51 protein-coding genes, 2 tRNA genes, 1 pseudogene and 1 riboswitch are annotated in these 55,356 nt (G+C 71.2%); of the genes and pseudogenes, 29 read left to right on the top strand and 25 right to left on the bottom strand.

Annotated features, from left to right (window positions below; all coding sequences use genetic code 11):
- Positions 1-71: 71 nt before the first annotated feature.
- The gene (locus tag KBY19_RS21070; protein ID WP_210966399.1) at positions 72-1,439 is read left to right on the top strand and encodes an FAD-binding oxidoreductase; all 1,368 of its coding nucleotides are present in this window, start codon (positions 72-74) and stop codon (positions 1,437-1,439) included.
- Positions 1,440-1,496: 57 nt separating this feature from the next.
- Here the strand turns inward: KBY19_RS21070 and KBY19_RS21065 are convergent, their stop codons facing one another.
- A complete protein-coding gene (locus KBY19_RS21065) occupies positions 1,497-1,907 on the bottom strand; it encodes an SsgA family sporulation/cell division regulator (RefSeq protein WP_099881321.1) in 411 nt (136 codons plus the stop codon).
- 451 nt (positions 1,908-2,358) lie between these two features.
- On the opposite strand from KBY19_RS21065, the gene KBY19_RS21060 reads away from it, so the two are divergent.
- On the top strand, positions 2,359-4,179 hold the full coding sequence (locus KBY19_RS21060; protein ID WP_210966398.1) for an RDD family protein: 1,821 nt from the start codon (positions 2,359-2,361) through the stop codon (positions 4,177-4,179).
- Positions 4,180-4,342: 163 nt separating this feature from the next.
- Positions 4,343-5,098: an RDD family protein gene (locus tag KBY19_RS21055; protein ID WP_099881317.1), complete on the top strand. Its 756-nt coding sequence runs from the start codon at positions 4,343-4,345 to the stop codon at positions 5,096-5,098.
- 121 nt (positions 5,099-5,219) lie between these two features.
- Here KBY19_RS21055 and KBY19_RS21050 read toward each other — a convergent pair whose 3' ends face one another.
- Positions 5,220-5,534 carry a hypothetical protein gene (locus KBY19_RS21050; protein WP_099881315.1) on the bottom strand — a complete coding sequence of 105 codons (315 nt, stop codon included), beginning with the start codon at positions 5,532-5,534 and terminating at the stop codon, positions 5,220-5,222.
- A gap of 944 nt (positions 5,535-6,478) precedes the next feature.
- On the opposite strand from KBY19_RS21050, the gene KBY19_RS36705 reads away from it, so the two are divergent.
- Positions 6,479-6,745 carry a hypothetical protein gene (locus KBY19_RS36705; RefSeq protein ID WP_307843573.1) on the top strand — a complete coding sequence of 89 codons (267 nt, stop codon included), beginning with the start codon at positions 6,479-6,481 and terminating at the stop codon, positions 6,743-6,745.
- 66 nt (positions 6,746-6,811) lie between these two features.
- On the opposite strand, the gene KBY19_RS21040 is transcribed toward KBY19_RS36705, so the two are convergent.
- The gene (locus KBY19_RS21040) at positions 6,812-7,405 is read right to left on the bottom strand and encodes an isochorismatase family protein (RefSeq protein WP_099881313.1); all 594 of its coding nucleotides are present in this window, start codon (positions 7,403-7,405) and stop codon (positions 6,812-6,814) included.
- Between the two features lie 195 nt (positions 7,406-7,600).
- Positions 7,601-8,920, bottom strand: a complete 1,320-nt coding sequence (locus KBY19_RS21035) for a nicotinate phosphoribosyltransferase (RefSeq protein ID WP_099881311.1) — start codon at positions 8,918-8,920, stop codon at positions 7,601-7,603.
- A 180-nt stretch (positions 8,921-9,100) separates the two neighbouring features.
- Here KBY19_RS21035 and clpS point away from each other — a divergent pair, with 180 nt between their 5' ends.
- The 7 genes and pseudogenes from clpS (at position 9,101) to KBY19_RS21005 (ending at position 14,181) form a co-directional block, all read left to right on the top strand.
- Positions 9,101-9,415 (top strand): ATP-dependent Clp protease adapter ClpS, encoded by a 315-nt coding sequence (clpS, locus tag KBY19_RS21030; RefSeq protein WP_099881308.1) that lies wholly within the window; start codon positions 9,101-9,103, stop codon positions 9,413-9,415.
- Positions 9,415-10,116 carry a DUF2017 domain-containing protein gene (locus KBY19_RS21025; protein ID WP_210966396.1) on the top strand — a complete coding sequence of 234 codons (702 nt, stop codon included), beginning with the start codon at positions 9,415-9,417 and terminating at the stop codon, positions 10,114-10,116. Before clpS ends, KBY19_RS21025 begins: the two co-directional genes overlap by 1 nt.
- A gap of 358 nt (positions 10,117-10,474) precedes the next feature.
- Positions 10,475-11,905: an amino acid permease gene (locus tag KBY19_RS21020; protein WP_185019405.1), complete on the top strand. Its 1,431-nt coding sequence runs from the start codon at positions 10,475-10,477 to the stop codon at positions 11,903-11,905.
- Between the two features lie 89 nt (positions 11,906-11,994).
- Complete coding sequence (locus KBY19_RS21015) at positions 11,995-12,420, top strand: Mov34/MPN/PAD-1 family protein (protein WP_099881302.1); 426 nt, start codon at positions 11,995-11,997, stop codon at positions 12,418-12,420.
- 117 nt (positions 12,421-12,537) lie between these two features.
- Positions 12,538-12,648: a putative leader peptide gene (locus KBY19_RS37805; protein WP_355448502.1), complete on the top strand. Its 111-nt coding sequence runs from the start codon at positions 12,538-12,540 to the stop codon at positions 12,646-12,648.
- 142 nt (positions 12,649-12,790) lie between these two features.
- Positions 12,791-13,063, top strand: a pseudogene (locus tag KBY19_RS36700) (MoaD/ThiS family protein); the annotation flags it as partial.
- A 167-nt stretch (positions 13,064-13,230) separates the two neighbouring features.
- Complete coding sequence (locus KBY19_RS21005; RefSeq protein ID WP_099881296.1) at positions 13,231-14,181, top strand: PLP-dependent cysteine synthase family protein; 951 nt, start codon at positions 13,231-13,233, stop codon at positions 14,179-14,181.
- Positions 14,182-14,194: 13 nt separating this feature from the next.
- Here KBY19_RS21005 and KBY19_RS21000 read toward each other — a convergent pair whose 3' ends face one another.
- Positions 14,195-14,611, bottom strand: coding sequence for a hypothetical protein (locus tag KBY19_RS21000; protein WP_099881294.1), 417 nt, complete (start codon positions 14,609-14,611; stop codon positions 14,195-14,197).
- A gap of 233 nt (positions 14,612-14,844) precedes the next feature.
- Here KBY19_RS21000 and KBY19_RS20995 point away from each other — a divergent pair, with 233 nt between their 5' ends.
- Positions 14,845-15,606, top strand: coding sequence for an MBL fold metallo-hydrolase (locus KBY19_RS20995; RefSeq protein WP_210966394.1), 762 nt, complete (start codon positions 14,845-14,847; stop codon positions 15,604-15,606).
- Positions 15,607-15,639: 33 nt separating this feature from the next.
- On the opposite strand, the gene KBY19_RS20990 is transcribed toward KBY19_RS20995, so the two are convergent.
- A complete protein-coding gene (locus tag KBY19_RS20990) occupies positions 15,640-16,881 on the bottom strand; it encodes a PTS transporter subunit EIIC (RefSeq protein WP_099881290.1) in 1,242 nt (413 codons plus the stop codon).
- A gap of 259 nt (positions 16,882-17,140) precedes the next feature.
- Positions 17,141-18,442 (bottom strand): PTS transporter subunit EIIC, encoded by a 1,302-nt coding sequence (locus KBY19_RS20985; protein ID WP_099881288.1) that lies wholly within the window; start codon positions 18,440-18,442, stop codon positions 17,141-17,143.
- A 183-nt stretch (positions 18,443-18,625) separates the two neighbouring features.
- Between KBY19_RS20985 and KBY19_RS20980 the strand changes: the two genes are divergently transcribed.
- The 4 genes from KBY19_RS20980 to rdgB all read left to right on the top strand — a co-directional run bounded on the left by KBY19_RS20980 (position 18,626) and on the right by rdgB (position 20,950).
- Positions 18,626-18,859 carry a glucose PTS transporter subunit EIIB gene (locus KBY19_RS20980; protein ID WP_099881286.1) on the top strand — a complete coding sequence of 78 codons (234 nt, stop codon included), beginning with the start codon at positions 18,626-18,628 and terminating at the stop codon, positions 18,857-18,859.
- Positions 18,860-19,024: 165 nt separating this feature from the next.
- On the top strand, positions 19,025-19,750 hold the full coding sequence (gene rph, locus KBY19_RS20975) for a ribonuclease PH (RefSeq protein ID WP_099881284.1): 726 nt from the start codon (positions 19,025-19,027) through the stop codon (positions 19,748-19,750).
- Positions 19,751-19,888: 138 nt separating this feature from the next.
- On the top strand, positions 19,889-20,272 hold the full coding sequence (locus tag KBY19_RS20970) for a hypothetical protein (protein ID WP_099881282.1): 384 nt from the start codon (positions 19,889-19,891) through the stop codon (positions 20,270-20,272).
- A 69-nt stretch (positions 20,273-20,341) separates the two neighbouring features.
- Positions 20,342-20,950 carry an RdgB/HAM1 family non-canonical purine NTP pyrophosphatase gene (gene rdgB / locus KBY19_RS20965; RefSeq protein ID WP_099881280.1) on the top strand — a complete coding sequence of 203 codons (609 nt, stop codon included), beginning with the start codon at positions 20,342-20,344 and terminating at the stop codon, positions 20,948-20,950.
- 160 nt (positions 20,951-21,110) lie between these two features.
- Here rdgB and KBY19_RS20960 read toward each other — a convergent pair.
- From KBY19_RS20960 to bcp, 3 genes are all read right to left on the bottom strand, one after another.
- Positions 21,111-21,192, bottom strand: a tRNA-Leu gene (locus KBY19_RS20960).
- A 64-nt stretch (positions 21,193-21,256) separates the two neighbouring features.
- Positions 21,257-22,762, bottom strand: coding sequence for an MFS transporter (locus KBY19_RS20955; protein ID WP_210966393.1), 1,506 nt, complete (start codon positions 22,760-22,762; stop codon positions 21,257-21,259).
- 61 nt (positions 22,763-22,823) lie between these two features.
- Complete coding sequence (gene bcp, locus KBY19_RS20950; protein WP_210955249.1) at positions 22,824-23,300, bottom strand: thioredoxin-dependent thiol peroxidase; 477 nt, start codon at positions 23,298-23,300, stop codon at positions 22,824-22,826.
- Positions 23,301-23,541: 241 nt separating this feature from the next.
- On the opposite strand from bcp, the gene KBY19_RS20945 reads away from it, so the two are divergent.
- Positions 23,542-23,895 carry a DUF3618 domain-containing protein gene (locus tag KBY19_RS20945; RefSeq protein WP_099881274.1) on the top strand — a complete coding sequence of 118 codons (354 nt, stop codon included), beginning with the start codon at positions 23,542-23,544 and terminating at the stop codon, positions 23,893-23,895.
- Between the two features lie 73 nt (positions 23,896-23,968).
- On the top strand, positions 23,969-24,271 hold the full coding sequence (locus KBY19_RS20940; protein ID WP_099881272.1) for a co-chaperone GroES: 303 nt from the start codon (positions 23,969-23,971) through the stop codon (positions 24,269-24,271).
- A gap of 126 nt (positions 24,272-24,397) precedes the next feature.
- Here the strand turns inward: KBY19_RS20940 and KBY19_RS20935 are convergent, their stop codons facing one another.
- Positions 24,398-27,253 carry a transglycosylase domain-containing protein gene (locus tag KBY19_RS20935; protein WP_099881270.1) on the bottom strand — a complete coding sequence of 952 codons (2,856 nt, stop codon included), beginning with the start codon at positions 27,251-27,253 and terminating at the stop codon, positions 24,398-24,400.
- A 218-nt stretch (positions 27,254-27,471) separates the two neighbouring features.
- Here KBY19_RS20935 and KBY19_RS20930 point away from each other — a divergent pair, with 218 nt between their 5' ends.
- The 3 genes from KBY19_RS20930 (at position 27,472) to KBY19_RS20920 (ending at position 30,139) form a co-directional block, all read left to right on the top strand.
- Positions 27,472-28,278, top strand: coding sequence for an ABC-2 family transporter protein (locus KBY19_RS20930; protein ID WP_099886533.1), 807 nt, complete (start codon positions 27,472-27,474; stop codon positions 28,276-28,278).
- A gap of 73 nt (positions 28,279-28,351) precedes the next feature.
- A complete protein-coding gene (locus KBY19_RS20925; protein WP_099881268.1) occupies positions 28,352-29,116 on the top strand; it encodes an ABC transporter permease in 765 nt (254 codons plus the stop codon).
- 9 nt (positions 29,117-29,125) lie between these two features.
- On the top strand, positions 29,126-30,139 hold the full coding sequence (locus KBY19_RS20920; RefSeq protein ID WP_210966392.1) for an ATP-binding cassette domain-containing protein: 1,014 nt from the start codon (positions 29,126-29,128) through the stop codon (positions 30,137-30,139).
- A gap of 33 nt (positions 30,140-30,172) precedes the next feature.
- Here KBY19_RS20920 and KBY19_RS20915 read toward each other — a convergent pair whose 3' ends face one another.
- Positions 30,173-31,471: an SGNH/GDSL hydrolase family protein gene (locus KBY19_RS20915; RefSeq protein WP_210966400.1), complete on the bottom strand. Its 1,299-nt coding sequence runs from the start codon at positions 31,469-31,471 to the stop codon at positions 30,173-30,175.
- 353 nt (positions 31,472-31,824) lie between these two features.
- On the opposite strand from KBY19_RS20915, the gene KBY19_RS20910 reads away from it, so the two are divergent.
- Together KBY19_RS20910 and KBY19_RS20905 are read left to right on the top strand one after the other, a co-directional pair.
- Complete coding sequence (locus KBY19_RS20910; protein ID WP_210966391.1) at positions 31,825-33,369, top strand: DUF445 domain-containing protein; 1,545 nt, start codon at positions 31,825-31,827, stop codon at positions 33,367-33,369.
- Between the two features lie 118 nt (positions 33,370-33,487).
- The gene (locus tag KBY19_RS20905; RefSeq protein WP_099881262.1) at positions 33,488-34,357 is read left to right on the top strand and encodes a fumarylacetoacetate hydrolase family protein; all 870 of its coding nucleotides are present in this window, start codon (positions 33,488-33,490) and stop codon (positions 34,355-34,357) included.
- A gap of 13 nt (positions 34,358-34,370) precedes the next feature.
- Here the strand turns inward: KBY19_RS20905 and KBY19_RS20900 are convergent, their stop codons facing one another.
- A complete protein-coding gene (locus tag KBY19_RS20900) occupies positions 34,371-35,447 on the bottom strand; it encodes a Gfo/Idh/MocA family oxidoreductase (RefSeq protein WP_210966390.1) in 1,077 nt (358 codons plus the stop codon).
- 225 nt (positions 35,448-35,672) lie between these two features.
- On the opposite strand from KBY19_RS20900, the gene KBY19_RS20895 reads away from it, so the two are divergent.
- Positions 35,673-36,452, top strand: coding sequence for an HAD-IIA family hydrolase (locus KBY19_RS20895; protein ID WP_185016940.1), 780 nt, complete (start codon positions 35,673-35,675; stop codon positions 36,450-36,452).
- Positions 36,453-36,829: 377 nt separating this feature from the next.
- Here KBY19_RS20895 and KBY19_RS20890 read toward each other — a convergent pair whose 3' ends face one another.
- Together KBY19_RS20890 and KBY19_RS20885 are read right to left on the bottom strand one after the other, a co-directional pair.
- Entirely contained in the window at positions 36,830-37,669 is an 840-nt protein-coding gene (locus KBY19_RS20890; protein WP_210955253.1) for a CbtA family protein, read from the bottom strand.
- A gap of 20 nt (positions 37,670-37,689) precedes the next feature.
- Entirely contained in the window at positions 37,690-37,917 is a 228-nt protein-coding gene (locus KBY19_RS20885; protein WP_185016939.1) for a CbtB-domain containing protein, read from the bottom strand.
- 32 nt (positions 37,918-37,949) lie between these two features.
- A riboswitch (cobalamin riboswitch) is annotated at positions 37,950-38,090 on the bottom strand.
- A gap of 184 nt (positions 38,091-38,274) precedes the next feature.
- Between KBY19_RS20885 and KBY19_RS20880 the strand changes: the two genes are divergently transcribed.
- Entirely contained in the window at positions 38,275-39,342 is a 1,068-nt protein-coding gene (locus tag KBY19_RS20880) for a glycoside hydrolase family 6 protein (protein WP_099881252.1), read from the top strand.
- A gap of 133 nt (positions 39,343-39,475) precedes the next feature.
- On the opposite strand, the gene KBY19_RS20875 is transcribed toward KBY19_RS20880, so the two are convergent.
- From KBY19_RS20875 to KBY19_RS20860, 4 genes are all read right to left on the bottom strand, one after another.
- Entirely contained in the window at positions 39,476-41,497 is a 2,022-nt protein-coding gene (locus KBY19_RS20875; RefSeq protein ID WP_210966389.1) for a kelch motif-containing protein, read from the bottom strand.
- Complete coding sequence (locus KBY19_RS20870) at positions 41,494-43,500, bottom strand: glycosyltransferase family 2 protein (RefSeq protein WP_185016936.1); 2,007 nt, start codon at positions 43,498-43,500, stop codon at positions 41,494-41,496. The genes KBY19_RS20875 and KBY19_RS20870 overlap by 4 nt, the downstream gene beginning before the upstream one ends.
- 198 nt (positions 43,501-43,698) lie before the next feature.
- On the bottom strand, positions 43,699-44,451 hold the full coding sequence (locus KBY19_RS20865) for a FadR/GntR family transcriptional regulator (RefSeq protein WP_307843572.1): 753 nt from the start codon (positions 44,449-44,451) through the stop codon (positions 43,699-43,701).
- A 61-nt stretch (positions 44,452-44,512) separates the two neighbouring features.
- The gene (locus KBY19_RS20860; RefSeq protein ID WP_210966388.1) at positions 44,513-45,634 is read right to left on the bottom strand and encodes a winged helix DNA-binding domain-containing protein; all 1,122 of its coding nucleotides are present in this window, start codon (positions 45,632-45,634) and stop codon (positions 44,513-44,515) included.
- Between the two features lie 148 nt (positions 45,635-45,782).
- Here KBY19_RS20860 and KBY19_RS20855 point away from each other — a divergent pair, with 148 nt between their 5' ends.
- The 3 genes from KBY19_RS20855 (at position 45,783) to KBY19_RS20845 (ending at position 48,771) form a co-directional block, all read left to right on the top strand.
- Positions 45,783-46,793, top strand: a complete 1,011-nt coding sequence (locus KBY19_RS20855; protein ID WP_099881246.1) for a DUF3533 domain-containing protein — start codon at positions 45,783-45,785, stop codon at positions 46,791-46,793.
- Positions 46,794-46,851: 58 nt separating this feature from the next.
- Complete coding sequence (locus KBY19_RS20850) at positions 46,852-48,666, top strand: AMP-binding protein (protein WP_210966387.1); 1,815 nt, start codon at positions 46,852-46,854, stop codon at positions 48,664-48,666.
- Positions 48,667-48,697: 31 nt separating this feature from the next.
- Positions 48,698-48,771: transfer RNA gene (locus KBY19_RS20845), tRNA-Lys, on the top strand.
- 61 nt (positions 48,772-48,832) lie between these two features.
- Here the strand turns inward: KBY19_RS20845 and KBY19_RS20840 are convergent.
- The 5 genes from KBY19_RS20840 to ehuB form a co-directional block, all read right to left on the bottom strand.
- Entirely contained in the window at positions 48,833-49,624 is a 792-nt protein-coding gene (locus KBY19_RS20840; protein WP_099881242.1) for an IclR family transcriptional regulator, read from the bottom strand.
- A gap of 280 nt (positions 49,625-49,904) precedes the next feature.
- Complete coding sequence (ehuA, locus tag KBY19_RS20835; RefSeq protein WP_307842281.1) at positions 49,905-50,699, bottom strand: ectoine/hydroxyectoine ABC transporter ATP-binding protein EhuA; 795 nt, start codon at positions 50,697-50,699, stop codon at positions 49,905-49,907.
- A 19-nt stretch (positions 50,700-50,718) separates the two neighbouring features.
- Positions 50,719-51,369, bottom strand: coding sequence for an ectoine/hydroxyectoine ABC transporter permease subunit EhuD (gene ehuD / locus KBY19_RS20830; RefSeq protein WP_099881238.1), 651 nt, complete (start codon positions 51,367-51,369; stop codon positions 50,719-50,721).
- Positions 51,369-52,106: an ectoine/hydroxyectoine ABC transporter permease subunit EhuC gene (ehuC, locus tag KBY19_RS20825; RefSeq protein ID WP_099881237.1), complete on the bottom strand. Its 738-nt coding sequence runs from the start codon at positions 52,104-52,106 to the stop codon at positions 51,369-51,371. The genes ehuD and ehuC overlap by 1 nt, the downstream gene beginning before the upstream one ends.
- Positions 52,103-53,029, bottom strand: coding sequence for an ectoine/hydroxyectoine ABC transporter substrate-binding protein EhuB (gene ehuB / locus KBY19_RS20820; protein WP_180289651.1), 927 nt, complete (start codon positions 53,027-53,029; stop codon positions 52,103-52,105). Before ehuB ends, ehuC begins: the two co-directional genes overlap by 4 nt.
- A gap of 124 nt (positions 53,030-53,153) precedes the next feature.
- Here ehuB and KBY19_RS20815 point away from each other — a divergent pair, with 124 nt between their 5' ends.
- A complete protein-coding gene (locus KBY19_RS20815; protein ID WP_099881235.1) occupies positions 53,154-53,675 on the top strand; it encodes a DUF3830 family protein in 522 nt (173 codons plus the stop codon).
- A 61-nt stretch (positions 53,676-53,736) separates the two neighbouring features.
- On the opposite strand, the gene KBY19_RS20810 is transcribed toward KBY19_RS20815, so the two are convergent.
- Positions 53,737-55,149 (bottom strand): amidase, encoded by a 1,413-nt coding sequence (locus KBY19_RS20810; protein ID WP_210966386.1) that lies wholly within the window; start codon positions 55,147-55,149, stop codon positions 53,737-53,739.
- Positions 55,150-55,356: the final 207 nt, after the last annotated feature.

Raw genomic sequence — 55,356 nt, 5'->3', positions numbered from 1 at the left:
GCTGGGCCCCCACCCACCCGTGGTGGTTCCCTCTCTTCCCCGGAGGGGAAGGGGGGTGCCAGGCTGAGGGGATGAGCGAGCTCATCAGGCGGCTCCGCGAGGGCCTGCCCTCGAACACGGTCCTGACCGACCCCGACGTACTCCGCTCGTACGCCACCGACATGGCCAGCTTCTGCCCCGCAGGGACCCCCCAGGCAGTAGTCCTCCCCCGCACCGCCCAGCAGGTGCAGCACACCATGCGCACGGCGCACGCCCTGCGGGTCCCCGTCGTCCCGCAGGGCGCCCGCACGGGCCTGTCCGGCGCGGCCAACGCGACGGACGGCTGTCTCCTGCTCTCCCTCACCCGTATGGACCGCATCCTGGAGATCAACCCGGTCGACCGGATCGCGGTGGTGGAGCCGGGCGTGGTCAACGCCCGGCTCTCCCGCGCGGTGGCCGAGTACGGCCTGAGTTATCCCCCGGATCCCTCCAGCTGGGAGATGTGCACCATCGGCGGCAACATCGGCACCGGTTCCGGCGGCCTGTGCTGTGTGAAGTACGGCGTCACCGCCGAGTACGTGCTCGGTCTCGACGTCGTCCTCGCCGACGGCCGGCTGTTGTCGACCGGCCGCCGCACGGCGAAGGGCGTCGCGGGCTACGACCTCACCCGGCTGTTCGTGGGCTCCGAGGGCAGCCTCGGGATCGTGGTGGGCGCCACGCTGGCGCTGCGGGCCGAGCCGCCGCAGCAGCTCGCTCTCGCGGCCGAGTTCCCGTCGGCGGCTGCGGCCTGCGACGCGGTGTGCCGGATCATGGAGGCGGGTCATACGCCGTCGCTGCTGGAGCTGATGGACCGCACGACGCTGCGGGCGGTCAACGAGATGACGAAGATGGGCCTGCCCGAGACCACCGAGGCGCTGCTGCTCGCGGCGTTCGACACTCCCGATCCGGCGCCGCAGCTGCGTGCGGTGGGTGAACTGTGTACGGCGGCGGGTGCGAGCGAGGTGGTGCCCGCCGAGGACGCGGCCGAGTCGGAACTGCTGCTCAACGGGCGGCGCGCCGCGCTCACGGCGCTGGAGGCGGTCAAGGGCACCACGATGATCGACGATGTGTGCGTACCGCGCAGCCGGCTTGCGGACATGTTGGAGGGCACGGCCGAGATCGCCGAACGGTACGGGCTGACGATCGGTGTCTGCGCCCACGCGGGGGACGGCAACACGCACCCGACCGTCTGTTTCGACGCCACCGACGAGGACGAGTGCCGCCGTGCCCGCCGTTCCTTCGACGAGATCATGGAGCTCGGTCTGAAGCTGGGTGGAACGATCACCGGTGAGCACGGGGTCGGGGTGTTGAAGAAGGACTGGCTCGCCCAGGAGTTGGGCGAGGTCGGTCTCGATCTCCACCGGGCCATCAAGACCGCCTTCGACCCGAACGGCATCCTGAATCCCGGAAAGGTCTTCTGAGGGCCGGGCGGCGGCGGCCCGGCCCTCAGAAGCGGGTGCACGGCGCGTGGCCGCCGTTCACCGTTCCAGCAGTTCGATCAACTGCTCGTCCAGGCCGAGCGCTTCCGACTCGCTCCCCTGCGGAACCGCGTGCAGCGTCCGCGCCAGCCAGGCCGCCACCACGTCGGACGGAGTCTCCAGCAGCGCGTCGCCGTTCGGCGAACTGAGGGCCAGGCACAGCATCTTGCGGCCCGCGACGCACGTGGGCCACACCCGTACGTCGCCGTCGCCGGACGGCTGCGTCACCCCCTTCACCAGCAGTTCGCGGGCGAACGTCCAGTCGACGGGTTTCTCCGAGTAGATGTGGAAGGTCATGTGGACGGCGTACGGATCGTCCGTGCGGTAGCTGAAGCGTGCGGGTACCGCCACGCTGCGTTCCGGCGAGAGGACGAGCCTCATCTCCACTTCGCGTTCGACCACGGTGTGCATACGGTGCGCCCTTTCCTGTGTCCCCTGTTCCCCTGTGCGGGCCGCTGGGAGGGACCCGCACAGGGAGAGAGGGCGCAGGGCGCGGTTTCTTACACGGGTTCGGAAAAGTTTCTCGCTTCCCGGCCCGGGGATTTGTTCGGTGGGTGCTGTCGGGTCGTGCCGTGACGGGCACCCGATCGGTGCCGGATCGGTGCGCCCGATCGGTCGGCGGACCGGTGTCCGGGGGCGGTTCGCGCCTGGTCGGGTGATGGGCGGCGGGGCCCTTCGGGGTCGCTCGAAGGCGGGCTTACCCGCCGTCTGCTTCCTCCCCGCGCGGTCTTCTTCGTTACTGTCCTCCTTACTGTCCTTCTCGGACAGGCGGAGGACCCCGCCGCACCACGGGCGGCGGGGCCGCGGGGCCGTGCAGCAGCGGCTTGGTCAAGAACGTCGTGCGTGAGGGGAGTTGGGGGTTGTGGGACCCTCCGGTACTCATGGGGAGGCACCCCGTGCCGGGTACTATCCGGATCCGTCCATCCCCGGATACATCCGTTACTGGAACGGTTCTTCGTGGGTGCCGGGCACCAGTCGCCCGGAGCCACGGGAGGGTGAACCCATGCCGGCGCCGCCGCCGGTGGCGTCCTCACCCGCCACGGCTCCCTCGCCTCCCGCCACCGCCGACCAGGAGGGCCCGGCGGGGCCGCCGAGCCCTCGGCGCTCGGCCTCGGACGAGACCGGCCCGGTCTTCCTGGACACGGACGGCGACGGCGACGAGCGCCCTGCTCCCGGTGTTCAGCCGTCCGTCCCGGGCCCCCAGTCCGCCGCCTCGCCGCGGGGCGGCTTCGGGCCGCCCGCGGCCGATCCGCGCGGCGACTGGGGCAGCGAGGGCCGCGCGTCCGGCCGGACGGAGCGCCGGACCGCCGCCGCGAGCGGTGCGAGCGGTCCGGAGCCGGCGCCCGAACTGCCGGGTCAGGGCGGCCGCGAGAAGACGGTCGGCCTGCGCCGCTCCGAGGTGCTCGGCACCGGCGACCGGCCCCCGCGGACCGGCGTGCCTTCGCAGGCGCAGTCGCCCGCACCGTCGACTTCACCGTCCTCCTCGCCGTCGCCCGCACCGGACAGCGGTCCCGAGCGGAGTACGCCGGCCGGTTCCGCCGCCCGTCGGGAGCAGGCCCCGGCCTCCGGTGCCGCCGGTGGGGGAGGGCGGGGCGAGCGGCCCGAGCAGGGCCCCGGCAGCACCCAGCAGGCCCGGCCGGTTCCCGAGCAGCCGGCCGGGGGGTTGCGCCCGGACGCGGCGGGCGGCGTCGCGACACCGGCCCGGCAGGTGCCGGGCCAAGCGTCCGGCCAGGCGCCCGGTGGGGCGTCGAATCCGCCCGCGGGTGTGGCGCCCGAAGGGCGGGGCGGCCCCTCCGCGGCTCCGGCGCCCGGGGGCGCGGCGGGCGCCGGGCAGTTGGTGCCCCGCCAGGCATCGCCGGGGCCGGAGGCGGCCCGACCGGCCCAGGCCGCGCTCGATGCGGGACCGGCCGGGCTGCCCGCCCAACAGCTGCCCGCACAGCAGGGGCAACAGGGGCAGCAGGGGCCGCCTGCCGGGCTCGCCCCGGTGGCCGGGCCCGTGGCGGGCCCGGCGCTGCAGCAGGGCGGCGGACCGCAGGCCCCGGCCGTACCGTCCTGGTCGCAGCCCGCGGGGCCGGCGGGACTGCCCGCCCAGCCGCAGACCGGCGGCCCGGACGCCGTCACCCCGTGGCGCCCGCCCGTCGACGACCCGTTCGCGCGGGCCGCGCGCCAGGAGGCGCGGCCGGGGGCGCTGGGCAAGCGGCTGGGCGCCCGGCTCGTCGACCTGGTCCTCACCCTGGGGGTGGCTGCCGGTGCGGCGTACCCGTTCGTCGGCAGGACGGTCGACCACATCGACGCCAAGATCGAGGCGGTCGAGCAGGCGGGCGTGACCCAGCGGGTGTGGCTGATCGACGGCACCACGGGCGGCTATCTGGCCGTGGTCGTGGGTGTTCTGCTGCTGTTCGGGCTGGTCTACGAGGTGGTGCCGACGGCCCGCTGGGGCCGCACGCTCGGCAAGAAGCTGTTCGGGCTCTCGGTGCTGAACATCGAGGGCTATCAGAAGCCCACCTTCGGCAGGGCGGTCGCGCGCTGGCTGGTGCACGGGGTGCTGGGGCTGCTGGTGGTCGGGCTGGTCAATGCCGCGTGGTGCTTGTTCGACCGCCCGTGGCGGCAGTGCTGGCACGACAAGGTGGCCGGCACGTTCGTGGCCAAGGGCAGCGCGGGCGACGGTGAAGTCAGGCTGTGACGCCCGGGGCGTGACAGCCGAAGGAGTCTGAGGCCGGCACGCCCCGGCGCGCCCGGCGGGAGCCGACGGCCCCGAATCAGCGGGTGCGGCCCGCGTCGGTGCCCCGTCCCCCGAACAGCCCGCCCCGGATGCGGCGGGGCCGCGGGGGCTGTGCACTCGGGCCATGAGCACGGAGCAGCCGGAGAACGATCCGTTCCGCAAGCGGCAGGACCCGCAGGAGCCGCAGGAGTCCGAGCAGCCGCGGTCTCCGGGCCCGGGGCAGGGACCACAGCGTCCCGGGGCGGGCGGGCAGGCGCCCGGCCAGGAGCCGCCCGGCGGCGGGTCTCCGCCACCGGGCGGTCCGGGGATGCCGTACGGGGATCCGCCGCCGCCTCCCACGGGCGGCGGTCCCGCGGGCGGCCCGGGCGGCGGATACGGCGGCGGTTACGGAAGTCCGTACGACAACCCGTACGGTGGCCCGGCGGGCGCCGCGGATCCCCTCGCGGGCATGGCGCCGTTGGCGTCCCGGGGCAGGCGTCTGCTGGCGCGCATCATCGACGCGCTGCTGATCGCCATTCCGATCGGCATCATCGCCGGGGTGGTCGAGGGGGGCTATTCGACCGACACCGGTATCAGCTACTGGCCGCAGCTCGGCTACACCCTGGCCTACTTCCTCTACGAGGGGCTGATGCTGACGAACTCGGGCCAGACGGTGGGCAAGAAACTGATGCGCATCCGGGTGGCCATGTTGCAGAACGGTGCCGTACCGGCGGGTTCGCCGGGCTGGCTGCGGGTGGCCGTCTACCAGATCCCCCCGCTGGTGCCGTGTGTGGGCTCGCTGTTCTGGCTGGTGAACGTGCTCTTCTGTACCTGGGACAAGCCGTATCAGCAGTGTTTGCACGACAAGGCGGCCCGCACGGTGGTGGTCGCGGCGGACTGACGGCCTGCCCCGGTGGCGCGCGTGGGTTCGCGCGCCGGCAGCGGGCACGGCGGAGTCAACTCTTGGCGCGGCGGCCGGTGGAGGGCCAGAATCGTGGGCCCGGGCGGGCGCGTCGTTCGCGTCAGTGGCGGGCTCCCAGGCCCGCCGTCGCCGCGGGCGCCGAGGTCGCGTGCTGGGCGGGCACGGGGGCCGGCTGCGCTTCGGGGCGGGGGCTGCCGGTGGCGGCGACCACGCTGCCGACGGCCCGGCGTCCTGCGCGCGTTGAGCGGGCGGAGGCAACGGTCAGTGCCACCAGCAGGCCAAGTACGAGGGCTGCGAATGCGATCACGGCGATCCAGGGCCCTGAGCGGGCCCCGGAGATCAGCAGCATGGCGAGCGTGGAACACATGACGGTGGCCGAGCCGTAGACGAGTTGGGCGGGGTTCGGACGCGGCATGGCGGATCCGTCCTCGGGGGTGTGGGCACGGTCTGAACGTGTGAACAGGTCGTTGTGCGCTACGCGTTGCCTCGGTACAAACGGGGCGCCATCGAACGACTCTACGGTCCGGCATGCCCTGGCGGAAAGCACGGCAAGCGTGAGGTGACCCACGCCTTAGTTGCACGGGGGGCGCACTGGCGCACAGGGCCTCGGCCGTCCCAACTGCCGGACGGGAGTGGGGCCTTGCGCGAGTCGCGTGCCGGCCGTGTCCGACGCCCGGCGCAGGGGCGGCTCGTGCGCGGCGGCCAACGCCCCGTACCGATGTTCGCACCCGCTATCTGATGGGGAGTTGAGGATTCCGCTTCCCGGGTCGGCGGTAGTGACTCCTGCTGTTGCCAGCGGTCGGCCCAATGGCGACACCGAAAGTAGTAGCCGCTTCAACCACCCGGGGTATTCCGCGTAAAACCCCCTAAAACGGCCCACAGAATGCCACAACTACGGACAGTGAAGGCGGCGTGAAGATCCACGAGCGGGTTGCTGCGTACAGGTGATCGATGACTGTGCAACCTGGGTATGAATTTGTTTGCATCGTTGCAGGTCAAAACATGATCATCCGTTACCCCCTGGCGGTCGGCGCTCGATCGCGTTTAGATGCACGGTGGGGCCACCTCGTGGAGGCCCCGTATCGACCGACCCGAACGAGTCTCACGGGGGAGATGGTGATCATGTCAGGAGGCGGATTCGTCAGGCTTCCGGACGGCAGCGTGATCGTCGCGCTGACGCTTCCGGTGCCACGCGAGCCGCACGGCGCCGCAGCCGGTGCCGCAGACGCCGCTGCCCCGGGCACGCGGAGCAGGAGCGGCGCCGGAACGCGTCGCTCCGCCGCGACCGCGCCCGGCGGCCGCGGCGGGCTGCTGCCGGCGTCGCGGCGCTGGTCGGCGTTTGCGGACGAACCGCACACGGTGCGTGAGGCGACGGTCCGCAGACCCGGCGAGGAGCAACGCGTCCGGGTGCTGGTGCACTCCCGCAACCGGGCCCGCGCCCTGACCAGGCTGCGGAACCTCGGGCTGCGTGCGATCTATTTGCGCGGCAACGCCGAGCCGCCCACGGCCGACGAGGTCACGGCGGTCCTGCACCACCCGGAGGGCCTGGTGTGGCGCGCCGTGCCCGACGACGACCGCAACTCCTGGCGCCCGATCGCCGCCCTGCTGCGCGTCACCCCGGCCTGAGCCCGCCCCGCGCCCGAAGGGGCGCGGGGAACCCGCGCGCCGCCCGGCCCGGGGCCGGGAGGGGCGTCAGGAGGAAGCGACCACCGGCTTGCCGGTCAGCTCCACTCCGGCCTCCCGCAGGGCGTCCAGCGCCTGCTGGACGCTCTCGTCGGCGACACCCGCGGTCAGATCCAGCAGCACCTGGGTGCGGAAGCCCTCCCGGGCGGCGTCCAGCGCCGTCTCGCGTACGCAGTGGTCCGTGGCGATCCCGACGACGTCCACCTCGGTGACGTCCCGCTCGCGCAGCCAGTCGGCCAGCGCGGTCCCGTTCTCGTCGGCGCCCTCGAAGCCGCTGTAGGCGGCGGTGTAGGCGCCCTTGTCGAAGACCGCCTCGATCGAGCCCGAGGCGACGGCGGGGGCGAAGTTGGGGTGGAAGCCGACGCCCTCGGTGCCGGCCACGCAGTGCGGGGGCCAGGAGCGCCGGAAGTCGGGGTCGGCGGAGAAGTGGTCGCCGGGATCGATGTGCGTGTCCCGGGTCGCGACGACATGGCGGTATCCGGCGGAGGCGTCCCCGACCAGGTCGGTGATGGCGGCGGCGACGTCGGCGCCGCCCGCGACGGCGAGGCTGCCGCCTTCGCAGAAGTCGTTCTGCACGTCCACGACGATCAGTGCCCGGTGCATGGTGCACACCTTTCGGCTGGTGGGTCGACTGGGTGGGACGGACCGTGGCCGGCGACCGCCGGAGTCCTCGGTGGGGCCTGGGAAGTCTTCGGTGTGGCGTCAGGGACCGCCGCCCGTCACCTCCGAGCCTAGACACTCGAGGGGTCCCGCGGCAGTGGGTGGGCGCCGGTATGCGGCCCCCACCCGTACCGGGGGTTACACGTGCTCGACCGGCAGCACCGGCTCGCCGCGGGAGAGCTGGGTCGCCGACAGCGGGAGCCGGGCGCGGGCCGCGCGGTGGCGTTCGCGGGCGGCGTCCAGGGGCTCGCGGCCGACGACGGTGCCCTTGTCGACCAGCCGCACCTGAAGGAGATGGTCGGCCAGCTCGGGCGGTACCTCGCCGGTGCCCACGATCTCCGCCTCGGCCACGCCGTCCGCGTCCAGCGGCCGGGCCGCCCACTTGGCGCCGCCGATGGAGGTCTTGCCGCCGGTCGAGCGCTTGGCGACCGGGCTCAGCGCGGCGCCCGGCTCGGTGGAGTCGGCGCGGGCGACCAGCTTGTAGACCATCGAGCAGGTCGGATGGCCGCTGCCGGTGACCAACTGGGTGCCGACGCCGTACGCGTCCACGGGCGCCGCCGCCAGCGAGGCGATGGCGTACTCGTCCAGGTCGCTGGTGACCACGATCCGGGTGCGGTCCGCACCCAGCTCGTCGAGCTGCTGGCGCACCCGGTGGGCCACCAGCAGCAGATCCCCGGAGTCGATCCGGACGGCGCCGAGGCCGGGGCCGGCGACCTCCACGGCCGTACGGACGGCCTCGGCCACGTCGTAGGTGTCCACCAGCAGCGTCGTACCGCTGCCCAGCGACTCGACCTGCGCGGTGAAAGCGTCCCGTTCGGTGTCGTGCAGCAGGGTGAAGGCGTGGGCGCTGGTGCCGACGGTGGGGATGCCGTAGCGGAAGCCGGCGGCCAGGTCGGAGGTGGTGTCGAAGCCGCCCACATAGGCGGCGCGGGCGGCGGCGACGGCGCCGAGCTCATGGGTGCGGCGGGCACCCATCTCGATCAGCGGCCGGTCGGCGGCGGCGACGGCCATCCGGGAGGCGGCGGCCGCCACGGCGGAGTCGTGGTTGAGGATGGAGAGGATCACCGTCTCCAGCAACACGCACTCGGCGAAGGTGCCCTCCACCCGCAGGATGGGCGAGCCGGGGAAGTACACCTCGCCCTCCGGATAGCCGACGATGTCGCCCGTGAAGCGATAGTCGGCCAGCCACCGGAGGGTCGGCTCGTCGACCACCCTGGTCTCGCGCAGGAAGTCGAGCAGCTGGTCGTCGAAGCGGAAGTTCTCCACCGCGTCCAGCACCCGCCCGGTGCCCGCCACGACGCCGTAGCGGCGGCCCTCGGGGAGCCGGCGGGTGAAGACCTCGAAGACGGAGCGGCGCTCGGCGGTCCCGCCGCGCAGCGCGGCCTGGAGCATGGTCAGCTCGTACTGGTCGGTGAAGAGTGCCGTGGAGGGCACGGCCACCGGCAGTCCCGTCTCCATCCGCCGGGCGTGTTCCTGCCGGGAGTCTTTCGGGGGCTGCCCCCCTGGGGAATCCAGCACTGCTGCCTCACCTCGTGTGTTCGGGTCGGTCGCTTTCGAGCCTACCCCGGATCTCGTCAGCTTGACGATATACGGTGAAGGGAGGTGCCGTTTGGGCGGGCCGGGGTGCCGGGTGGCAGCATGGGACCTGTGAGTGTCGCCACCCCAACGGAGATCGAGCGCCCGGAGACCACCGAGGAACCCGTGGAGGTTCCTGAGCCGGATGTGCCCTGGGTGACCGTCGTGCACAACGACCCGGTCAACCTCATGAGCTATGTGACGTACGTGTTCCAGGCGTACTTCGGCTATTCGAAGGAGAAGGCGAAGAAGCTGATGCTCGACGTCCACCACAAGGGGCGCGCCATCGTCTCCAGCGGTACCCGCGAGGAGATGGAGCGCGACGTGCAGGCCATGCACAGCTACGGCCTGTGGGCCACGCTCACCCAGGACCGCTGATGGCAGGGCACTTCGAGCCGACCGAGGACGGTGGCGCCGCCATCGCGCTGGACGAGGTGGAGATCTCGATCCTGCGCAGCCTGGTGGTGCAGCTGCTGGAGCTGATCGGCCCCGGGGACGAACCCGCCGACCAGCCCCGCTCGCCGCACGACGCCGGGTCCCGCGGGGAGGGCGGCGGCAACAGCGTGGACGACGAGCTGGCGGGCATCGAGGCCGTCTCCTGGCCGCCGTTCGCCGACGGCCCCAGCGAGCCGCCCGCCGACCCGGCGCTGGCCCGGCTCTTCCCCGACGCCTACGGCCCCGGGCCCGGTGCCGCACCCCCCGAGGGGCAGGCGCCGGACAGCGAGGAGGCCGCACGCGCCAAGCGGGACCGGGCGGCCTCCGCCGAGTTCCGCCGCTACACGGAGAACGACCTGCGGGCCCGCAAGCGGGAGGACGGGCTGGCCGTGGTGCGCACGCTGGACGCGCTGACCCCGGGGGAGCAGGGAGCCGTGCTCACCCTCACCCCGCAGGAGTCCCAGCAGTGGCTGGGCGCCCTCAACGATCTGCGGCTGGCCATCGGCACCCGCCTCCAGGTGAGCGACGACAGCGACGACGAGCTCTACCAGCTGCCCGACTCCGACGAGCGCAAGCCGATGGTGATGGCCTATCTGTGGCTGGGCGGCCTCCAGGAGACGTTGGTCGAGACGCTGATGCCCTGACGGGCCGCCGCGGCTCGGCCCGGCGATCGGGTGCCCGGGTTCGTTAATCGGACGGTAAAAACCGACTGACGAACCCGTCATGAGGGCGGACTTTCCTGAGGAGGCGCCCTTCTTCATCCCTTATGTCCCCCACCGGCGCGGTGCGTCATGAACGCCTCTGCGTGGTACACCTGCACGGATCCGCTGTTCCGCCGGGCACCACCCCTGCCCGCCCAGCGGTGCACCGCCGGCCGACCGTCGGCACGCACAACTCCAGCCGGGGGGATCGGGACCCGATCCGGAAGAGGCCGGATCGGTATGGAGAAAGGCGCACCACATGACCTCCGAGGTCGAAGACCACGACCCGGTACCGGACCCGATGCCCGGCACCGGGGTGGACAGCAGCGCGGCGGGTGTCCTCGACGCGGTCGAGGGCGGCGGCTCCTCCGAGGGCTATCAGCGGGGGCTCGGCGGCCGTCAGATCCAGATGATCGCCATCGGCGGCGCCATCGGGACCGGGCTCTTCCTCGGTGCCGGCAAGTCCATCCACAAGGCCGGCCCCAGCATCATCCTGGCGTACCTCGTCGCGGGCGCCGTCATCTACCTGATCATGCGCGCGCTGGGCGAGCTGCTGATGTACCGCCCGGTCTCCGGCTCGTTCTCCGAGTACGCGCGGGAGCTGCTCGGGCCGTACTGGGGCTTCGTCACGGGCTGGACGTACTGGCTCTTCTGGGTCGTCACCGGCATCACCGAGGTCACGGCGGCCGCGACGTATGTGAACTACTGGTGGAACGTCGCACCGTGGATCTCCGCGCTGGTGTTCACCATCGCCCTTTACGGCATCAACCTGGTCTCCGTGAAGCTCTTCGGTGAGCTGGAGTTCTGGTTCTCGATGGTCAAGGTCACCGCGATCGTCGGCATGATCCTGATCGGCATCGGCGTGCTCACCCTGGGCTTCTCGCAGGCCGGCGACACCGCGTCGGTCGGTAATCTCTACCAGCACGGCGGGATCTTCCCCAAGGGCATCGGCGGCACGCTGATGACGCTGCAGATCGTGATGTTCTCCTTCCTCGCCGTCGAGCTGGTCGGTGTCACCGCGGGTGAGGCGGCCAACCCGGCCAAGGCCCTGCCGCGGGCGATCAAGACGGTGCCGTGGCGTATCGCGCTCTTCTACATCGGCTCGCTGATCGTCATCCTCTCCGTCGTCTCCTGGACCGCGTTCGAGCCGGGCACCAGCCCGTTCGTCGAGGCCTTCCGGAAGATCGGGCTGCCGGCGGGTGCGGGCATCGTCAACTTCGTGGTGCTGACCGCGGCGCTCTCCTCCTGCAACTCCGGCATGTACTCCACCGGCCGGATGCTGCGTGACCTGGCGCTCAACGGACAGGGCCCGAGGCTGTTCACCAGGCTGTCCAAGGCCGGGCTGCCGTTCCTCGGCACCACGGTCTCGGCCGCGCTGATGATGGTCGGCGTATGGATCAACTACGAGTGGCCGTCCAAGGCCTTCGACTACGTCGTCTCCTTCGCGACCATCTCCGGCATGTGGGCCTGGATCATGATTCTCTTCTCGCAGCTGCGCTACCGGGCCAAGGCCGACCGCGGCGAGCTGCCGCGCTCGGAGTTCCGGATGCCCGGCGCGCCCTGGACCGGCATCGCGGCCCTGGCCTTCATCTTCCTGGTGATCGTGCTGATGGGCTTCGACAAGGACGCCCGGGTCTCGCTCTACGCGGCGCCGATCTGGGCGGCGCTGCTGACCGTCGCCTACTTCGTGGTCAAGGCGCGCACCCCGCACGTCTTCGCCAAGCAGCCCTGACGCCCACCGGGTAGGGGCCGGGCACAGTGCGCGGGGCAGGGCCGGTGGCCGGCCGGAGCGCCGCCGGCCCCGTGCTTATCCTTGCCCCCATGCTGACCATCACACAGGAGCTGCACGACCGGATCGTCGCCCACGCCCGTGCGGACCACCCCGACGAGGCGTGCGGCGTGATCGCGGGGCCGGTCGGCGAGGGCCGTCCCGAGCGCTTCATCCCGATGCTGAACGCGGCGCGCTCGCCGACCTTCTACGAGTTCGACTCGACCGACCTGCTCAAGCTCTACCGCGAGATGGACGACCGGGACGAGGAGCCGGTCGTGATCTACCACTCGCACACGGCCACCGAGGCCTACCCCTCCCGTACGGACATCTCCTACGCCAACGAGCCCGGCGCCCACTACGTCCTCGTCTCCACCGCCGAGTGCGGCAACGACGAGGGGCCCTTCTCCTTCCGCTCGTTCCGCATCGTGGACGGCGAGGTGACCGAGGAAGAGGTCGAGGTCGTCGAGAGCTACTGAGCGCAGAGCCGGGACAGCGGGCGGCCGGGAGTCGCTGTCCGGTGCACGTGAGACGAATCGGTCCGCATCATGAAACGCACATCCGATTCCGCCGTCGGGAATCGTTACGATGAGCCCATGGTTGTCCACGACGTGAGCGCATTCGAGAAGACCCCGGGCATGCTGCTCGTGGCGCGCCTGCACGTCGACCTGTGCCGCCTCGCCAGCGCGATCTGTCGGCAGGCCTGACGGGCGCCGTCCCTGTGGGGGCCGCCCGGCCGGGAGGCCGCCGAGCCCGTCCGTCCTCGCCCCGCACCGCGGGGCGTCCGCGCGTCCGCCTGTCCACAGCACAGCCACAGCCGCACTCTCCCTCTCCGACAGGAGCACTCTCATGGCCATCGAGGTCCGCATTCCGACCATCCTTCGCACCTACACCGACGGCCAGAAGGCGGTCGAGGGCACGGGCAGCACCATCGGTGAGCTCTTCGCCGACCTGGAGAGCCGCCACACCGGCATCCAGGACCGCCTGGTGGACGGCGGTGAGCTGCGCCGCTTCGTCAACGTCTACCTCAACGACGAGGACGTGCGCTTCCTGGACGGCATCTCCACCGAGGTCGGCGACGGCGACAGCATCACGATCCTGCCCGCCGTAGCCGGCGGCGCCGGGGCGGAGTCCCGTCGTACAGGGGCGGTGGCCGGGCGACGGGCAGGCGGCGCCGGGGCGGAGTCCCGTCGTACAGGGGCGGTGGCCGGGCGACGGGCAGGCGGCGCCGGGGCGGAGCCCCGTCGTACAGGGGTGGTGGCCGGGCGACGGGCGGGCGGAATGCGCTGATGCGCTACGACTCCCCGCTCGACGCGGTCGGCAACACGCCACTCGTACGGCTCCCGAAGCTCTCGCCCTCCGAGGACGTGCGCATCTGGGCGAAGCTGGAGGACCGCAATCCGACCGGCTCCGTCAAGGACCGCCCGGCCCTGCACATGGTCGAACAGGCGGAGAAGGACGGCCGGTTGCGCCCCGGCTGCACCATCCTGGAGCCGACCTCCGGAAACACCGGCATCTCGCTGGCGATGGCGGCCAGGCTCAAGGGCTACCGCATCGTCTGCGTCATGCCGGAGAACACCAGCGAGGAGCGCCGCCAGCTGCTGGCCATGTGGGGCGCGGAGATCATCTCGTCCCCCGCGGCCGGCGGCTCCAACACCGCGGTACGGGTGGCCAAGGAGCTGGCGGCCGAGCATCCGGACTGGGTGATGCTCTACCAGTACGGCAACCCGGACAACGCGGGTGCGCACTACGCCACCACGGGCCCCGAGATCCTCGCCGACCTGCCGTCGGTCACCCACTTCGTCGCGGGCCTGGGCACCACCGGCACGCTGATGGGGGCGGGCCGCTATCTGCGCGAGCACCGTCCGGACATCCAGATCGTCGCCGCCGAGCCGCGCTACGACGACCTGGTGTACGGGCTGCGCAACCTGGACGAGGGCTTCGTGCCGGAGCTGTACGACGAGTCCGTGCTCACCACCCGCTTCTCGGTCGGCTCGGCGGACGCGGTCACCCGCACCCGGGAACTGCTCGCGAAGGAGGGCATCTTCGCGGGTGTGTCCACGGGTGCCGCGCTGCACGCCGCGATCGGGGTGGGCCGTAAGGCGGTACGGGCCGGCCAGAGCGCCGATGTCGTCTTCCTCGTCGCGGACGGCGGCTGGAAGTACCTGTCGACGGGCCTGTACACGGCCGAGTCCGACGAGGCGGCGATCGCCACCGTCCAGGGCCAGCTGTGGGCGTAGGCCGCGCCTGGGGTCACCGCAGCCGCAGCATCCGGCTGACCTGCTCCCAGGTCTCGGCGTCCACCTCGCCGCAGCGGTCGAGGAGCCGGGCGAGACCGGCCTCGGCCAGGGCGTCCGGCTGCAGATAGGCGGGCCCGGCCGGGTCGTCGTCCGGCAGTACGGGCAGCGCCGAGGGCTCGCGCGTCAGCCGGGCGAGCCGGGCGCCGTCCGTGCGTACCGCGAGCACCAGGAAGAGCGGCTCGCTGCCGTCCGGCAGGCTGGTGCGCCAGATCTCACCGGGCCGGGGGAGCGGCGACCTGCCACCGCGCTGCGCGGAGCGGGCCGGCAGGGCTCGGCGGCGGGGGCCCAGCCGGCCCCGGCCGTCGACGAGTGCCGCCACGAAGGCGAGCAGCGCGACGCCGCCGAGGGCGAGCCACCACGAGGTGTTCATCTCCTCCCCAAGCTCCGGCCGGGACACTCCGGCCTGTGCGGGTGTCTGCCGCAACACCGTGCGGCGTTTGCGTCGGGGTCCTCCGGGGAACGACGCTACCCCGGGCTGGTGATTCCGCCCACACCGCCGCCCCATCGAGGAGTCACCCCGACCCGCGCGGCTTACGCTCGGAAGTCCCCTCGTCAACGACATGGGGACTTCTCCCGCAGGCCGTCAACGGAGGTTCCCACTCCATGAAGCTCACCGTCGTCGGCTGTTCCGGGTCGTTTCCGTCCACGGAATCGGCCTGTTCGAGCTATCTCGTCGAAGCCGACGGTTTCCGGTTGCTCCTGGACATGGGCAACGGCGCGCTCGGTGAGCTCCAGCGTCACTGCGGCCTCTACGACCTCGACGTGATCGCGCTCAGCCACCTCCACGCCGACCACTGCATCGACATGTGCGGCTACTTCGTCGCGCGCTACTACCGCCACGAGGGTGGCCGTTGCAGCCCCATCCCGGTCCACGGCCCGCCCGGCACCGAGCAGCGGCTCACCACGGCCTACGCCGACACGCCCTCCGACTCGTCGATGAGCGAGGTCTTCGCCTTCCGCACCCTGACCGCCGGCGGCAGCTTCGAGGCGGGCCCGTTCCGGGTGCGTACGGAGCTGGTCGATCACCCGGTGGAGGCGTACGCGTTCCGGGTCGAGCACAAGGAGAGCGGAGGGGTCCTCACGTATTCGGGTGACACCGGTCCGTGCGCGGAGCTGGAACTGGCCGCGCGCGACGCCGATCTGTTCCTGTGCGAGGCGTCCTTCACGGACGGCAAGGAGCAGATCCCCGGCCTCCATCTGAACGGCAGGGAGGCCGGGGAGGTCGCCGCCAGGGCCGGCGCCGCCCGGCTGGTGCTCACCCATGTACCGCCGTGGACGGACCCGCAGATCAATCTGCGGGACGCCAAAGCGGTGTTCGCCGGGCCGGTGGAGATGGCCCGGCCCGGCGCGGTCTACGAGATCTGAGCGGCGGCGCCGCGACGCCGCCGCTCCGCAGCGCTACTTCGTCAGATCCTCGACCTCTTCGTCCGGCTCCCGCCCCGGGGTCTTGATGTCCAGCCGCACGATCAGGAAGCGGAAGGCCACGTAGTAGACCGCCGCGAAACACAGTCCGACGGGGACGATCATCCAGGGCTTCTCGGCCAGGCTCCAGTTGATGGCGTAGTCGATGAACCCGGCGGAGAAACTGAAGCCGTGGTGCACCCCGAGCATCCAGGTCACCGCCATCGAGACGGCGGTGAGCACCGCGTGCACCACGTACAGCACCGGTGCGATGAACATGAAGGTGAACTCGATCGGTTCGGTGATGCCGGTCACGAACGAGGTCAGCGCCAGCGAGACCATCATGCCCGTCACGGCCTTGCGGCGGTGCGGCCTGGCGCAGTGCGCGATGGCCAGCGCGGCGGCGGGCAGCCCGAACATCATGATCGGGAAGAAGCCGGACATGAACTGGCCGGCGCTCGGGTCGCCCGCGAAGAACCGGGCGATGTCGCCGTGCACGACGTCCCCCGAGGCGTTCTTGAAGTCGCCGAGCTGGAACCAGGCCACAGTGTTGAGGAACTGGTGCATGCCGACGGGGATCAGCGCGCGGTTGATCAGACCGAAGATGCCGGCCCCGGTGGCGCCCAGCCCCGTCATCCACTCGCCGAACGAGGTGATGGCATCCCCGATCGGGCCCCAGATCAGGGTGAAGGCCACGCCGACGAGCAGGCCGACGAAGGCCATGAGGATCGGCACCAGGCGGCGGCCGTTGAAGAAGCCGAGCCAGTCCACCAGCTTGGTGCGGTGGAAGCGCTGCCATACGACGGCCGCGATCAGCCCCATCAGCACGCCGCCCAGCACGCCGGGGTCGTTGTAGACGGCGGGTGTGTCCTCGCCTGCCTTGACCACCGCCTCGTGCACCGGGAACGCCTCCAGGACGTTCTTGTAGACGAGGAAGCCGACGAGCGCGGCGAGCGCCGTGGAGCCGTCGGACTTCTTGGCGAAGCCGATGGCCACACCGATGCAGAACAGCAGCGGCAGGTTGTCGAAGATGGCACCGCCCGCGCCGGCGAACGCGGCGGCGACGTCGTGCCACTTCAGCCCCTCGTCGCCGAAGACGTCGGGCTGGCCGAGCCGGTTGAGGATGCCGGCCGCGGGCAGGACGGCGATGGGCAGCTGCAGACTGCGGCCGACCTTCTGCAGCCCTTGGAACAGTCCGGAGCCCCGCTTCTTCGCGGGAGCAGCGGTGTCCGTGCTCATGGGGGTGTTCCTCCAGGTGAAGCGGGCGCAGCACAGGGAGGGGCAGCCCGCGGTGGTCTACACCACTCTGGTGGTGTAGACCATTAGTAACACGGGTGCCGGACCGACCGGAACGGCCTGTTCCGAGTGATCCGGGTAACGTCCGCCACCCCCTTGCGGGCCGCAGCCGCCCGGCCCCGCACCGGGTGCCGCCCGGCCGCGCGCCGGATGCCCCGCACCGGGTGCCGGGCATCCGGCGCCGGGTGTCGGGCGGCCCGTCCTACCGCGTCACCTCGTCCTCGATCTCCTCGGCGACCTCTTCCGGCTCCCGTCCGGGGGTCTTCAGATCGAACTTGGTGATCACGACGCGGAAGAGCACGTAGTAGACCACCGCGAAACACAGCCCGATCGGGATGATCAGCCATGGTTTGGTGGCCAGGCTCCAGTTGATGACGTAGTCGATCAGCCCCGCGGAGAAGCTGAAGCCGTCGTGGACACCGAGTGCCCATGTCACCGCCATCGAGACACCGGTCAGCAGTACATGGATGACGTACAGCGCCGGGGCGACGAACAGGAACGAGAACTCGATCGGCTCGGTCACCCCCGTGACGAACGAGGTCAGCGCCGTCGAGAGCATCAGGCCGCCGACCACCTTGCGCCGCTCGGGCCGGGCCGCGTGCGTGATGGCCAGCGCGGCGGCGGGCAGCGCGAACATCATGATCGGGAAGAAGCCGGACAGGAACTGCCCCGCGCTCGGGTCGCCGGCCAGGAAGCGGTTGATGTCGCCGTGCACGACCTCGCCGTCCGGCGTCTTGTAGCTGCCGAACTGGAACCACATGAAGGTGTTCAGGAACTGGTGCATGCCGATCGGGATGAGGGCACGGTTGGCCACCCCGAAGATGCCCGAACCCCAGGCGCCCAGGTCCGTCATCCATTTCGAGAAGCTGGTGAGCCCGTCCCCGATCGGCGGCCACACCCACTGGCACACCACCGCGAAGAGCAGCGCGACGAAGGCCATGATGATCGGCACCAGGCGGCGGCCGTTGAAGAAGCCGAGCCAGTCCACCAGCTTCACCCGGTGGAAGCGCTGCCAGAACCACGCCGCCAGCAGGCCGACGACGATGCCGCCGAAGACCCCCGGGTTCTGGAAGGTGGCGGCGCCGGCGGCGGTACTGTCCTTGGCCAGGCAGGTCCCCAGCTCGGCGTCGAAGGTGGTGCCGGACGGGCAGTCGGGGAACTGCTGGAGGATGTTGTAGTAGACGAGGAAGCCCGCGACGGCGGCCAGCGCCGTCGAGCCGTCCGCCTTCTTGGCCATGCCGATGGCCACGCCGACGCAGAAGAGCAGCGGCAGCCCGAGCGCCGAATCCAGCAGGGCGCCGCCCGCACCCTGGAAGACCTTGGCCACATCGGTCCAGCCCAGCCCCTCGTCCCCGAAGATGTCCGGCTGGCCGAGCCGGTTGAGGATGCCGGCGGCGGGAAGCACCGCGATGGGGAGCTGGAGGCTGCGGCCCATCTTCTGCAGGCCCTGGAAGAAGGCGGAGCTCCACTTCCTCCCCGGCCCGGCTGCGGCGTTGGCGCTCACGAGCCTCCTCCTGACGCATACTGGTGTAGACCACTAGCGGCGGCTACGGCAATCGCCGTCGCCGTCACCGTCATCATTCGCCAGACAGTGCACCGGCGCTCGGATAGCTGGGCTGATCGTGGGTTAACGTGACAAAGCACCACGCTGCCCACCGGGCCGGAACACAGGGAGAGGGGCAAGGACATGGCCAGCAAGGCTGAGAAGATCGTCGCCGGACTCGGCGGACTCGACAACATCGAAGAGGTCGAGGGCTGCATCACCCGCCTCCGCACCGAGGTCAACGACGCCTCCCTCGTCGACGAGGCCGCGCTGAAGGCCGCCGGCGCGCACGGCGTCGTCAAGATGGGCTCCGCGATCCAGGTCGTCATCGGCACCGACGCCGACCCCATCGCCGCCGAGATCGAAGACATGATGTAGGGACGCGCCCCGTAAGGGGCGCGGGGAACTGCGCGAGGAAGCACAACGCACCCGCAGCCTGCAACGCACAGCAAGGGGCACCCCCTCATCAGCACTGCGGCAAGCAGAGAGGGAGCCCCCTCTCTCATTCGGCTGAGCCACCCGGCCAGGGATACGCTCGCACGCATGTCACGTATCGACGGCCGTACGGCCGAGGAGTTGCGACCCGTCACCATCGAGCGCGGTTGGAGCAAGCACGCGGAGGGGTCAGTCCTCGTCTCCTTCGGCGACACCCGGGTGCTGTGCACCGCCAGCCTGACCGAGGGTGTGCCGCGCTGGCGCAAGGGCAGCGGGGAGGGGTGGGTCACGGCGGAGTACGCCATGCTGCCGCGCGCCACCAACACCCGCGGGGACCGCGAGTCCGTGCGGGGCCGGATCGGCGGCCGTACCCATGAGATCTCCCGCCTCGTCGGGCGTTCGCTGCGCGCCGTGGTGGACACCAAGGCGATGGGTGAGAACACCATCGTGATCGACTGCGATGTACTGCAGGCCGACGGCGGCACCCGCACCGCGGCGATCACCGGCGCGTACGTCGCGCTGGCCGACGCCGTGGCCTGGGCGCAGGACCGCAAGCTGGTCAAGGCCAAGGCCCAGCCGCTGACCGGCACCGTCTCCGCCGTCAGCGTCGGCATCGTCGACGGCGTGCCGCTGCTCGATCTGCGCTACGAGGAGGACGTCCGCGCCGAGACGGACATGAACGTGGTCTGCACGGGCGACGGCCGGTTCGTCGAGGTGCAGGGCACGGCGGAGGGCGCGCCGTTCGCCCGGGAGGAGCTCGACGGGCTGCTCGATCTCGCGGTCGCGGGCTGCGCGCAGCTCGACGGCCACCAGCGCACGGCGCTGGGACACTGAGGCGAGGACGGGAAACCGCGGAAAGCGGGCATCCGGGGGAACTTTGCTCTCGCTTTACGCGTCTAACCGGGTGCGGGCCGCACGTGTCGAACCGTGCGGCCCGACCAGTCGTTGTCGGAAGGGGAGGGGGACGCGCAGGTGTCACGGAGGAAGACCGTCACCGCGACAGCAGCCGTCGCACTGGTCGTCGCACCCCTGCTGCTGAGCTGTTCGGCGGTGGACAGGGCGCTGGACTGCGCCGGAACGGCCTCGACCATCGCCCGGTCCGTCGACGACCTCCAGCAGGCCGTCTCCGACGCGGGTGAGGACCCGGCCCAGGCGGACAAGGCCCTGGACCGGATCGACAAGAACCTCACCGAGATGGACAAGGAGACGGACGACGGCGATGTCGGCAAGTCCGTCTCGCGGCTGCGCGAGGCGGTCGACAGCGTCCGCTCCGATGTGGAGGCGGGCCGTACGCCGCGCACCCAGCCGGTCGTGGACGCGGCGGACGAGCTGACGAAGGTGTGCACACCCGGCTGAGCGGTCGGCACCGGCCAAGTCGCCGCCCCCTGACCGTCACGCGGTCGCCCGGCGCGATACTTGGTGGCCATGAGCACTCAGCGTCTGATCCTGGCCACCCGCAACGCCCACAAGGTCTCCGAACTGCAGGCGATCCTCGCCGACGCGGGCCTGGAGATGGACCTGGTGGGTGCCGACGCCTATCCGGAGGTGCCGGACGTCAAGGAGACCGGTGTGACGTTCGCGGAGAACGCCCTCCTCAAGGCGCACGCCCTCGCGCAGGCCACCTCGCTGCCCGCCGTCGCGGACGACTCCGGGCTCTGTGTGGACGTACTCGGCGGAGCGCCCGGCATCTTCTCGGCGCGCTGGGCGGGCCGGCACGGGGACGACGCCGCCAACCTGGAGCTGCTGCTGGCCCAGCTCGCCGACATCGACGCCGCGCACCGGGCGGCACACTTCGAATGCGCCGCGGCCCTCGCGCTGCCCGACGGCACCGAACGGGTCGTCAGCGGCCGGCTGCGCGGCACCCTGCGGCACGCCCCCGCCGGCGCGGGCGGCTTCGGCTACGACCCGATTCTGCAGCCGGAGGGCGAGACCAGGACCTGTGCCGAGCTCAGCCCTCAGGAGAAGAACGCCATCAGCCACCGCGGCAAGGCGTTCCGCGCGCTGGTGCCCGCAGTGCGGGAGTTGGTCCGCTGAGGGGTGCCTCTTGTGGTGCGCTGCGGGGTGCGGGCGCTCTGTGGCTGGTCGCTCCCCCAAGTTCTCGGCTTCGCTCGAACCGGGGGACGGGACCCCCATCGCGGCGGAGCCGCACATGGACACAGTCCCGCGCCCCTTCGGGGCGCCCCGCCCGTCACGGTGCGCGAGGGGGGACTCGAACCCCCACGTCCGAAGACACCGGCACCTAAAGCCGTCCCGTCTACCAATTCCGGCACTCGCGCGCGCACGTATCGTACTGCGCCCGGCCGTCCGCCCGCCGGGCCGGGGGCGGACAGACGGCACGGGTCAGAAGGTGGGCTCGTGGGTCTCGGCCCGGGCCAGCGCCCGCGCCTCCTCCTGGGTGCTGACCGAGGGCGGCGAGCCCGCCAGCGGCTGCTGGGCCGTCTCCTTCATGCAGGCCACCGCGATGATGCCGAGCAGTGCCGCCCCCGAGGCGTAGTAGGCCGGAGCCAGTTTGTCGTCGGTGGTGTCCACCAGATAGGTCATCACGCCGGGCGCGGTACCGCCGAAGACGGCGGTCGCCACGTTGTAGCCGATGGAGAGCGAGCCGTAGCGCACATCCGTGGGGAAGAGCGCGGGCAGCGTCGCCGACATCGTGCCCAGCAGACACACCAGACAGGCCCCGAGCACCAGCAGCCCGCACAGCACCGCGACGAAGTTGCCCAGTTGGAAGAGGGCGAAGGCGGGGATGGTCAGTACGAGGAAGCCGACCATGCCCGTCATCAGGACGGGCTTGCGGCCGAACCGGTCGTTGAGGTGCCCCACCCGCTGGATCACCGTGGCCATCGCCACCATCGCGATGATGGCCGCGACCAGCTCCATCGAGTTCTCGTACCCGAGGGCGTCGGTGAGGTAGGCGGGCATGTACGACAGGAGCATGTAGTCGGTGACGTTGTAGGCGGCCACCAGGCCGACGCACAGCAGCAGCGTGCGCCACTGCTGGGTGAAGATCGACCTGAGCTCCTTCTGCGGCACGTTCTCCGACAGCCTCGGCTCGTTCGCCCCCACGGTGCCCGCCTCGGGGGAGTGCGACTGCTGCGCGGCCTGCCTCTGGAAGGCCGGGGTCTCGTCCAGCTTCATCCGCAGATACAGACCGACGACTCCGATCGGCCCACCCACCAGGAAGGGGATGCGCCAGCCCCAGCGCAGCATCGTGTCGTCGCCCAGCGCGGTGTTCAGCACCAGCACCAGTGCGGCCGCGCCGGTGTAGCCGGTGAGGGTGCCCAGCTCCAGGAAGCTGCCGAAGAAGCCGCGGCGCTTGTCGGGCGCGTACTCCGCGATGAAGGTCGCCGCGCCGCCGTACTCGCCGCCGGTGGAGAAGCCCTGCACCAGCCGGCAGACCAGCAGCAGCACCGGCGACATGATCCCGATCGACTCGTAGGAGGGGATCAGGCCGATGCAGAAGGTGCCCGCCGCCATCAGCACCATCGTCAGCGCCAGTACCGTCTTGCGGCCGATGCGGTCGCCGAGCGGACCGAAGAACAGTCCGCCCAGCGGTCGCACCAGGAAGGAGGCGGCGAAGGCGGTGAACGAGGCGAGCAGTTGGGTGCTGCCGCCGGGGAAGAAAACCTTGCCGATGGTGACCGCGAGATAGGCGTAGATCCCGAAGTCGAACCACTCCATGGCATTGCCGACAGCGGCCGCCGCGGTGGCGCGCTTGACTGTCGCCTCGTCCGTCACCGTGATGTCGCTACGGCGGACCTTCGGCGTCCGCCTGCGTCTGACCGCACGGAAAAGGTGCCGGTGCCGCTTGAGGGCAGCCGGGTCCCGGGGCTGATCCTCGTGCTTCATCCCTCATGGGTACCACCGGCTTCACCTCGGCATTCCCACCGCTGTCAAGGGCCCCGCAGGATCACTCCGAAGCCAGCCCCATGTCCTTGATCAGCTTGGCCACGTGCCCGGTGGCCTTCACGTTGTACAGCGCCCGTTCGACCTTGCCCTCCTCGTCCACGACGACCGTGGAGCGGATGACGCCGGTGACGGTCTTGCCGTACAGCTTCTTCTCGCCGAAGGCGCCGTAGGCCTCCATCGTCTCCTTGCCCGGGTCACCGACGAGGGTGACCATCAGCGACTCCTTCTCACGGAACTTCGCCAACTTCTCCGGCTTGTCGGGGGAGACGCCGATGACGTCGTAGCCCTGGTCGGCCAGCAGCTCCAGATTGTCCGTGAAGTCGCAGGCCTGCTTGGTGCAGCCGGGGGTCAGCGCCGCCGGGTAGAAGTAGACGATGACCTTCCGGCCCCGGTGGCCGGAGAGCGAGACGTCGTTGCCGTCCGCGTCGGGCAGCGTGAAGTCCGGGGCGACGTCGCCGGGCTCCAGTCGTGGGCTCATCGGGGCTCCTCACTCCAGTGCGTTTCCTCGGGTGGCCGCCGCGGTACCCACCGGTAGTGCTGTACTTGTCCGTAGTGGACTCATCCGCGGTCGACTTGTCCGCAGCGGCGGGGCCAGCCCTGCCCGAGCGTATCCAAAGGCCGCCGATCGGGGATGCCACGGGGCGGCGGCACCGGCTAGCTGACAGGATGGCCGCTGACACACGGTAGGACGCAGGACTGACAGCGACGGAGGCAGCTCGGTGCCGGAAGCCAGGACCCCCGCGGACATCGAGGCGGACATCATCCGCAGGCGGCAGGATCTCGCCGCCGCGCTGGACGAGATCGCCGTACGCGTGCATCCGAAGACCATCATCGGTGACGCCAAGGCGCGGGCGGCCGCCGCGGTGGACCGCACCGCGGGGCGGGCGTACGTCGTGGCCAACCGTACGGTCACCGATGTGCGGGCCCAGTTCGTCAGCGAGGACGGTGCCCCCCGGCTGGACCGGGTCGTGCCCGCCGCCGTGCTGGCCGTCGCCCTGGTGGGCGGTGCCCTCGCCCTCTCCTCCCGGCGCAAGCCCGCCGGCCGTGGCCGGGCTCGCCGCCGTCACCACTGAGGCGCTGAGATACGGTCTTCCGGTGAGCCCAAGGACCCCTGCTTCCACACACGATGACAAGCTGCCGATCCGCATGCTGCACGACCGCGTGCTCGTACGGACCGATACCAGCGAAGGAGAGCGCCGCTCCTCCGGCGGCATCGTGATCCCCGCGACGGCGGCCGTAGGACGCAAGCTCGACTGGGCGGAGGTCGTCGCCGTCGGCCAGAACGTACGAACGGTCGAGCCCGGGGACCGGGTGCTGTACGACCCGGAGGACCGGGCCGAGGTCGAGGTGCGGGGGGTCGCCTACGTCCTGATGCGCGAACGGGACCTGCACGCGGTCGCCGCCGAACGCCTCCAGGACACCGCCGACTCCACGGGTCTGTACCTGTAGCGTCGGCAGCGCCGCTGCCTTGGCGGCGGCCCCCCCGCGGCGAGTGATCCGCTCCGCCCCTGACGGAAGAAGGGCGCCCCCTCAGCTCCACGGAGGGGGCGCCCTTCCGTATTCACCGGCGCGTGCTCACCAGCGGCGGACGCCGGGCGCTCCGCCGTTCCAGGCGCTGCCCGGGTCTCCCTCGGTATCCCCGCCCGGGGCTCCGTTTCCGCCGATGCCGCCGGGGTCGCCGCCGCCGGGGTCACCGGGGCCGCCTCCGTCCACCCCGCCGATCGCCGGGTCGCTCGGCGGCGGGCTGCTGGGCGGCTGGGTGGACGGGGGAGGCGACGAGGGACCCTCGGTCGGCTCCTCGGGCCGGGTCGGCTTGTCGCTCGGCTCGTCCGACGGCGCATCGGAGCTCGGATCGGAGCTGGACGGCGGCTGGGTGCCGGGCACGTTCCCGTTGCCCGCCGTCTCCAGGTCGAAGTCCTTGACCGGGCGGCCCTCCAGCGCCTTCTTCGTGTAGGCGCCCCAGATCTCCGCCGGGTAGCCGCCGCCGTTGACGCGCGGCTGGCCACCGGCCCCGTACAGCGGCTCCTGGACGGCCGTCTTGGGGTTCTGGCCCATCACGCCGATGACGGTGGCCAGGTCCGGGGTGTAGCCCGCGAACCAGGCCGCCTTGTCCTCCTCGGCGGTACCGGTCTTACCGGCGGCCGGGCGGCCGGCGGACTGCGCCGCCGTTCCGGTACCGCCCTGGACGACGCTGCGCATCGTGGCCGTCGTGGAGTCGGCGGCGGCCCGGGGGACGGCCTGCTTGGGGTCGTGGTCGGGCAGGTTGACGACCTCGCCGCCCCGGGTGGCCTTCTGCACCATGCTGTAGTGGCCGTGCTTGCCGTGGTTGGCGAGCGTCGCGTACGCCTCGGCCATGTCCAGCGGCGAGGCCGTGGTGACGCCCAGCGCGATGGAGCCGTTCGGGGCCAGGTTGGGCACGTTCTTGGAGATGCCCAGGTCGACGGCGGTCTCCACGACCTTCTTGGGGCCGACGTCGATGCCCATCTGGGCGAAGACGCTGTTGACCGACTTGTCCATGGCGGTCGAGACGGGGATCTTCCCGTAGGAGCGCTGGTCCTCGTTCTCGGGCGCGTAGCCGGTGCCCTGGCCGTTGCTCACCACTTCGCGCTTGTTGGTGCCGTCGTAGATGGTGTTCGCGCGGATGGGCCGGCCGTCCTGGGTGGTGGACTTGTGCTGGATGGCCGCGGTGAACAGGAACGGCTTGAAGGTGGAGCCGACCTGGTAGTCCCGGCGGGTCGCGTTGTTCGTGTACTGCTTGGTGAAGCCGATCCCGCCGTACATCGCGACGACCTTGCCGGTCTTCGGGTCCACCGAGGCACCGCCGGCGCGGACGTACCTGTCGACCTTGCGGTTCTTCTTGTCCAGCTTCGACATCAGCTTGTCGTCGACCGCGTCGCGCATGGCCTTCTGCTTCTTCGGCTGGAAGGTCGTGGTGATCCGGAAGCCGCCGGCCGCCAGCCGCTGCTCATCGATGATGTTGTTGTTGATGAGGTAGTTCTTGACCGCCCAGACCAGGTACCCGCGCTCCCCGGACATGTTCCGCGGCGGCTTGACCGGGTCCGGTTCGGGGAACTTCATCTTCGCCCGCTCGCCCTTGCTCAGCCAGCCCTCCTCGACCATGCCGTCCAGGACGTAGTTCCAGCGGGCGACGGCGCGGTCCTTGTTCTCCGGGTGGGCGCGGGTGTCGTAGGCGTTGGGCGAGTTGACCAGCGCGGCCAGATACGCGCCCTCGGCCGTGGTCAGCTCGCTGACGTCCTTGCCGTAGTAGGCGTGCGCCGCCGACTGGATGCCGTAGGCGTTGCGGCCGAAGTAACTGGTGTTGAGGTAGCCCTGCAGGATGTCGTTCTTGCTGACCTCGTTGTCCAGCTTCAGCGCGATGAAGAACTCCTTGGCCTTACGGGTGACCGTCTGGTCCTGGCTCAGGTAGTAGTTCTTCACGTACTGCTGGGTGATCGTCGAGCCGGACTGGCGCTCCCCACCGGTGATCATGTTCCAGCCGGCGCGGGCCATCGCCTGCGGGTCGACCGCGGACTCGTTGTAGAAGTCGCGGTCCTCGGCGGCCAGCACCGCGTGCTGGGCCTTCTTCGGCACCTGACCGAGTGTGATGTTCTCGCGGTTGATCTCGCCGTCCCGGGCGATCTGGGTGCCGTCCGCGTACAGGAAGACATTGGTCTGCGCCGCCGCGGCCTTGTTCGGAGCCGGGATGCTCACCAGCAGATATCCGGCGACCAGCGCGCCCGACACCAGCAGGACGATCAGCAGCACGCCGCCCAGCACCATCCGCCAGGTGGGCAGCAGCCGGCGCCAGCCGGTGCGGCGGCGCTTCTGCTTCTTCTCCAGCTTCGCTGCCTTCTTCGCTGCCTTCTTGGCTTCCTTGGCGCTCATGCCGTTGTCCGCGGCGGAGGTGTTCTCCATGAGGCTGCCGCTCTCCTCGGGTGGGGTGCTGTCCCCGCCCGGTCCGTGCCCCACGGGCATGGCGGCCGTCGGGTCCGCACCGGCCGGTGGCGGCGGTACGGGCGGGGTGGGCGCCGCCGGCGAAGCGGACTGCTGGGACGAAGCAGGCGGCTCGCTCGGCGCGGGCTTGTCCGGTGCTGCGGGCTGCTCGCTCGGCGCCGGCTCCTCGCTCCCGCCCGGGGCGGGCTGCTCGGGCCGGTCGGACCGCGCGGGCTGCTGGGGTGCGGATATCGGCCCCTCGCCCCGGTCGGTGGGCTGCTGCTCGCTCCCGCCGTCGTCCTTCGGCGGGACGTCCTGGCCGGCGGGTCCCTTCCCGGCCCCGTCCGCGGCACTGCTTCCGGGCTGCTTCGTGCTGCTGTCCGGGGCCCCCGCGCTCTTCCCCGCGGCCCCGGCGGGCTTCTCCTGGGGGGTCTGCTCTGGCGGGCCGTCCGACTCCGGCTCCCGGCCTTCGGCGTCGCTGTTCGGCTCGTCACTCATGTCTGCAGGGACTCCTCGTCCAATGGCGGGCGATGCTGGTACGCCCCGTAGAACACTGTCGCACCCTCCGCACCGGAGAACGCCCTCGGGGCCGTAGCCCGGCCCGGTGGATATTCGATGGTCGTCCACCCGGCCCGTGAGCTAGGCTCCCTGGCTTCGCTCGCGCACGGTGCTCGCACGGAAGTGCTATGGGAAAGACGGTGAAGGAGCTCGAAAGGATGCATCTGCTCCGTCTCAATTTCGCCTTAGCCCTCAGCGGCTTCCGGCGCTACGCCACCTACCGCGTCGCCACGGCGGCCGGCGTCTTCACCAACACCGTCTTCGGCTTCATTCTCGCCTATACCTTCATCGCCCTGTGGCACGAGCGCCCCCACCTGGGCGGTTACGACCAGAGCCAGGCGCTGACCTTCGTCTGGATCGGTCAGGCGATGCTGGCGGGCGCGGCGCTGATGGGCGGCGGTTTCCAGGACGAGTTCCACGAGCGGATCAGGAACGGTGACGTCGCCATCGACCTGTACCGGCCGGTCGACCTCCAGCTGTGGTGGCTCGCCTCCGACCTGGGGCGGGCCGCCTTCCAGCTGCTGGGCCGGGGTGTGGCGCCGCTGGCCGTCGGGGCGCTCGCCTTCGACCTGGCGCTGCCCTCCTCCCCGTGGGTGTGGCTGCGGTTCCTGCTCGCCGTCCTGCTGGCCGTCGTGGTCAGCTTCGCGCTGCGCTACCTGTTCGCGCTGTGCGGCTTCTGGCTGCTGGACGCGACCGGACTGAACGCCCTGTCCACGCTGCTGAGCCTCTTCTTCTCCGGGATGCTGCTGCCGCTGACCGTCTTCCCCGGTGCCTTCGGCGAGGTGGCGCGCCTGCTGCCGTGGTCGGCCACGCTGCAGGTGCCCGCCGACGTACTGCTGGGCACCCACCCGGGCGGATCGGCGGCCGGGCTCGCCTTCCAGACGGGATGGGCGCTGGTGCTGCTGGCCGCGGGGCGCGCGCTGCAGACCGCCGCGACCCGCAAGGTGGTGGTCCAGGGTGGCTGACGGAACGCCGCGGCTCCGGGCGGTGCTGGGTGATGCGGTCTGGGGGGTACGGGTCTACGGCTTCATCGTGGCGATGTGGGTGCGCTCGACGATGGCCTACCGGGCCTCGTTCGCGATGATGCTGGCGGCGAACTTCGCGACGACCTTCCTGGACTTCGCCGCCATCATGATCATGTTCTCGCAGGTCGACGCGCTGGGCGGCTTCACGCTGCCCGAGGTCGCCTTCCTCTACGGCACCTCCTGTGTCGCCTTCGGCCTGTCCGACCTGCTGCTGGGCACGGCGGAACGCGTCGGCCGCCGGGTGCGCGACGGCACGATGGACGTCCTGCTGACCCGCCCTGTCCCCGTCCTCAGCCAACTCGCCGCCGACCGGTTCGCGCTGCGCAGGCTGGGCCGGATCACCCAGGGCTCGCTGGTGCTGGGCTGGGCCGTACTCCGGCTGGACCTGGACTGGACGCCGGGCAGGGTGGCGCTGCTCGTCTCCATGGTGCTGAGCGGCGCCGCCATCTTCGGCTGTGTGTTCGTCCTCGGCGGTGCCTTCCAGTTCTGGGCGCAGGACGCCTCGGAGGTGCAGAACGCCTTCACCTACGGCGGTACGACGCTGCTCCAGTACCCACCCACCGTCTTCGGCAAGGAACTGGTGCGCGGTGTGACGTTCGTGGTGCCGCTGGCCTTCGTCAACTGGCTGCCGGCGCTGCGTCTGCTGGGCCGGGACGATCCGCTCGGGCTGCCGGGCGGCTTCGACTTCGCCTCCCCCGCCGTCGCGCTGCTGTGCTGCGCGGTGACGGGCCTGGTGTGGCGGGCGGGGCTGCGCGCGTACAGCAGCACAGGAAGCTGACGGAAGGAAGTGGGAGCTGTGAGCGACGGGGACGGCGAGTTCATCGATGTCCGGGAGCTGACCAAGACGTTCACGGTGCGCCGCAGAACCGGCCTGCTGCGCCGTACGGCCACTCAGGTGCACGCTGTCGACGGGATCTCCTTCGCGCTCCGGCGCGGGGAGATGGTGGGCTTCATCGGGCCCAACGGGGCCGGCAAGTCGACCACCATCAAGATGCTCACCGGCATCCTCACCCCGACCGATGGAAGCCTGCGGGTGGCCGGGGTCGACCCTTCCCCAAGCTCTCGGCTCCGCTCGAGCAGGGGAGGCCCCTATCAGGAGCGCACCCGGCTGGTGCGGCGGATCGGCGTGGTCTTCGGGCAGCGCACCACCCTGTGGTGGGACCTGCCGCTGCGGGACTCCTACGGACTGGTCCGCCGTATGTACCGCATCCCGCGGGCCCGCTACGAGGAGAACCTGGCGCGCTGCGTGGAGCTGCTGGAGCTGGGCGACCTGCTGGATGTGCCGGTACGGCAGCTCTCCCTGGGGCAGCGGATGCGCGGCGACATCACCGCCGCGCTGCTGCACGATCCCGATGTGCTCTACCTGGACGAGCCCACCATCGGCCTGGATGTGGTCAGCAAGGCCCGGGTGCGCCGGTTCCTGGTCGCCCTCAACGCCGAACTGGGCACCACCGTGCTGCTGACCACTCATGATCTGAGCGACATCGAACACCTGTGCAAGAGGGTCGTGGTCATCGACCACGGCCGCCTCATGTACGACGGCCTCCTCTCCGGCCTGCACGAGGTGGGCCGCGGTGAGCGCACCCTCGTGGTCGACCTGGAACGGGAGCTGCCCCCCATCGAGGACATTCCCGGCGCCCGCACGGTGCGCACCGAGGGGCCCCGCCAATGGCTGGCCTTCCCCGCCTCCGCCAGCGCCGCGCCCCTGGTCTCCCAACTGGCGGCCGACTACCCGCTGGTGGATCTGTCCCTCCGCGAGCCGGCCATCGAGGACGTCATCGCCCGGATGTACGCGGGCTGAGGACCCGGCGCGACGCAGCCGCCGGGCCCGTCCTCACAGCTTCGCCGGGCGCGCGCCCTTCAACGTCTTCAGATCCAGGGCCTGGGCCATGGCCTGGTACCCGTTGTCGCTCGGGTGCAGGTGGTCGCCCGAGTCGTAGGCCGCGCGCAGCCGCTCCGGGTGCGCGGGGTCCCGCAGGGCGGCGTCGAAGTCGACGACGTCGTCGTACACCTTCCCCTTGCGGATCTCGGCGTTGACGGCCTGCCGCACGGCCTCCATCCGAGGGGTGTAGCCGCGGTGGCCGCCGAACGGGGTGAGGGTGCCGCCGACGACGCGCAGGCCCCGCGCGTGCGCCTGGCGCACCAGGTCCCGCAGACCGTTGACGATCCGCTGCGGATCGCGCTGGCGGGGCGGCTTGATGATGTCGTTGAGGCCCATCTCCACGACGACGACCTTCACACCGGTGCGGGAGAGCACGTCGCGGTTCATCCGCGACAGCGCGCTCGGCCCGTTGTTGGGCGAGAACTTGCTGCCGTCGACCAGGACCCGGTTACCGCTGATGCCCGAGTTGAGAACGCTCAGCCGGGGCGCGTCGCGCTCGGTGCGCAGCCGCTCGGCGAGGAAGTCGGTCCAGCGCCGGTTGGCGCCGGGGCTGGAGGTGATGCCGTCCGTGATCGAGTCACCCAGCACCGCCACGGCGCCCTCGGTCTCGGAGCTCCACACGTCCACACCGGTGAGATAGCGCCAGTACGGGCTCTGCTGGTCGAAGGCGGTGCCCGAGGTGTCCTCGGCGCGGTCGCCCGCGGCCACATAGCTGGTCTGCCGGGCGTACGGGTGGTAGGTGACAGGCCCCGAGGGGGTGGGCGAGTAGGTGGTGACCAGCAGGTCGGCGGCGGGCGGCACGTTCAGCCGCACCGCGTCGCTGGTGACCTCGCCCCCGGCCGGGATGGTGACCGAGGACTTGTTGCCGAAGGTGAGGCGGCGCATGCTGCCGGCCGCGGCCGTGGGGTTGCTCGGGGCCGCGGCGAGGGCGACGCTCGCGTGGGTGATGGTCAGCGGGCGGTTGCCGAACAGATTGGACAGCTGGACACGGGCCTGGGTGCCGCCCACCGAGGTGTGCACGACGTTCCGTATCGACATGTTCGCGAAGCCGTCCCGCGAGCGCGGTTCGGCCGCCGCGGGCGCCGCGGCCCAGGTGCCGACCCAGTTGCCCGAGGAGGCGGGCGCGGCCGAGTTGCGTGCCTGGGGTGAATTCTCGTCCAGCCCGTCGCCGTTGTTGCCCGCTCCGATGAATATCGCGGTCGAGACGAGGACCACGATCGCCGCCAGCCCGGCGAGCAGGGCATAGCCCATGTTCCTGGTCACGCGCGATGGTTCTCCTCGGGCTGCACGGAGCCCGCCGACTCCGGATGGTCTGCGGTGCCATGATCCCACGATCGGGGCACGGCGCCCGCTCGGGGGCCGTACGCCGGACGGGCAGTCGGTGGGCTTTCCCCCGGCACCTGGTCCTTGCTGATGTCGTTTCACTACCGCCGCTCACACAGACGCGGAACAGGCTTGCTCCGTTCCCTCCGATGTCCGGCAAGGGAGAATGTCCCTCCCCGGGCTCGAGGGCGGTTCGGGGCGGAAGGGGTACCCCGAAGCTCCGGAGCGTCCGCCGGTGTCGGGGGCGTGGCCAGGGGCGATGCAGGGGGAGAGTGGATCGGATGGAACCGACGACTCGGGGCGAGCGGACCGAGGGTGAGGATGCCCACGTGAGAGCGATCACACGCGGCCGTGCCGCATCCCGGCAACTCCCCGGAGCCGGGGACGAGGCGCTACGCCACTCGGGTGCCGCCGGGGCTTCGGGTGCCGCCGGGGCTTCGGCCCCTTCAGGTGGTCCGGGCGGTCCCGACGGCCCGGGTGGTCCCGACGGCCCGGGTGGTCCGGGCGGCCGGGGTGGTTCCGGGGGCGCCGGTGGTGCCGGAGGGCCGCGGGGGCCGGGCGGCGTCGGCGGCTTCACCCCCGCGGACGAGGAGCGGCGGCGCGGCGTACGGCGGATGAAGACCATCGCCACCGGGGCGCTGCTGCTGATGGCCACCGTCTTCGTGCTGGCCAAGTGGGCGGGGCACGCGGGTGCGGGCTCCTGGACCGGTTACGTCGCGGCTGCCGCCGAGGCCGGGATGGTGGGCGCGCTCGCCGACTGGTTCGCGGTCACGGCGCTGTTCCGGCATCCGATGGGACTGCCGATCCCGCACACCGCGATCATTCCGACCAAGAAGGACCAACTCGGGCAGAGCCTCGGCGATTTCGTCGGGGAGAACTTCCTCTCCGCCGCTGTCGTCCGCGACCGGCTGCGTGCCGTCGGCATCAGCAGCAGGCTCGGCGCCTGGCTGGCACAGCCGGAGAACGCCGACCGGGTGACGGCCGAACTGTCCACCGCGCTGCGCGGGACGCTGACGGTGCTGCGGGACTCCGACGTCCAGGCCGTCGTCAGCGAGGCCATCACCCGCCGGGCCACCGCCAAGGAGGTGGCGCCGGGGCTCGGCACGATGCTGGAGAAGATCGTCGCGGACGGCGGTCACCGCCGGGTGGTCGATCTGGTGTGCACCCGGGCCGCCGAGTGGCTGCGCGAGCACGGCGACTCGGTCATGGGCGCGGTCACGGGGGGCGCGCCGGGCTGGACTCCGAAGTTCGTCGACCGGAAGGTCGGTGAACGCGTCTACCGCGAACTGCTGCGCTTCGTCACCGAGATGCGGGACATGCCCGATCACCCCGCGCGCGGCGCCGTGGACCGCTTTCTGACCGACTTCGCCGCCGACCTGCAAAGCGACCCGGACACCCGCGCCCGGGTGGAGCGGCTGAAGAACGAGACGCTGGCCCGCGGCGAGGTGCAGGACCTGATCGCCTCGGTGTGGGGCGCCGTGCGGGCCATGCTGGTGGCCGCCGCCGAGGACGAGCGCAGCGAACTGCGGGTCCGGGCCCGGGCCGCGCTGCTGTCGCTGGGCAACCGGCTGGCCGCCGACGGGCGGCTGCGGTCGAAGGTGGACGGCTGGATCGAGGGCGCCGCCGTACATCTGGTGACCACCTACCGGGAGGAGATCACCTCGCTGATCTCGGAGACGGTCGCCGGCTGGGACGCCGAGCACACCTCGAAGAAGATCGAGGCCCATATCGGCCGGGATCTGCAGTTCATCCGGATCAACGGTACGGTCGTCGGCTCGCTGGCCGGGCTGGCCATCTACACGGTGGCCCGGCTGTTCGGGGTGTAGATCCGCGTGGGCCAGTGTTTCCGTGACACGGAAGCTACGGTCCAGTACGTGAACTCTCTCTTGTGGTTCTGAACGCCCTCTTGGAGGATCAGCTGATTCGCCTGGGAGGGAGAGCGACGTGAAACTGCTCCGCGTCGGACCTGCGGGAGCCGAGCGCCCCGCGCTGCTGGACGAGGACAACACCCTGCGCGACCTGTCGGGGATCGTTGCGGACATCGACCCCGGCCTGCTCGCGGACCCCGCCGCGCTCGACAGGGTGCGTGCGGCGGCCGCCGCCGGGAGACTGCCCGGGATGGCGGCGGCGGCCGAGCCGGAAGGAGCGCGGATCGGGCCGCCGCTGGCCCGGATCGGAAAGATCGTGTGCATCGGGCTGAACTTCCACGACCACGCCCGGGAGACCGGGGCAGCGGTGCCCGAGGAGCCCATCGTCTTCATGAAGGCGCCCGACACCGTCGTCGGCCCCCACGACACGGTGCTGATCCCGCGCGGCAGCGAGAAGACCGACTGGGAGGTCGAACTGGCCGTCGTCATCGGCCGCACCGCCCGCTGTCTGGACTCCCACGAGGAGGCACTCGCCCACGTCGCCGGGTACACCGTCGGCAACGACGTGTCCGAGCGGGCCTTCCAGATCGAGCGCGGCGGCCAGTGGGACAAGGGCAAGAACTGCGAGACCTTCAACCCGCTGGGCCCGTGGCTGGTGACGGCCGACGAGGTGCCCGACCCACAGGCGCTGGAGATGCGCCTGTGGGTCAACGGGCAACTGCGGCAGGACGGCAGCACGGCGGACCAGATCTTCTCCGTCGCCGAAGTGGTGCGCTACCTCAGCCACTTCATGACGCTGTATCCGGGCGACGTGGTCTCCACCGGCACCCCGGCCGGTGTCGCCATGGGTATGGCCGAGCCCAAGCCGTACCTTCGCGCCGGCGACGTCGTGGAACTGGAGATCGAGGGGCTCGGCCGCCAACGCCAGGTCATGAAGTCGGCGTAACGACTGCGCAGCGTCAGGCGCCGTGCGTGAAAGAGCGGGCCGCCTCCAGCACCTGGAGGGTGGCCGCCGCCTCATGGGCGGTGACCGGCGGCGGGGTGCCGTCGTGCAGGGCGGCGGCGATCGCGTCGTAGAACGCGGGGTAGTCGCCGTCCAGCGTGGGCACCTCACGCAGCTCGTCGGGGGCGTCCTGGGCGCCGAGCGTGCCCCACGCGCCCTGGGGCTCCACACCCCAGGGCGCCCCCTCGGCGGGGCGCGCGCCCGCGCGCAGCGCGTTCTCCTGCGGGTCGAGGCCGTACTTCACATACGCGGCCCTGCTGCCCAGCACCCTGAAGCGCGGGCCGAGCTGGGCGGCGGTGGCGCTCATCCACAGATGGGAGCGGACGCCGGTCTCGTGGGTGATGGCGATGAAGGTGTCGTCGTCCGCCTCGGCACCCGCGCGCCGTACATCCGACTCCGCGTAGACGGAGGCGGCCGGGCCGAAGAGGGTCAGCGCCTGGTCGACCAGATGGCTGCCCAGGTCGTAGAGGAGTCCGCCCACCTCTTCGGGGTCGCCCGACTCGCGCCAGCCGCCCTTGAGCCGGGGCCGCCAGCGCTCGAAGCGCGACTCGAAGCGGAACACCTCGCCCAGCGCGTCCTGGCCCAGCAGCGAGCGCAGGGTGAGGAAGTCGTTGTCCCAGCGGCGGTTCTGGAACGGCGCCAGCAGCAGGCCCCGCGACTCGGCCTTCGCCGCCAGCTCGCGGGCCTGCTCGGCGGTGGGCGCCAGCGGCTTGTCGACCACGACCGGCAGCCCCGCGTCCAGTGCGCGGTGCGCGAGGGGCACGTGGGTGCGGTTGGGGGTGGCGATCACCACCAGGTCGAACCTGTCCGCGTCCGCGAACAGCTCGTCCGCCGACGCGACCGTCCGCACCTCGCCGTCCGGGCCGCCTGCCGCCCGTGCCTGCTTCCGGCGCTCCGGGTCGGAGGTGACCACGGTGTCCAGCGCGAGCCCCGGTGTGGTGGCGATCAGCGGGGCGTGAAAGACCGATCCGGCCAGGCCGAAGCCGAGCAGCCCGACGCGGAGCGGCGTGACGGTGGTGTCCATGCGGTTCATGCCCCCACCCTTGCAAAGCCTTCCGGCGGGAGCACGCACCGCACCCGCCTCCGTACCCCGGCCCCGGGTACTCGACGGCGTACGCCCCGGGTACTCGACGGCGTACGCCTCGGCTGACCGGCACCGGTCGCTGCCGTTACGCTGAGCGCGGCGGCCGGTTCGTGCTCGGCTCACGCGCGCACGTCCCCGCCGGCCGGACCACCACGACCTGGCAGGAGTCCATCCGTGGCAGAGCGCAAGCCCATCGAGTCCTGGCTCACCGACATGGACGGTGTGCTGATGCACGAGGGGATCCCCGTCCCCGGCGCCGACTCGTTCATCAAGCGGCTCAAGGAGTCGGGGCGGCCGTTCCTGGTGCTCACCAACAACTCGATGTACACCCCCCGGGACCTGCACGCCCGGCTGTCCCGTATCGGACTGAGCGTGCCGACGGAGAACATCTGGACCTCCGCGCTGGCCACCGCGCAGTTCCTGGACGACCAGCGCCCCGGCGGCACCGCCTACGTCATCGGGGAGGCCGGGCTGACGACGGCCCTGCACGACATCGGGTACGTCCTGTCCGACGCCGACCCCGACTACGTGGTCCTCGGTGAGACCCGCACCTACAGCTTCGAGGCGCTGACCCGGGCCATCCGGCTGATCAACGACGGTGCCCGCTTCATCGCCACCAACCCCGACGAGACCGGACCCTCGGCCGAGGGCGCGCTGCCCGCCACCGGCTCGGTCGCCGCCCTCATCACCAAGGCCACGGGCCAGCACCCCTACTTCGTCGGCAAGCCCAACCCGCTGATGATGCGCGCCGGGCTGAACGCGATCGGCGCGCACTCCGAGACCAGCGCGATGATCGGTGACCGGATGGACACCGATGTGCGCGCGGGTATGGAAGCCGGACTGGAGACCTTCCTGGTGCTGACGGGTCTGACCCGGCCCGACGAGGTCGAGCGGTACCCCTACCGCCCCTCCAGCGTCGTCGATTCGATCGCGGACCTCGTCGACCGGGTCTGAGGACGACTTCCTTGCCCTGCAGGGGCCGCCGTGCGGAGTAGAGGGCCGTGCTCTGCGGATGCGGAGCGGCACCCCCGGGCGGAGCGTCTATGGCATCGGACCGATGCCCCGGAGGTCTCCGCCATGCCGCACGTCCCCGCACCCGCGACGCCGGTCCGCAGCGGGGCGGGCCGTTGGCGGCCGGCCGTCGGGGCGGGGTGGGTCCTGCTGATGGTGGTGGTGTGGCTGTGCGCTCCGGACTCCGGCGCGTCCGGTGCGGCCGGGGGCGGCCCGCTGCTGGGGGACGTCTCCCGGGCCGGCGGCCTCGCCGCGGAGGGCTCCGCCACGAAGCGTCCCGCTGCGGGGGCCGCCGCCCCCGCAGCGGCAGCCGGCCGGGGTCAGGCAGTGGGAGCGGCGGACTGCTCGCGGGGGGCGGACCGCTGCCGGCGCAGGGACGGGGCCGCGAAGACGGCACCCAGTACGCCCCACAGGACCACCTGTCCGCCCAGCGAGAGCATCCGGAAGTCCCACAGCAAGGTGGCGGGCACCGGGACCGTGTCCGGGTTGTCCGGCAGCAGGAAGAGCGCGGCCAAGGTGGCGACAACGGCTGCCGCGGCGCCCGACTGACGCACGGGCAGCCCGTGCCCGGCCTGCCCGAGCCGCTGGTGGACCTGGTGTGCCAGCACCGTTCCGAGTACGCCGATGACCAGCGCGGCCAGCCACAGGCCCTGCCGCTCGGTGACGGTGCCACCGTCGCCGACCCCCGGCGGGTTGGCGGGGTAGCGCAGCGCCGGAAGCAGGGACAGCGCGAGGAACCCGGCGCCGGCCAGGCCCATGGAGCGCTGCCAGCCGCGGCCGTCGTCCCGGGGCGCCGAGCGGTTGGGGGCACCTCCCGGCCGAAGGCTGGGGGACGACACGTGGGCGAGCGTGAAGAACACGCCGATCGCCAGACCGGCCACCACGGCGGTGACCACCAGTCCGAGGTGCTGGGTGCCCCGGCTGAAGAGCTCCTCGGCCTCGGCGGCATGGCTGTGCCCCGAGTGGGAGGCGCCCGCGTGCGCGGTGGCGGCTTCGGCTGCCGAGCGTTTCTCCTCCAGCCGGATGGCCCGGTCCATCAAGGGCTCGGCCAGCAGCAGTGAGAACAGCCCGGACGCCAGCCCCGCGATCCCGCCGGCCGCGAGGCCGCGGCCGAGCAGGGGCAGCAGGGGATAGGGAGTTGGTTGTGCGGAGACGGACATGACGAGCGACCCCCGATCGGTCAGTGGCAGGGGGCGCCGAACAGATGACGGCCGTCGTGCGAGAACTCGTGCAGATAGGAGCCGGTTGCCGAGACGAGGTTGCCGTTGTCGACGAAGACGGCGTACAGGGCGATCAGCGCGACGATCGCGGCGGCGGCGACGATGAGCCAGTCGCGGGCCCTGACGGTCGCCGGGTGTGCGGCGGCGCTCTCGGGTGCGACGGTCGTGCCGAGGGTGTGCTGGGACATCCGCGTGCCTCCTCCTGGGGTTTCCACGCCCCATCGGTGGAGAAGCGACAGATCAGTTCCTGACTTCCGCGGCCGCCGGGGCGGTTGCGGACACAGTGGCGGGACCGTCCCGGAGTCGCACCGGGTTCCTGAGCACTGTCGCCTCGATATGAAAGTGTGCCGTTCCGGAGGCTCCCAGCCTGTCATGACCACTGTCAACAAGGTCCCCGTCACACTCCCCGTCGCACCGGGTGCGGAACTCGGCCGTGCGAACCGGGCGTTGTGACACGATGGGGCGACGTTGTGGCCCGTCAGCGGTCCGGTCGGCGGCCGGCCGACGGTTCGGTCGATGGCCGGAGTACAGCCGAGGGGGAGTGGATGTACGGCAGCGCCAGTAGCGGCGCCCGGCGCCCGCGTACCGCGCGCGCGATATGCGCCCGCGCCCGGGGCGTCGCCGGGAGCGCGGTGGCGGGAGCCCTGTTGCTGGCCGGCTGCTCGTCGGGTGGCGGCGCGGACGACGGTGACCCGCAGGCGGGTCCCACCGTGCGGCAGCGCCCCGAGTCCGTGGCCCCGTACTGGGTCGACCCCGCGGGGAACGCCGCACGGCAGGCGCGTGCCTACGCCGAGGACGGCAAGTCGGCGCGGGCCGCACAGCTGAAGAAGATCGCCGAGCAGCCGGTGGCCGAGTGGATCGACTCGGCCGACCCCCGCGGCCACACCGCCCGCGTCACCAAGGCCGCGGCCGCCGCGGACCGGGGCGCGCTGCTCGTCCTCTACAACGTGCCGCAGCGGGACTGCGGGCAGTACAGCAAGGGCGGCGCGAAGGACGCGGCGGCCTACCGCGCTTGGCTGGACGGCGTCGTGGCAGGCATCGGGAAGCGCACCGCCACGGTGATCGTGGAGCCGGACGCACTGGCCCACACCGTCTCCGGCGCGTGCGCCGCGCCCCAGCTGCGCGAGGAGCGCTACCGGCTGCTGCACGACGCCGTCACCCGGCTCAAGGGGCTCCCCGGCACGACGGTCTACCTGGACGCCGGAAACCCGGACTGGGTCCGCGACCCGGGCGCGCTGGTCGAGCCCCTCCGCCGGGCGGGGATCGGCAAGGCCGACGGGTTCGCGCTGAACGTCTCCAACTTCCAGACCACCGCCTCGAACGTCGCCTACGGCAAGCGGCTGTCCTCGATGGTCGACGGCAAGCACTTCGTCGTCGACACCAGCCGGAACGGCAACGGGCCGCTGCGCGGCAGCGGGGACGAGCGCTGGTGCAACCCGCCCGGCCGGGCGCTGGGCGAGGCGCCCACCACCCGGACAGGACACGACAAGGTGGACGCCTATCTGTGGATCAAACGGCCGGGCGAGTCGGACGGCCAGTGCCGCGGCGGCCCCGCGCCGGGCACGTGGTGGCCGTCCTACGCCCTGGAACTGGCCCGCAACACGAAGGGGTGAGCCGTGACAGGCGGCTGACCAGGGGGTGCCCCTGGCTGTCCGTTGCAGGCCAGGGGTGCGTTGTGGCTGTGGGGGCATCTCCCGGCCGAAGGCTGGGGGAGCAGTTCCCCGCGCGCCTGACGGGGCGGGACCCCTACTTCGGGTCGCCCGTGGTGATGGGGGCGTGCGCCGCGTCGGGGTCGATGCCCACATGGACCCACTGGGCCTTCGAGGGTACGCCGTCCCCGTCCACGCCGAAGACCATCCACCAGCCGGGCGTGACCAGGGACGGATCGTCCGGAATGGTGGTGGTCACCGTTCCATCGGCGGACCGCTTCATCTTCAGCGCGACGGACGACTGCTCCACGTTCGTCACGTGTGTGAAGGAGCCGGGTCGCACCAGCCGCAGCCGCTTCAGCGAGGTGGCGTCCTTGCTCTCGAGGGAGAGCCGGGAGCCGGGCCTCAGCTTCTCCGGGTTGCCTTCGGCGAGCCGCAACTGCGGCTGGGGTTTCCCCTTGTGCAGGTAGGGCGGCGTGTAGATCTCGATGCGCTGGTCGAACTCCCCTGGCTTGGTGTTGGCCTTGTCCGCGTACAGCGAGTCCGAGCCGAAGGTCATCACCCGGCCGTCCGGCAGCAGCAGCCCGCCGGAGTGGTAGTTGCGGCCGACCAAGGGCGCGGCGGCCTCCTTGAACTTGTTGGTCTTCGGGTCGTAGAGCGCGGCCTTGAGCACATTGCTGTCGCTCTTGCCCCGGTACCGGCCCGAGCCGTTCGTCGTCAGCACGGTGTCGTTCGGCAGGATCACGCTGCTGGGGTAGCGGACCTTGTCGTAGAGCCTGGGGCCGTCGCGGAAGCGGGGGGTGTCGGAGGACAGGTCCACGATGCGGGTCTTGTCCGTGGTCTTGTCGGACTCGCCGACCCCGCCGCCGCCCTCGACGATGAACTTCCGCGACTGGGTGGGCGGCAGCGGTACCGACATCGCCGTCTCCAGCACGTCCGGGTCGCTCATCCCGGGGATCTTGGTGAACTTGTTCGTCTCCAGGTTCCAGATGCCGGGCGTGCGGCCCTTGTCGGCCGGTCCGTACCCGGCGGTGGTGCCGCTGTAGAAGACCCGGTTCTCGCCGATCAGGTGCAGCCCGGGGTAGGTGGGGAAGAAGCGGGTCTCGGGCATGTAGTGCCACTTCTTCGTCTTCGGGTTGTAGATCTCGTTCTTGCCGGGGACGACCTGGCCGATGTCGTCGAGCCCGGAGACGGACATCACCCTGCCGTCCTGGAGGGTGAGCTGGGTGGGGTACCAGCGGGCCTCGTGCATCGGGTCGACGGTGATGTAGCGCTCGGCCACCGGATCGAACTCGTAGGCGTCCTTGATCCCCTGGAAGTCCTTCTTGTCGAAGGACATCTTCTGGGCGATGCCGTAGACGTCGTGCTTCCACGCCCCACCCAGACCGCTGACCGTGTACTTGTCCTCGGTGCCCGTCTGGTGCTCGCGGCCCTCCTCGGCGGCCTCCGCGTACAGCCGGGTGACGCTGTGCACGGTGGCGACCTCGCCGGTCTCCGGGTCCTTGACCTTCTTCGCGGGCGGCAGGTTGACGCTGCGCTGGGCGACGAACGTCTTGCCCGTCCTGCGGCCGGTAAAGCGCGTCCCCTTCTTGATCATCTTGGACCGGTCGGGGTTCTCGTTGTAGACGAACATCAGCCCGCCGGCCTTCTTCACATCGCCCTGGAGCGTCTCGTAGCGCTGGGTGCCGCCCGCGACCAGCAGCTTGCCGTCGGGAAGCTGGTTGTGCCCCGAGCAGAACAGGTCGTTGGGGGTGGGGATGTTCTTGAAGGTGTTCTTCGCCGGGTCCCACAGCACGGTGCGGAAGCTCTTGGCCTTGAAGTTCTTCGCGTCGTTGCCCGAGCCCGCCACCAGCAGCACCTTGCCGGTGTGCAGCAGTGCCGCGTGGATGGTGTTGATCCGGTACTTCTCGGGAATGTCGACGATCTGCCAGTGGCCCTTCTCCGCCTTGTACTCGGGCCGGTTGATCTCGTACTCGTGGTATTGCTTCGAGGCGAAGCCGTACAGCGCCGGGCCGTTGAACCCGGCGATGAGCGCGACGACCGCCGTACCGATGGCTATGCGCCGGGCCCGCCGCTTCTTGGCGCTCGCGGCGCGGCGACGGCTCCGTCGGGTTGTCATCGTTCCTGTCCCCCAAGGACGCTCTGGTTCACATACTGTCGGCCGGGCGCGTACGCCGACGGCGGGGCGGGCGTCGCGGTCCCGGCCGGGGCTTCCGCCGTGGCCGGGGGCTGCGGCGGTGCGCCGTGCCGACTCCTGCGGCGGCCTCTGCGCGCCGTGCGGCGCCGCTTCTCGGCCCGGACGGTGGCGCGCCAGCCGACGATCGGCGCCGCCGTGATCAGCAGCGCGAGCGCAGCCCAGGTGAGCATCGCCGGATGGTCGTGGCCCAGGAAGAGGGAGCCGACGAGCGAGCCGGCGAAGACCGCGATGAAGAACAGGTGCACCCGGAAGGTGCCGAAGAGGGTGTCCGGGCTCGCCGAGTCACCCTTGGGCGTGACGACGAACTTGCTCTTGCGGCGCAGCACGGTGTCGAAGAGGGAGCGCGCGTAGATCGGCGCGGACAGCGCGGACATCAGCATGCCGGCCAGCCCGCCGGAGCCCTCGGGCTCGTGCGGGGAGACGTTGTGCCGCCGGTTCCAGATGTACAGCCCGATCTGGAGCGCGGTGGCGTTGCCGTACAGCGCCATCCAGATGGTGGGGTCGATCTGCACGCCGGAGGCGCCCATGCCGAGGAAGAGCGCGCAGGACAGCGCGGCCAGGATCCAGTTGAGCGCCGAGGCCGGGTAGAAGAGCATCAGCAGGGTGTAGTTGAACAGCTTGCCGGGCGGCATGGAGCCCAGGCCGCGCCAGTACTGCCCCAGGATCGTCTCGTAGGTGCCGCGCGACCAGCGCAGTTGCTGGGTGAAGAAGTCCGTCCAGGCGTTGGGGCCCTCGCCGACGGCCAGCACGTCGGGGGTGTAGACGGAGCGCCATTTGTTGCCGGTGGCCGGGTTGCGGTGGCGGTGCATCTCGAAGCCGGTGGCCATGTCCTCGGTGATGGAGTCGTAGAGACCGCCGATGGACTTGAGGGCCTTGACGCGTACCGCGTTGCTGGTGCCGACGAACATCGGCGCCTGGTAGCGGTTGCCTGCGCGCTGGATGAGGGCGTGGAAGAGGAACTGCTGGCTCTCGGCGGCCTTGGTGACGAAGTTGTCGTAGTTGCCGTAGACCTGCGGGCCGATGACGAAGCCGACGTCCGGGTCGCGGAAGTAGCCGAGCATCCGCTCCAGGTAGTTGGGCAGCGGTACATGGTCGGTGTCCACGCCGGCGAATAAGTCGTAGTCGTCGCCGTGCGCGTCCAGCCAGGCGTTGTAGTTGCCGTGCTTGGTCTTGGCGCGGAAGGCGCCCTTGGCGGTGTTCCACCTGGCCGTGCCCTTGCGGGAGAAGTGGTGCACTCCCAGCCGCCGGCAGACCTCCTTGACCTCGGGGTCGTCGCCCTCGTCGAGCAGCCAGACGTGCATGGTGCCGCGGTGCCGCACCCGTACGGCCGCCTCCAGGGTCCTGGTGACCATCTCGATCGGCTCCTTGCCGGGCACGAACGAGGTGAGGAAGGCGACGCGGGTGCCGGCCTCGGGCACCACGGGTATCGGGTCGCGGGCCACCAGGGTGGCGTGCGCGTTGGACAGGACGTTGAGCGTACGGAACAGCTCGATCAGCCCGATCGAGACGAGCATGACGACATCGAGCTTGAGCACCAGGTCGGAGACCTCGCCCGCGTCGCGGCGCGTCCAGTGGTCGGGCTGCATCAGCCAGACCAGCAGCGCGGCGGACAGCAGCGGGGCCAGGCACAGCAGGAAGCCCGCGCGGAACCGGTGCGGCTCGTCGGCCAGCAGGCTGCGGTAGCGCACCCGGTAGGGCCGGTCCGGGTCGGGCCGGGTGAGCGGTCCGGCGAGCCGGCTGTAGTGCTCGTAGTCGTAGCGGGGCGCGGCACGCTCCCAGGGGTGCGGGGAGGGCCGCCGGGAAGGCGCCGACCGGCCGGAGGGTCTGCGCAGTCCGGGTATGCGCAGCTGCGTGGTCTGCGTCGGGTCCTGGCTGTCGTGCTCCTGCCACTGCGGGTGCCGGGCGCCCATGGGCGGCGTGGTCATGACTTCTGTCCCCCCGCACGCACCTGTGGGGCGTGCTCTTGTGCCGAGCCGCGTCCTGGCCCCCGCTCGAGGCGCGGCGTACTTCGGTCTCCGTGTCCCCGTGTCCCCGCAGCACGGTACGGACCGAAACGGTAACCGCACGTCAGGTTCTACAACTTGGCAGATGAATGCAAGGTCGGAAGGGACGGTTTAGCGCCATTAGGGCGTTATCGGAGCGGCAGATGTGATGGAGGAGTCATCAAACCGTGGCTGCCGTGTGGTGGCCTCCGAGGCGGTCGAACGGAGTCGTTCACGGATGTTGCCGAAGTGGGCGCGCACGGCCTCCTCCGCGCGCCGCATGTCACCGCTGCGGACGGCGTCGAGGATCGCGGCGTGCTGCTGCCAGGTCATCCGCGGGTCCGGCCGCAGTTCGGCCAGATCCGTGCGTACCCGGTGGAAGGCGTCCCAGAAGGCGTCCAGCACCTCGCTCAGCAGCGAGTTGCCCAGCCCGGCGTAGAGCGTCGAGTGGAAGGCCCGGTCGGTCTCCGCCCGCACCTCCCCCTCGTCCGCCTCCCGCCGCATCCGCTCGACCAGCGCCTCCAGCTCGGCCAGCTGCTCCGGCCCGGCCACCAGCCGCGCCATCAGCCCCGTCTCCACCGCCTCGCGCAGCTCCAGCAGTTGCAGCAGGCTGTCCTCGCCGCGGTAGTGCCCGGCGACGGTACGGAAGGAGAGCCCCTCGGTCATGGGGGCCATGGACATCGTGCCGACATAGGTGCCGAAGCCGTGCCGGATCTCCACGATGCCCATCGCCTGCAGCGCCTTGAGCGCCTCGCGCACGGAGTTGCGACTCACCTCCAGCCGCTCCATCAGCTCCGTCTCGGTGGGCATCGGAGCACCGGGCGGCAGCCGCTCCTCGATGATCAGCTTTTTGATCCGCTCCTGGATCTCCCCGAGCCTTCCCCGGCTGCGCACCCTGTGGCCTCCTTCACCCGGGCCTTGTCACCGCCCCGTCACCCGCCCTTCGGCCGTCAGCCTACGCGGGACCCGGAGCGCGGGGCGCGGTGAAGGTGACGGGGTGCGGCCCCGGACGGCCGTCGGTCGCGAACGCCAGCAGCCGCTCGCCCTCCTCGGCCAGCGCCTGTGCCACCTCGTCGGCCAGCGGCTCGAAGGGGGCCAGGGTCAAGGTGGCGGTCTTGCGGCCGGTGTCCGCCTTCCAGGTGCCGCGCACCCTGCCGTCCACCAGGAAGGTGCCGGGCACCTGCCCGTTCCTGGTCGCCAGGGCGCGGCGGACCGGCTCGTCCAGGAGGCGGGAGCGGTCCGCGTGCGAGAGGATGATGTTGTCGTACTCGGCCAGGAAACGCACCGGCAACGGGAGTTCGGGGTCGGGCCGGGGTGCGTCGGGCAGGTCGAACAGCTCGCGGCCCGTCTCGTCGGTGAAGACCCGCAGCTGGGGCCGCAGCCGCTCCAGCACCTCACCGAGCCGGGTCAGCCCCGACCAGCTCTGCGCGTCCCGTACGGAGGCCGGGCCGAAGGCGCCGAGGTAGCGCAGCACCATCGTCTCCACGCACGGTTCGGCCGCCGGGGGCCGCCCCAGCCAGCGCTCCACGGTGTCCACCACCGGCTGGCCCGAGCGCCCCCACAGCCCGCGCGGCGGAAGCTGCACCAGCGCCAGCAGATACCGCGCCGTCATCGCCAGCGCGCGGGCCTCCACCTGCGGCCAGCGCTCCTGGAGCCGGACGCCGAGCTGGCTGCCGGTCAGCGGCTGCTCGGCGAGGAGCGTGCGGGCCGCCTCGGCCACCTGCCGGGGGTCCGCGCCGCCGAGCTGTTTGACGAGGGAGGTGCGCACCATGGCCTCGTGCAGCGGCTGGGTGAGGGCACGCAACTGGATCGCGTCGCGCTCGCTGACCAGATGGACGGTGCCGCGCATGACGCTGAGCCTGACCAGTTCGCGGCTCTCCAGCAGCAGTGAGAGGTCGCGCGGGTCGAAGTCCGCCACCCTGCTCCACAGGGCGAAGTACGGCGGCCTGGGCGCCTGTGCCTGGAGGCCGACCAGGTGCTCGACGGCGTCCCGTACCGGCATCCGGGCGCGTTCGACGAGCAGTTGGCGTGCGAGCAGGGCGCGGCACAGGGCCGGCCGCGTCAGGGGTGCGGGCATGGTCATGAGTCTCGCCGATGGGGCCGTGCCGCGCCACGCGACGGCTGCGGCACGGCGCGCCCGGAACCCCAACAGCGGGGTATGTACCGGGGCATGCGGTATGGATGGAGACAATTACTCCCGAGGGCACCGACAAGGGAATGAGTCCATGCACAATGCCACCCCTGGAGCTGGAGCCCGCGGCGCGCTCACTCCCGGCACGCTCGCGCTCGTTCTCGGCGTGCTCCTCGTCCAACTGAGCTTCCTGCTCTCCTACATCGGCTCCTTCCACGCTCCCGACCCGCAGGGCATCCCGATTGCCGCCGTCGCGCCCCAGAAGGCGGCCGACCGGCTCGACCGGCTGCCCGGGGACCCGCTGTCCGTCACCGTGGTCGAGGACGAGCGGACGGCGCGTGAGCGCATCCGGGAGCGGAAGGCGGAGGGCGCCTATCTGATGAACCCGCGCGGCAGCCGGGACACCCTGCTGGTCGCCTCCGGCGCGGGCGGCCCGCAGGCCCAGGCGCTGCGCAAGGTCGGCGAGCGGGTGGCCGCCGACCAGGGCAGGCAGCTGAAGGTGGTGGACGTCGCCCCGTCGGGGGAGCAGGACCACGAGAGCCTGACCGCGTTCTACCTCATCGTCGGCTGGCTGGTGGGCGGTTATCTGCTCGCCTCGCTGATGGGGGTGCTGGCGGGCACCCGGCCCGCGCGGCCGGGACTCGCCGGGCTGCGGCTGGCCGGGGCGGCGGGGTACGCCGTCCTGTCCGGGCTCGGCGGGGCGATCATCGTCGATCCGGTGCTGCACGCGCTGCCCGGGCACTTCGTGGCGCTGTGGTGGGTCGGTGCGCTGCTGGTGTTCGGTACGGCGGCGTGCACGCTGGCGCTGGAGGCGTTCTTGGGGGTGGTCGGCATCGGGGTGGCGGTGCTCATCTTCGTCGTCCTGGGCAATCCGAGCGCGGGCGGCGCCTTCCAGCAGCATCTGATCCCCTCGTTCTGGCGGGCGATCGGCGACTGGATCCCGACCGGTGCGGGGACCACTGCCGTACGCAACATCGTCTACTTCTCCGGCAACGCGCTCGGCACCCCCCTGCTGGTGCTCGGCGGCTGGGCGCTGGCGGGCGTGGTGCTGCTGCTGGTGGGGTCGCTGCGGCGCAGGGAGCGCGGTCTGACCCTCCCGCTCTGAGGAGCCGGTGAGCGGCGGCCCTCCCGATCTGACGCTGCATCAGTTATCGTGCGCGGCCATGAGCGCATCGGTGAGCGCACCCCGCAGGCACCCGGCGCCCGGCGCCGGCACCGTCGCCGAGCTGGTACGGGCCCAGTGGCACGATCCGCGCCCCGGCGGGCTCCGGGCCGCCGGGCTCACCCTCACCCGGCACGCCACCGCCGCGGCTGCCGCCGCCCGCGCCGCCCTCCTTGCCGACCTGCTGCCCCGCGGCGCCGAGCCGCACATCGGAGTGCTGCTCGACAACGCGCCCGAGTACCCGCTCTGGCTGGCCGCCGCCGCGCTCGCCGGAGCCACCGTCGTCGGCGTCAACCCCACCCGGCGCGGCGCCGAGCTGGCCCGCGACATCAGCCACACCGAGTGCGCCCTGCTGGTCACCGAACGCGCCCATCTGGCGCTGCTGGACGGACTGGAGCTGCCCGTGCTCCGGCGCGGCGGGCCGGGCCCGGGGCGGCTGCTGGTGACCGACGAGCCCGGTTACGCGGAGCTGCTGCGGCCCTACGCGACCGCGGAGCCGGGGGAGGTCACCGTCGCCCCGCCCGAGCCCTCCCGCCGCATGCTGCTCACCTTCACCTCCGGCTCCACGGGTGCGCCCAAGGCCGTCGTCGTCACCCAGGGCAGGCTGGCCGGCGCCGGAAGCGCGCTGGCCGACCGGTTCGCCCTGGGCCGGGAGGACGTGCACTACCTGTGCATGCCGCTGTTCCACGGCAACGCCGTCATCGCGGGCTGGGCGCCGGCGCTCACCGCGGGCGCCGGGGTGGCGCTGGCCCGCCGCTTCTCGGCCTCGCGCTTCCTGCCCGACGTACGTGCCTGGGGCGCGACCTACTTCACCTACGTCGGCCGTGCGATCCAGTATCTGCTGGCCACACCGCCCCGCGAGGACGACGCCGACAACCCGCTGCGGCTCGGCTTCGGTACCGAGGCCGGCCCCGTGGACGCGGACCGCTTCGCCGCGCGGTTCGGCGTCCGGCTGGTGGAGGGCTACGGCTCCTCCGAGGGCGGAGCGGCCCTCCAGCACGACCCGGACGCACCGCCCGGGGCCGTGGGCCGGGCCGCGCCGGGCACCGAACCGGCCGTCGTCGACCCGGACACCGGTACGGAGCGGCCCCGTGCCCGCCGCGGGCCCGACGGCAGGCCGACGGAGGTCGCCTCCGCCATCGGAGAACTGGTCAACCGAGGCCCGAACGGGTTCGAGGGCTACTGGAAGAACCCGGCGGCCGACGCCGCCCGCACCCGGGACGGCTGGTTCTGGACCGGCGACCTGTTCTTCCGGGACGAGGAGGGCTGGTTCCACTTCGCCGGGCGCGCGGACGACCGGTTGCGGGTCGACGGCGAGAACCTGGCCGCGGCCGTGATCGAGAACATCCTCGCCCACTGCCCCGGGGTGCACTCCGCCGCCGTCTACGCCGTGCCCGACCCGGTCTCCGGCGACCAGGTCATGGCCGCCCTCGCCGTCGGCCCCGAGGGCGCCTTCGATCCGCAGGGCTTCTCGGCGTTCCTGGCCGGGCGGACCGAACTGGCCACCAAGGCCGCGCCGCGCTTCGTGCGGATCCTGCCGGCCCTGCCGCTCACCGCCACCCACAAGATCGACCGCGCGGCACTGCGCCGTGCGGGCTTCCGCTGTCCGGAGCCGGTGTGGTGGACGCCCTACGAGGACGCCCGGGAACCCGGCGCGGGAGCGCGCGGAAGGGCGCCCGGGACCGGCTACCGCCCACTGACCGGGCGGGACCTGGCGGCACTGCTGGCCAGGTACGCGGCACACGGCCGGGCCGGGCTCGTCGGGGGCGGGCCCAGGCCGGACGGGTGGTCACCAGCACCCTCTCGAAGGGGGTAGTATTTGTGTCGTCGGCCGGAAACGGCGACGGGCGCCGCTAGCTCAGTTGGTTAGAGCAGCTGACTCTTAATCAGCGGGTCCGGGGTTCGAGTCCCTGGCGGCGTACCCACAGGCTGCGGCCCCCTTGGTTTCCAAGGGGGCCGCAGTCGTCCTGGCGCGGAAGCGCTCAGATCGCCAGCGACAGCATCACCGGCGCGGCCCGCTGACTCAGCACCTCGGCGGCGCGGCGCAGCCGGTGCGCCTGGTCGACGGGGAGCGAGAGCGCCAGGCAGCTGACCGCGGAGCCGGCCGTCACCGGCACCGCGGCGCAGACCGTGCCCACGGCGTACTCCTGCAGGTCCAGCACCGGGACGGTGGGCGGCTGCCGGTCGAGCGCGGTCAGCAGCAGCCGCTCGTCGGTGATCGTCCGCGAGGTGAGCCGGGGCGTCTTGTGTCGGGAGAGGTGGTCGAGGCGCCGGTCGTGGTCGAGCTGGCTGAGCAGACACTTGCCGATCGCGGTCGCGTGCGCGGCCGAGCGGAAGTCCACCCACTGGTTGACCGCCGGAGTGGTGGGGCCGTCGGCGACCTGGGTGCTCTCCAGCTCACCGTCCTGGTACCGGCCGAAGTAGACGGCGGCGCCCACGGTGTCCCGCAGCTCGTCCAGGGTGGCCTGCAGCCGTTCACGGAGGGCGCGGGCGCGCTCCACGCCGGAACCCAGCAGCACCAGTGCCTCCCCGACGACGTATGTGCCGTCCTCCAGCTGCGCCAGATACCCCTCGCGGCACAGCATGCGCAGCAGTTGGTCCAGCTGGCCGGTGGGCAGCCGGGTCCGGCGGGCTATCGCGTTCTCGTCGATGCCGTCCCGGTACCGGGAGACGGTCTCCAGCACCCGCAGGGCGTGCCGCACCGAGCCGAAGGGAGTGACCGGCTCCCGTTCCGGCTCCCCGGACGAGCCTCCGGGCGGTTGGAGTAGCGTCACGGTGTCCCCCTGGAGGTTGTGACCGTTTGTACCGTTACCACTTCGTGTGGTCACGGCTTCATATCTCACGATAGCGGCCAACCGGGTGCCCGGACGGGGCTGTTGTCGTGATCGGCATATGCCAGACGGCTGAATGCGCCCCCTGACGCGCCCCTTGGTGCGCCCCCCGCCCCTTACTCGGGCCCCGCCCTTTGCACGGGGCCCACGGCACCGAGCCCGCGCCGCGATGCGGCGCGGGCTCGGCAGGGCCCCAGTGGCGCGCGTTCGTCGATGACGTGTGTCACAGGACGGCGCTGAGGAACTCCCTGGTGCGCTCGTGCTCCGGGTCGGTGAAGATCTTCTCCGGCGCTCCGGACTCGATGACCCGCCCCGCGTCGAACATCAGCACGTCGTCGGAGATGTCCCGCGCGAAGTTCATCTCGTGCGTGACGCAGAGCATGGTGATGTCCGTGGAGTGGGCGATGTCCCGCAGCACGTCCAGCACCCCGGCCACCAGCTCCGGGTCGAGCGCCGAGGTGACCTCGTCCAGCAGCAGCACCTGCGGCCGCATCGCGAGGGCACGCGCGATGGCCACCCGCTGCTGCTGGCCGCCGGACAGCTGGCTGGGGTACTTGTCGATGTGGTCGGTCAGCCCGACCATCTCCATCAGTTCACGCGCCCGCTGCTCGGCCTCGTCCTTGCCCAGGCCCAGCACATGCACCGGAGCCTCGGTGATGTTGCGCAGCACCTTCATGTTGGGGAAGAGGTTGAACTGCTGGAAGACCATGCCGATGTTCTTGCGGACCTCGCGCGAGTGCCTCTCGCTCGCCGGCACCAGCTTGCCGTTCTTCTCCTCGTGGGAGAGGTACTCGCCGCCCACCTTGATGGTGCCCTCGTCGGGCTTCACCAGGGTCATCAGCAGCCGCAGGATGGTCGTCTTGCCCGATCCGGACGGGCCGATGAGGGTGACGTGCTTGCCGGACGACACATCGAAACAGAGGTTGTCCAGCACCACGTTGCTGCCGTAGCGCTTGGTGACGTTGTCGAACTTGATCAGTTCGCTGCCGTCGACGGCGGGGTTCGTACCGTCGCTCACGGCTGTGCTCGGGTTCTTCTCAACGGACAAGACGACGCTCCAGGGCTCGCATCAGCAGGGAAGCCGGGTAGGCGATGAGGATGAAGGCGATGCCGACGACGGTGATCGGCTCGGTCGGCTGGAAGGTGGTCGCGGTGAACTGCCGCGCCTGGCCGAGCATCTCGAGCGCACCGATCACCGCGATCATCGGCGAGTCCTTCAGCATCGCGATCACGTAGTTGCCCAGCGCGGGCACCACGCGGCGGATCGCCTGCGGCAGGATGACGGCGCTCCAGGTGCGGCCACGCGGCATGCTCAGCGCGGTGCAGGCCTCCCACTGGCCGGCCGGCACCCCGTCGATACCGGCGCGGTAGACCTCGGCCGTGTATGTCGAGTAGTGCAGACCGAGGCCGATGACGCCGGTGGTGAGCGCGGAGAGCGTGACGCCCCACTCCGGCAGTACGTAGAACAGGAAGAACAGCTGCACCAGCAGCGGTGTGTTGCGGACGAACTCGGTGACGACCATCACCGGCCAGCGGACCACCTTCAGCGGCGAGCGCTGGGCCATCGCCCAGACCAGGCCGAGCGCGAAGGCGATCAGCGAGCCGAGCACCAGCGCCTGGAGCGTGACGAGCACGCCGTCCCAGAAGCGCGGCATGAAGTCACCGACAGCGGACCAGTCCCACTCCATCAGGCACCTCCCGCACTGGACTTGGAGATGGCGGTCGCCTGCCGGATGCTGAGCTTCTTCAAGCCCTTGCCCTTCTCCGGGGCCTGGCCGATGCCCGCCTTCGCCTTCCGCTCCACGGCGCGCATCACACGCGTCAGCAGGAAGGCCAGGATGAAGTACATGACCAGGATGATCGTGTAGACCGGGGCGCTCTCACCGAGCGCGTTGCGCACCAGCGCGGCCCCGAAGGTGATGTCGCCGACGCCCAGTACGGACACCAGCGCGGTGCCCTTGAGCAGTTCGATCAGCAGGTTGTTGGCGGGCGGGATCATCTCCGGCCACGCCTGCGGCAGCAGGATCTTCGTCAGCCGCTGCCACGGCGAGAAGCTGAGCGCGATGCCCGCCTCCTGCTGGGCCGGTGCGACGGCGGCCAGTGCGCCGCGCACGATCTCCGAGCCGTAGGCGCCGTACGACAACCCGAGCGCGAGCACCGCCGCCCACATCGGCACCAGCTGCCAGCCGAACGCCATCGGGAGCACGAAGAAGATCCAGAACATCAGCACCAGTGCCGAGGTCCCCCGGAATATCTCCATGTACAGGCCGGAGAGGAACCGGACTATCCACAGCCGGTGCGTCCTGGCGACCCCCACCACGAAGGCGACGAACGCGCCCAGCGCCGCGCTGAAGACGGTCAGCTGGACGGTGACCCAGACGCCCTGGAAGAGCAGTTCCCACAGACCCGCGGTCAGGTTCGTCATGCGCAACGCTCCTTCGCGGTCATCTCGGTCATCTCGTCCTCCACGAAGCCGAAGGGCTTCATGAGGCGGAAGAGTTCACCGCTCTTCTTCATCTTGTGCAGCTCGCGGTTGAACGCGTCCCGGAGTTTCGTTTCCGTCTTACGGAACGCGAATGCGCCGGTGCCGAGGTCGGGCTTTCCGTCCAGCTTCGGGGTGAAAGCGTCGGTGAACTCGGCTTTCCGGCTCTTCGTCTGCCGGACCACGTTGCGAACCGTGACGGCCGTACCGGCGAAAACATCGGCGCGGCCCTGTTCCACGGCAAGGAGTCCCGCCAGCTGGTCGGGGAGCAGCAGAATTTCCGACTCCTTGATGCCTGCCTCCGCCGCATACGCGATTTCCGCGTACCCGGTGCCGGTGGCCATCTTGGCGCCGCTCTTCTTGATGTCCTCGTAGTTGTGCAGGTTCTTGGGGTTCCCCTTGCGCACGATAAACGCGTCGCGCATCTCGTACTCGGGGTCGGCGAACAGGACCTGTTTGCACCGAACGGGCGTTATGTACATACCGGCCGCGACCACGTCGAACTGCTGCGAGTTGAGTCCCGGGATCAGCGAGTTGAACTCGGTCGGGAACGGCTGGACCTTCGGGACCCCCAGCCTCTCGAAGATGACGCGCGCGATCGCCGGCGAGCTCCCCGTCAGCTCGCCGTCCTTGTCGATGTAGCTGTAGGGCTGTTCACCGGCGAGGCCCAGCTTCACCGTGCCCTGGGCCTTCAGCCGTTCCAGAAGATCCCCCCCGTTCTCGGTGTCCGCGCTGGACACCCGGCTGCAGGCGGTTGTTGCGCCGAGCGCACTCACCGCACTCAAGGACGCCGCCCCCGCGAGCAGCGACCGACGGCTCAAACGTCTCCCGGCACCTGCCGTGTTGTTCCTCTGTGGTGGAGCCATGGGCGCGCGTATACCCAGGCGTACTGAAGATATGCGGATAATTTCAAGCCGTTATGGGGTCGCGCTGAGGCCGACATCTGGGTCACCATTAGCAGGTAAATGACCACCCTGGTGCGGAGGCACGATGGCTGAGCGCTTCATTGAAGTGTCGTTGGACAAGCGGGGAGTGAGCTGCACGGCAAAGCTGCTCGACGACCGCGCACCGATCACCTGCGCCGCGGTGTGGGATGCGCTGCCGCTGGGCGGCGACGTCTACCACGCGAAGTATGCGCGCAACGAGATCTACGCCCTCATTCCCCCCTTTGCCCCGCAGGAGCCGCCGCTGGAGAATCCGACCATTACCCCCATTCCCGGTGACCTCTGCTATTTCACCTTCACCAACACCCAGTTGGCCACGCCGGGGTACGGGTACGAGGCCGCGGCCGAGCAGCAGGGCGGCCAGGCGGCACACGTCGAGCACTCCACCGTCGTCGACCTCGCGCTGTTCTACGAGCGCAACAACCTGCTGATCAACGGCGATGCCGGCTGGGTGCCCGGCATCGTGTGGGGGCAGGTGGTCGAGGGTCTCGACGCCATGGCGGAGGCCTGCCAGGACCTGTGGCGGTCCGGCGCCATCGGCGAGACCCTCAACTTCCGCCGAGCCTGACACCTGACAGCAGTGCCCGTCGGGGGGTGAGGCCTCCCCGACGGGCCCGGGACGACGTCCCTCAGCCGAGGGCCGAGGGCACCTGGGCGGCGACGCCCGCCTCGAACAGCGCGTGCGAGGCGCTCAGCACGAGCGCGTCGGCGTGCCGGGGCCCCACCAGCTGGAGCCCGACGGGCAGACCCGCCCCGTCGACACCGCACGGCACCGAGGCCGCGGGCTGCTGCGTCATGTTGAACGGGTAGGAGAACGGCGTCCACCCGGTCCACCGGGTGTGGGACGAGCCGCGCGGCACCTCCACCCCCGCCTCGAAGGCGGTGATCGGCATGGTCGGCGTCACCAGCAGGTCGTACCGCTCGTGGAAGGCGCCCATCAGCCGGCCCAGATCCATCCGCTCGTCCACGGCGGCCAGATACTCCAGCGCGCTGCGCGCGGCACCGTCCGCGCAGATCTCCTGCAAGCCGGGATCAAGACTCTCGCGCTGATCTTGGCTGAAACCTTGAGTGACCCGCGCCGCACCGCTGAACCACAGCGTGTGGAAGGAATCGACCGGATCGGCGAACCCCGGATCCGCCTCCCCCACCACCGCGCCCAGCTCCTCCAGCAGCGCGACCGCCCCGCGTACCGCGTCCGCGACGTCCGGCTCCACCGGTACCCGCCCCCCGAAGTCGGGGCTGAAGGCCACCCGCAGCCCGCGCACCCCCTCGGCCCCGGCGGCCAGCGCCCCGCGGAAGCTGTGCGGCACCGGGCCCAGGTGCGACCAGTCGCGCGGGTCCGGCGAGCTGATCACATCCATCAGCAGGGCCGCGTCCTCCGCGTCCCGGGTCATCGGGCCGACGTGCGCCAGCGTCCCGAAGGCACTCGCGGGATAGATGGGCACCCGCCCGTAGGTGGGCTTCAGCGCGAAGATCCCGCAGAAGGAGGCCGGGATCCGCACCGACCCGCCGCCGTCCGTACCCAGCGACAGCGGCCCGGCACCCGCCGCGACGGCCGCCGCACTGCCCCCGCTGGAGCCGCCGGCGGTGCGGTCGGGCGCGTACGGGTTGCCGGTCGCTCCGTGCCGGGGGCTGTCGGTGACTCCCTTCCAGCCGAACTCGGGCGTCGTCGTCTTGCCCAGGAAGACGGCGCCGCTCTCCCGCAGCCGGGCGACCGAGGGCGCGTCCTCGTCCCCGGGGCCGCCGTCCCCCACGGCCCAGGAGCCCTTGAAGGTGGGCCCGCCGCGCTGCAGCAGGATGTCCTTGACGGTCACCGGCACCCCGTCCACCGGGCCCGCCGGCTCACCGCGCTGCCAGCGCCCCGCCGACTCCTCGGCCTGCCGCAGCGCGTCCTCGCTGTCGATGCGGACGAACGCGTTGACGCGCTCCTGGGTCTGTGCCGCGCGATCCAGCGCCGCTCGGGTGACCTCCACGGGAGTGAAGTCCCCCGTTTCATAGCCCGCCACGAGCTGGGTCGCGGTCAGGGCGTTGAGATCGGACATGACGAAACCTCCCGAGAGACCGGGCACCCCGCAAGGCGGACTGCCACAGGAACACGAGCCTTGGCCCGCACCGCGCCCAAGGCGTGAAGAAACGACCCGCGTGAAGAAACGACCCGGTGACACGAGATCCGGTGACCCGTGGCCGGTGACCGGGAACGGGTCCCGGTGGAGCGAGCCGGCAGCAGGCGCCCCGGAGGGCGCCTGCTG

It is taken from the genome of Streptomyces sp. B15, from assembly GCF_018070605.1.
GTDB classification, from domain to species: Bacteria; Actinomycetota; Actinomycetes; order Streptomycetales; family Streptomycetaceae; genus Streptomyces; species Streptomyces smyrnaeus.
Note: the sequence above shows the minus strand (reverse complement) of the source record. Positions and strands in the feature narration are given on the sequence as shown.

Coding starts and splice junctions, on each gene's coding strand:
- KBY19_RS20930 (WP_099886533.1), top strand. CDS start 27,472: ATGCATCTGCTCCGTCTCAATTTCGCCTTAGCCCTCAGCGGCTTCCGG.
- KBY19_RS21040 (WP_099881313.1), bottom strand. CDS start 7,405: ATGCACCGGGCACTGATCGTCGTGGACGTGCAGAACGACTTCTGCGAA.
- KBY19_RS20980 (WP_099881286.1), top strand. CDS start 18,626: ATGGCCAGCAAGGCTGAGAAGATCGTCGCCGGACTCGGCGGACTCGAC.
- KBY19_RS20900 (WP_210966390.1), bottom strand. CDS start 35,447: ATGAACCGCATGGACACCACCGTCACGCCGCTCCGCGTCGGGCTGCTC.
- KBY19_RS21000 (WP_099881294.1), bottom strand. CDS start 14,611: ATGAACACCTCGTGGTGGCTCGCCCTCGGCGGCGTCGCGCTGCTCGCC.
- KBY19_RS20990 (WP_099881290.1), bottom strand. CDS start 16,881: ATGAGCACGGACACCGCTGCTCCCGCGAAGAAGCGGGGCTCCGGACTG.
- KBY19_RS20910 (WP_210966391.1), top strand. CDS start 31,825: ATGGAACCGACGACTCGGGGCGAGCGGACCGAGGGTGAGGATGCCCAC.
- KBY19_RS21065 (WP_099881321.1), bottom strand. CDS start 1,907: ATGCACACCGTGGTCGAACGCGAAGTGGAGATGAGGCTCGTCCTCTCG.
- KBY19_RS37805 (WP_355448502.1), top strand. CDS start 12,538: ATGGTTGTCCACGACGTGAGCGCATTCGAGAAGACCCCGGGCATGCTG.
- KBY19_RS21050 (WP_099881315.1), bottom strand. CDS start 5,534: ATGCCGCGTCCGAACCCCGCCCAACTCGTCTACGGCTCGGCCACCGTC.
- KBY19_RS21035 (WP_099881311.1), bottom strand. CDS start 8,920: ATGGAGACGGGACTGCCGGTGGCCGTGCCCTCCACGGCACTCTTCACC.
- rdgB (WP_099881280.1), top strand. CDS start 20,342: ATGAGCACTCAGCGTCTGATCCTGGCCACCCGCAACGCCCACAAGGTC.
- KBY19_RS20890 (WP_210955253.1), bottom strand. CDS start 37,669: ATGTCCGTCTCCGCACAACCAACTCCCTATCCCCTGCTGCCCCTGCTC.
- KBY19_RS20855 (WP_099881246.1), top strand. CDS start 45,783: ATGCACAATGCCACCCCTGGAGCTGGAGCCCGCGGCGCGCTCACTCCC.
- KBY19_RS21005 (WP_099881296.1), top strand. CDS start 13,231: ATGCGCTACGACTCCCCGCTCGACGCGGTCGGCAACACGCCACTCGTA.
- KBY19_RS20955 (WP_210966393.1), bottom strand. CDS start 22,762: ATGAAGCACGAGGATCAGCCCCGGGACCCGGCTGCCCTCAAGCGGCAC.
- KBY19_RS20925 (WP_099881268.1), top strand. CDS start 28,352: ATGTGGGTGCGCTCGACGATGGCCTACCGGGCCTCGTTCGCGATGATG.
- bcp (WP_210955249.1), bottom strand. CDS start 23,300: ATGAGCCCACGACTGGAGCCCGGCGACGTCGCCCCGGACTTCACGCTG.
- KBY19_RS20885 (WP_185016939.1), bottom strand. CDS start 37,917: ATGTCCCAGCACACCCTCGGCACGACCGTCGCACCCGAGAGCGCCGCC.
- KBY19_RS21055 (WP_099881317.1), top strand. CDS start 4,343: ATGAGCACGGAGCAGCCGGAGAACGATCCGTTCCGCAAGCGGCAGGAC.
- rph (WP_099881284.1), top strand. CDS start 19,025: ATGTCACGTATCGACGGCCGTACGGCCGAGGAGTTGCGACCCGTCACC.
- KBY19_RS21070 (WP_210966399.1), top strand. CDS start 72: ATGAGCGAGCTCATCAGGCGGCTCCGCGAGGGCCTGCCCTCGAACACG.
- KBY19_RS20880 (WP_099881252.1), top strand. CDS start 38,275: ATGTACGGCAGCGCCAGTAGCGGCGCCCGGCGCCCGCGTACCGCGCGC.
- ehuB (WP_180289651.1), bottom strand. CDS start 53,029: ATGGCTCCACCACAGAGGAACAACACGGCAGGTGCCGGGAGACGTTTG.
- KBY19_RS20995 (WP_210966394.1), top strand. CDS start 14,845: ATGAAGCTCACCGTCGTCGGCTGTTCCGGGTCGTTTCCGTCCACGGAA.
- KBY19_RS20870 (WP_185016936.1), bottom strand. CDS start 43,500: ATGACCACGCCGCCCATGGGCGCCCGGCACCCGCAGTGGCAGGAGCAC.
- ehuC (WP_099881237.1), bottom strand. CDS start 52,106: ATGACGAACCTGACCGCGGGTCTGTGGGAACTGCTCTTCCAGGGCGTC.
- KBY19_RS20940 (WP_099881272.1), top strand. CDS start 23,969: ATGCTGCACGACCGCGTGCTCGTACGGACCGATACCAGCGAAGGAGAG.
- KBY19_RS20875 (WP_210966389.1), bottom strand. CDS start 41,497: ATGACAACCCGACGGAGCCGTCGCCGCGCCGCGAGCGCCAAGAAGCGG.
- KBY19_RS20860 (WP_210966388.1), bottom strand. CDS start 45,634: ATGCCCGCACCCCTGACGCGGCCGGCCCTGTGCCGCGCCCTGCTCGCA.
- KBY19_RS20815 (WP_099881235.1), top strand. CDS start 53,154: ATGGCTGAGCGCTTCATTGAAGTGTCGTTGGACAAGCGGGGAGTGAGC.
- KBY19_RS20810 (WP_210966386.1), bottom strand. CDS start 55,149: ATGTCCGATCTCAACGCCCTGACCGCGACCCAGCTCGTGGCGGGCTAT.
- clpS (WP_099881308.1), top strand. CDS start 9,101: ATGGGACCTGTGAGTGTCGCCACCCCAACGGAGATCGAGCGCCCGGAG.
- KBY19_RS21020 (WP_185019405.1), top strand. CDS start 10,475: ATGCCCGGCACCGGGGTGGACAGCAGCGCGGCGGGTGTCCTCGACGCG.
- KBY19_RS20935 (WP_099881270.1), bottom strand. CDS start 27,253: ATGAGTGACGAGCCGAACAGCGACGCCGAAGGCCGGGAGCCGGAGTCG.
- KBY19_RS20915 (WP_210966400.1), bottom strand. CDS start 31,471: ATGGGCTATGCCCTGCTCGCCGGGCTGGCGGCGATCGTGGTCCTCGTC.
- ehuD (WP_099881238.1), bottom strand. CDS start 51,369: ATGGAGTGGGACTGGTCCGCTGTCGGTGACTTCATGCCGCGCTTCTGG.
- KBY19_RS20850 (WP_210966387.1), top strand. CDS start 46,852: ATGAGCGCATCGGTGAGCGCACCCCGCAGGCACCCGGCGCCCGGCGCC.
- KBY19_RS21015 (WP_099881302.1), top strand. CDS start 11,995: ATGCTGACCATCACACAGGAGCTGCACGACCGGATCGTCGCCCACGCC.
- KBY19_RS21025 (WP_210966396.1), top strand. CDS start 9,415: ATGGCAGGGCACTTCGAGCCGACCGAGGACGGTGGCGCCGCCATCGCG.